The sequence below is a fragment of the Citrobacter sp. Cb031 genome, from assembly GCF_030336725.1.
Classification (GTDB): Bacteria; Pseudomonadota; Gammaproteobacteria; order Enterobacterales; family Enterobacteriaceae; genus Citrobacter; species Citrobacter braakii.
The window spans coordinates 230,686-288,356 of record NZ_JAOWDA010000035.1 but is presented as its reverse complement, the minus strand read 5'-3'; the positions used below and the strand labels follow the sequence as shown (position 1 = coordinate 288,356).

At 52.1% G+C, this 57,671-nt stretch carries 57 protein-coding genes and 1 CRISPR repeat array (2 of these 58 only partly in view); of the genes, 28 read left to right on the top strand and 29 right to left on the bottom strand.

Annotation, left to right across the window (positions count from 1 at the left end):
- Positions 1-167, bottom strand: the 5' portion of a protein-coding gene (gene hycA, locus OGV93_RS23095; RefSeq protein WP_016154190.1) for a formate hydrogenlyase regulator HycA. It extends 292 nt beyond the left edge of the window; the window shows 167 of its 459 coding nt (coding positions 1-167); its start codon is at positions 165-167; its stop codon lies beyond the left edge, outside the window.
- Between the two features lie 197 nt (positions 168-364).
- Between hycA and hypA the strand changes: the two genes are divergently transcribed.
- From hypA to flhA, 6 genes are all read left to right on the top strand, one after another.
- Positions 365-736 carry a hydrogenase maturation nickel metallochaperone HypA gene (gene hypA, locus OGV93_RS23090; RefSeq protein ID WP_019077546.1) on the top strand — a complete coding sequence of 124 codons (372 nt, stop codon included), beginning with the start codon at positions 365-367 and terminating at the stop codon, positions 734-736.
- A 53-nt stretch (positions 737-789) separates the two neighbouring features.
- On the top strand, positions 790-1,662 hold the full coding sequence (gene hypB, locus OGV93_RS23085) for a hydrogenase nickel incorporation protein HypB (protein ID WP_016154192.1): 873 nt from the start codon (positions 790-792) through the stop codon (positions 1,660-1,662).
- Positions 1,653-1,925: a hydrogenase 3 maturation protein HypC gene (hypC, locus tag OGV93_RS23080; protein WP_003037411.1), complete on the top strand. Its 273-nt coding sequence runs from the start codon at positions 1,653-1,655 to the stop codon at positions 1,923-1,925. The genes hypB and hypC overlap by 10 nt, the downstream gene beginning before the upstream one ends.
- A complete protein-coding gene (gene hypD / locus OGV93_RS23075) occupies positions 1,925-3,046 on the top strand; it encodes a hydrogenase formation protein HypD (RefSeq protein WP_019077547.1) in 1,122 nt (373 codons plus the stop codon). The genes hypC and hypD overlap by 1 nt, the downstream gene beginning before the upstream one ends.
- The gene (gene hypE, locus OGV93_RS23070; RefSeq protein ID WP_016157324.1) at positions 3,043-4,053 is read left to right on the top strand and encodes a hydrogenase maturation carbamoyl dehydratase HypE; all 1,011 of its coding nucleotides are present in this window, start codon (positions 3,043-3,045) and stop codon (positions 4,051-4,053) included. Before hypD ends, hypE begins: the two co-directional genes overlap by 4 nt.
- A gap of 206 nt (positions 4,054-4,259) precedes the next feature.
- Complete coding sequence (gene flhA / locus OGV93_RS23065) at positions 4,260-6,338, top strand: formate hydrogenlyase transcriptional activator FlhA (RefSeq protein ID WP_287110228.1); 2,079 nt, start codon at positions 4,260-4,262, stop codon at positions 6,336-6,338.
- A gap of 106 nt (positions 6,339-6,444) precedes the next feature.
- Here flhA and OGV93_RS23060 read toward each other — a convergent pair whose 3' ends face one another.
- Positions 6,445-6,789, bottom strand: a complete 345-nt coding sequence (locus OGV93_RS23060; RefSeq protein ID WP_003825888.1) for a nitrous oxide-stimulated promoter family protein — start codon at positions 6,787-6,789, stop codon at positions 6,445-6,447.
- Positions 6,790-6,977: 188 nt separating this feature from the next.
- On the opposite strand from OGV93_RS23060, the gene OGV93_RS23055 reads away from it, so the two are divergent.
- From OGV93_RS23055 to sitD, 4 genes are read left to right on the top strand one after another with little or no spacing between them, the layout of a single operon-like run.
- Complete coding sequence (locus OGV93_RS23055; protein WP_019077550.1) at positions 6,978-7,895, top strand: metal ABC transporter substrate-binding protein; 918 nt, start codon at positions 6,978-6,980, stop codon at positions 7,893-7,895.
- Entirely contained in the window at positions 7,892-8,707 is an 816-nt protein-coding gene (gene sitB / locus OGV93_RS23050) for an iron/manganese ABC transporter ATP-binding protein SitB (RefSeq protein ID WP_019077551.1), read from the top strand. Before OGV93_RS23055 ends, sitB begins: the two co-directional genes overlap by 4 nt.
- Positions 8,708-8,709: 2 nt before the next feature.
- A complete protein-coding gene (gene sitC / locus OGV93_RS23045; RefSeq protein WP_016154199.1) occupies positions 8,710-9,567 on the top strand; it encodes an iron/manganese ABC transporter permease subunit SitC in 858 nt (285 codons plus the stop codon).
- Positions 9,564-10,415 (top strand): iron/manganese ABC transporter permease subunit SitD, encoded by an 852-nt coding sequence (sitD, locus tag OGV93_RS23040; protein WP_016154200.1) that lies wholly within the window; start codon positions 9,564-9,566, stop codon positions 10,413-10,415. The genes sitC and sitD overlap by 4 nt, the downstream gene beginning before the upstream one ends.
- 108 nt (positions 10,416-10,523) lie before the next feature.
- Here the strand turns inward: sitD and OGV93_RS23035 are convergent, their stop codons facing one another.
- Together OGV93_RS23035 and OGV93_RS23030 are read right to left on the bottom strand one after the other, a co-directional pair.
- Positions 10,524-11,321 carry an EAL domain-containing protein gene (locus OGV93_RS23035; protein ID WP_016157329.1) on the bottom strand — a complete coding sequence of 266 codons (798 nt, stop codon included), beginning with the start codon at positions 11,319-11,321 and terminating at the stop codon, positions 10,524-10,526.
- 228 nt (positions 11,322-11,549) lie between these two features.
- On the bottom strand, positions 11,550-12,152 hold the full coding sequence (locus tag OGV93_RS23030) for a helix-turn-helix domain-containing protein (protein WP_016154202.1): 603 nt from the start codon (positions 12,150-12,152) through the stop codon (positions 11,550-11,552).
- Positions 12,153-12,608: 456 nt separating this feature from the next.
- On the opposite strand from OGV93_RS23030, the gene OGV93_RS23025 reads away from it, so the two are divergent.
- From OGV93_RS23025 to mutS, 12 genes are all read left to right on the top strand, one after another.
- Positions 12,609-13,394, top strand: coding sequence for a winged helix-turn-helix domain-containing protein (locus OGV93_RS23025; RefSeq protein ID WP_046274827.1), 786 nt, complete (start codon positions 12,609-12,611; stop codon positions 13,392-13,394).
- Entirely contained in the window at positions 13,394-13,906 is a 513-nt protein-coding gene (locus tag OGV93_RS23020; protein WP_016154204.1) for a YqeJ family protein, read from the top strand. Before OGV93_RS23025 ends, OGV93_RS23020 begins: the two co-directional genes overlap by 1 nt.
- 917 nt (positions 13,907-14,823) lie before the next feature.
- Positions 14,824-15,384 (top strand): fimbrial protein, encoded by a 561-nt coding sequence (locus OGV93_RS23015; RefSeq protein ID WP_047414269.1) that lies wholly within the window; start codon positions 14,824-14,826, stop codon positions 15,382-15,384.
- Between the two features lie 83 nt (positions 15,385-15,467).
- The gene (locus OGV93_RS23010; protein WP_242672708.1) at positions 15,468-16,133 is read left to right on the top strand and encodes a fimbrial biogenesis chaperone; all 666 of its coding nucleotides are present in this window, start codon (positions 15,468-15,470) and stop codon (positions 16,131-16,133) included.
- A 33-nt stretch (positions 16,134-16,166) separates the two neighbouring features.
- Positions 16,167-18,671, top strand: coding sequence for a fimbria/pilus outer membrane usher protein (locus OGV93_RS23005; RefSeq protein ID WP_284201478.1), 2,505 nt, complete (start codon positions 16,167-16,169; stop codon positions 18,669-18,671).
- Between the two features lie 29 nt (positions 18,672-18,700).
- Positions 18,701-19,879, top strand: coding sequence for a fimbrial protein (locus OGV93_RS23000; RefSeq protein WP_287110225.1), 1,179 nt, complete (start codon positions 18,701-18,703; stop codon positions 19,877-19,879).
- A gap of 68 nt (positions 19,880-19,947) precedes the next feature.
- Positions 19,948-21,135 carry an HD-GYP domain-containing protein gene (locus tag OGV93_RS22995; RefSeq protein WP_047414275.1) on the top strand — a complete coding sequence of 396 codons (1,188 nt, stop codon included), beginning with the start codon at positions 19,948-19,950 and terminating at the stop codon, positions 21,133-21,135.
- A 69-nt stretch (positions 21,136-21,204) separates the two neighbouring features.
- On the top strand, positions 21,205-21,981 hold the full coding sequence (locus OGV93_RS22990; protein ID WP_104651270.1) for a winged helix-turn-helix domain-containing protein: 777 nt from the start codon (positions 21,205-21,207) through the stop codon (positions 21,979-21,981).
- Positions 21,978-22,451, top strand: a complete 474-nt coding sequence (locus OGV93_RS22985; protein ID WP_047414279.1) for a FidL-like protein — start codon at positions 21,978-21,980, stop codon at positions 22,449-22,451. Before OGV93_RS22990 ends, OGV93_RS22985 begins: the two co-directional genes overlap by 4 nt.
- Positions 22,452-22,559: 108 nt before the next feature.
- Complete coding sequence (locus OGV93_RS22980; protein ID WP_230852523.1) at positions 22,560-23,150, top strand: Crp/Fnr family transcriptional regulator; 591 nt, start codon at positions 22,560-22,562, stop codon at positions 23,148-23,150.
- 137 nt (positions 23,151-23,287) lie between these two features.
- Positions 23,288-23,893: a hypothetical protein gene (locus OGV93_RS22975; protein ID WP_103928524.1), complete on the top strand. Its 606-nt coding sequence runs from the start codon at positions 23,288-23,290 to the stop codon at positions 23,891-23,893.
- 409 nt (positions 23,894-24,302) lie between these two features.
- Entirely contained in the window at positions 24,303-26,864 is a 2,562-nt protein-coding gene (gene mutS / locus OGV93_RS22970) for a DNA mismatch repair protein MutS (RefSeq protein WP_287110223.1), read from the top strand.
- Positions 26,865-26,943: 79 nt separating this feature from the next.
- On the opposite strand, the gene rpoS is transcribed toward mutS, so the two are convergent.
- On the bottom strand, positions 26,944-27,936 hold the full coding sequence (rpoS, locus tag OGV93_RS22965) for an RNA polymerase sigma factor RpoS (protein ID WP_000081498.1): 993 nt from the start codon (positions 27,934-27,936) through the stop codon (positions 26,944-26,946).
- 62 nt (positions 27,937-27,998) lie between these two features.
- A complete protein-coding gene (gene nlpD, locus OGV93_RS22960; RefSeq protein ID WP_230330220.1) occupies positions 27,999-29,081 on the bottom strand; it encodes a murein hydrolase activator NlpD in 1,083 nt (360 codons plus the stop codon).
- Here nlpD and OGV93_RS22955 point away from each other — a divergent pair.
- Positions 28,984-29,211, top strand: coding sequence for a hypothetical protein (locus OGV93_RS22955; RefSeq protein ID WP_223870215.1), 228 nt, complete (start codon positions 28,984-28,986; stop codon positions 29,209-29,211). The two genes, nlpD and OGV93_RS22955, sit on opposite strands and share 98 nt — an antisense overlap.
- Before the next feature lie 32 nt (positions 29,212-29,243).
- On the opposite strand, the gene OGV93_RS22950 is transcribed toward OGV93_RS22955, so the two are convergent.
- The 10 genes from OGV93_RS22950 to cysD all read right to left on the bottom strand — a co-directional run bounded on the left by OGV93_RS22950 (position 29,244) and on the right by cysD (position 36,708).
- On the bottom strand, positions 29,244-29,870 hold the full coding sequence (locus OGV93_RS22950) for a protein-L-isoaspartate(D-aspartate) O-methyltransferase (protein ID WP_003034172.1): 627 nt from the start codon (positions 29,868-29,870) through the stop codon (positions 29,244-29,246).
- Entirely contained in the window at positions 29,864-30,625 is a 762-nt protein-coding gene (surE, locus tag OGV93_RS22945) for a 5'/3'-nucleotidase SurE (protein WP_016157332.1), read from the bottom strand. Before surE ends, OGV93_RS22950 begins: the two co-directional genes overlap by 7 nt.
- Positions 30,606-31,655, bottom strand: a complete 1,050-nt coding sequence (gene truD, locus OGV93_RS22940; RefSeq protein WP_104651268.1) for a tRNA pseudouridine(13) synthase TruD — start codon at positions 31,653-31,655, stop codon at positions 30,606-30,608. The genes surE and truD overlap by 20 nt, the downstream gene beginning before the upstream one ends.
- Entirely contained in the window at positions 31,652-32,131 is a 480-nt protein-coding gene (gene ispF / locus OGV93_RS22935; RefSeq protein WP_016154209.1) for a 2-C-methyl-D-erythritol 2,4-cyclodiphosphate synthase, read from the bottom strand. Before ispF ends, truD begins: the two co-directional genes overlap by 4 nt.
- Complete coding sequence (gene ispD / locus OGV93_RS22930) at positions 32,131-32,841, bottom strand: 2-C-methyl-D-erythritol 4-phosphate cytidylyltransferase (protein ID WP_137367380.1); 711 nt, start codon at positions 32,839-32,841, stop codon at positions 32,131-32,133. Before ispD ends, ispF begins: the two co-directional genes overlap by 1 nt.
- Positions 32,842-32,859: 18 nt before the next feature.
- Entirely contained in the window at positions 32,860-33,171 is a 312-nt protein-coding gene (gene ftsB, locus OGV93_RS22925) for a cell division protein FtsB (protein ID WP_003034163.1), read from the bottom strand.
- A 215-nt stretch (positions 33,172-33,386) separates the two neighbouring features.
- Entirely contained in the window at positions 33,387-33,710 is a 324-nt protein-coding gene (locus OGV93_RS22920) for a DUF3561 family protein (protein WP_016154211.1), read from the bottom strand.
- Positions 33,711-33,757: 47 nt separating this feature from the next.
- Entirely contained in the window at positions 33,758-34,363 is a 606-nt protein-coding gene (gene cysC / locus OGV93_RS22915) for an adenylyl-sulfate kinase (RefSeq protein ID WP_287110219.1), read from the bottom strand.
- Complete coding sequence (gene cysN / locus OGV93_RS22910; protein WP_046274805.1) at positions 34,363-35,790, bottom strand: sulfate adenylyltransferase subunit CysN; 1,428 nt, start codon at positions 35,788-35,790, stop codon at positions 34,363-34,365. Before cysN ends, cysC begins: the two co-directional genes overlap by 1 nt.
- Positions 35,791-35,799: 9 nt before the next feature.
- Entirely contained in the window at positions 35,800-36,708 is a 909-nt protein-coding gene (gene cysD, locus OGV93_RS22905; RefSeq protein ID WP_003034152.1) for a sulfate adenylyltransferase subunit CysD, read from the bottom strand.
- Between the two features lie 254 nt (positions 36,709-36,962).
- On the opposite strand from cysD, the gene OGV93_RS22900 reads away from it, so the two are divergent.
- Positions 36,963-38,009: an aminopeptidase gene (locus OGV93_RS22900; protein ID WP_019077559.1), complete on the top strand. Its 1,047-nt coding sequence runs from the start codon at positions 36,963-36,965 to the stop codon at positions 38,007-38,009.
- A gap of 34 nt (positions 38,010-38,043) precedes the next feature.
- Positions 38,044-40,454: a CRISPR direct-repeat array (repeat unit 29 nt; unit sequence CGGTTTATCCCCGCTGGCGCGGGGAACAC).
- Positions 40,455-40,550: 96 nt separating this feature from the next.
- Here OGV93_RS22900 and cas2e read toward each other — a convergent pair.
- The 11 genes from cas2e to cysJ all read right to left on the bottom strand — a co-directional run bounded on the left by cas2e (position 40,551) and on the right by cysJ (position 53,720).
- Entirely contained in the window at positions 40,551-40,844 is a 294-nt protein-coding gene (cas2e, locus tag OGV93_RS22895; RefSeq protein ID WP_019077560.1) for a type I-E CRISPR-associated endoribonuclease Cas2e, read from the bottom strand.
- On the bottom strand, positions 40,841-41,764 hold the full coding sequence (cas1e, locus tag OGV93_RS22890; protein WP_131379963.1) for a type I-E CRISPR-associated endonuclease Cas1e: 924 nt from the start codon (positions 41,762-41,764) through the stop codon (positions 40,841-40,843). Before cas1e ends, cas2e begins: the two co-directional genes overlap by 4 nt.
- A complete protein-coding gene (cas6e, locus tag OGV93_RS22885; RefSeq protein ID WP_049282614.1) occupies positions 41,761-42,411 on the bottom strand; it encodes a type I-E CRISPR-associated protein Cas6/Cse3/CasE in 651 nt (216 codons plus the stop codon). The genes cas1e and cas6e overlap by 4 nt, the downstream gene beginning before the upstream one ends.
- Positions 42,411-43,139, bottom strand: a complete 729-nt coding sequence (cas5e, locus tag OGV93_RS22880; protein ID WP_287110216.1) for a type I-E CRISPR-associated protein Cas5/CasD — start codon at positions 43,137-43,139, stop codon at positions 42,411-42,413. The genes cas6e and cas5e overlap by 1 nt, the downstream gene beginning before the upstream one ends.
- A 9-nt stretch (positions 43,140-43,148) precedes the next feature.
- The gene (cas7e, locus tag OGV93_RS22875) at positions 43,149-44,204 is read right to left on the bottom strand and encodes a type I-E CRISPR-associated protein Cas7/Cse4/CasC (protein WP_200047099.1); all 1,056 of its coding nucleotides are present in this window, start codon (positions 44,202-44,204) and stop codon (positions 43,149-43,151) included.
- A gap of 12 nt (positions 44,205-44,216) precedes the next feature.
- Positions 44,217-44,771, bottom strand: a complete 555-nt coding sequence (gene casB / locus OGV93_RS22870; protein ID WP_181547026.1) for a type I-E CRISPR-associated protein Cse2/CasB — start codon at positions 44,769-44,771, stop codon at positions 44,217-44,219.
- Positions 44,768-46,327: a type I-E CRISPR-associated protein Cse1/CasA gene (gene casA, locus OGV93_RS22865; protein WP_287110214.1), complete on the bottom strand. Its 1,560-nt coding sequence runs from the start codon at positions 46,325-46,327 to the stop codon at positions 44,768-44,770. Before casA ends, casB begins: the two co-directional genes overlap by 4 nt.
- 158 nt (positions 46,328-46,485) lie before the next feature.
- Positions 46,486-49,236: a CRISPR-associated helicase/endonuclease Cas3 gene (locus tag OGV93_RS22860; protein WP_103928529.1), complete on the bottom strand. Its 2,751-nt coding sequence runs from the start codon at positions 49,234-49,236 to the stop codon at positions 46,486-46,488.
- 222 nt (positions 49,237-49,458) lie between these two features.
- Positions 49,459-50,193, bottom strand: a complete 735-nt coding sequence (gene cysH / locus OGV93_RS22855) for a phosphoadenosine phosphosulfate reductase (RefSeq protein WP_101700169.1) — start codon at positions 50,191-50,193, stop codon at positions 49,459-49,461.
- 15 nt (positions 50,194-50,208) lie between these two features.
- Entirely contained in the window at positions 50,209-51,921 is a 1,713-nt protein-coding gene (cysI, locus tag OGV93_RS22850; RefSeq protein WP_101700170.1) for an assimilatory sulfite reductase (NADPH) hemoprotein subunit, read from the bottom strand.
- On the bottom strand, positions 51,921-53,720 hold the full coding sequence (cysJ, locus tag OGV93_RS22845; RefSeq protein WP_287110210.1) for an NADPH-dependent assimilatory sulfite reductase flavoprotein subunit: 1,800 nt from the start codon (positions 53,718-53,720) through the stop codon (positions 51,921-51,923). The genes cysI and cysJ overlap by 1 nt, the downstream gene beginning before the upstream one ends.
- A 305-nt stretch (positions 53,721-54,025) precedes the next feature.
- On the opposite strand from cysJ, the gene queD reads away from it, so the two are divergent.
- The 4 genes from queD to OGV93_RS22825 all read left to right on the top strand — a co-directional run bounded on the left by queD (position 54,026) and on the right by OGV93_RS22825 (position 56,584).
- Positions 54,026-54,388: a 6-carboxytetrahydropterin synthase QueD gene (gene queD / locus OGV93_RS22840; RefSeq protein WP_016154218.1), complete on the top strand. Its 363-nt coding sequence runs from the start codon at positions 54,026-54,028 to the stop codon at positions 54,386-54,388.
- 81 nt (positions 54,389-54,469) lie between these two features.
- Entirely contained in the window at positions 54,470-55,741 is a 1,272-nt protein-coding gene (locus tag OGV93_RS22835) for an FAD-dependent oxidoreductase (protein ID WP_287110208.1), read from the top strand.
- Positions 55,732-55,992, top strand: coding sequence for a ferredoxin family protein (locus OGV93_RS22830; RefSeq protein ID WP_287110206.1), 261 nt, complete (start codon positions 55,732-55,734; stop codon positions 55,990-55,992). The genes OGV93_RS22835 and OGV93_RS22830 overlap by 10 nt, the downstream gene beginning before the upstream one ends.
- A gap of 16 nt (positions 55,993-56,008) precedes the next feature.
- Entirely contained in the window at positions 56,009-56,584 is a 576-nt protein-coding gene (locus OGV93_RS22825; protein ID WP_016154221.1) for a glycerol-3-phosphate responsive antiterminator, read from the top strand.
- Positions 56,585-56,634: 50 nt separating this feature from the next.
- Here OGV93_RS22825 and OGV93_RS22820 read toward each other — a convergent pair whose 3' ends face one another.
- Both OGV93_RS22820 and OGV93_RS22815 read right to left on the bottom strand, forming a co-directional pair.
- Positions 56,635-57,489 carry an electron transfer flavoprotein subunit alpha/FixB family protein gene (locus tag OGV93_RS22820; protein ID WP_287110204.1) on the bottom strand — a complete coding sequence of 285 codons (855 nt, stop codon included), beginning with the start codon at positions 57,487-57,489 and terminating at the stop codon, positions 56,635-56,637.
- Positions 57,486-57,671, bottom strand: partial view of an adenine nucleotide alpha hydrolase family protein gene (locus tag OGV93_RS22815; protein ID WP_220222008.1) — the end only. It continues 597 nt past the right edge of the window; the window shows 186 of its 783 coding nt (coding positions 598-783); the start codon falls outside the window, past its right edge; it ends in the stop codon at positions 57,486-57,488. The genes OGV93_RS22820 and OGV93_RS22815 overlap by 4 nt, the downstream gene beginning before the upstream one ends.

The window sequence follows — 57,671 nt, the reverse complement described above, 5'->3', positions numbered from 1 at the left end:
AAGCAGAGATCCTTGTCCGGTGCGCAGCTCATTGCATGATGCAAACGCGCTTTTGACAGGGTGATCCCCTGAACCAGCGAGTTGCAGTAAATACGCCACTGGTCCTGTAGGCGACGATGCCGTTCAGCGATGTAATCGGCTTTTTCGCTTATTTCCCAAATAGTCATGTCAGGTTACCCGTTTAGCAGAGATGACAGCTTTAAGCACATTTCATGCCAAAATTAAAAACCTTAATTTTCATATAGATAAAAAATCAAAGAGTGGTGACGACATGTCATTTCGTCATCGTCGTCATTGTCACGATAGAAAAAATTCAAGCTGGCATGTTTATTGCTTTTAATACGGCAACTTCATAGGAGGCGGTATGCACGAAATAACCCTCTGCCAACGGGCACTGGAATTGATTGAACAACAGGCCACGCAATACGGTGCACAGCGAGTAACTGGGGTCTGGCTCAAAATTGGCGCATTTTCTTGCGTAGAAACCAGCGCTCTCGCCTTTTGTTTTGATCTGGTATGCCGCGGGACCCTTGCAGAAGGTTGTAAACTCCACCTCGAAGAACAAGAAGCCGAATGTTGGTGCGAATCTTGTCAGCAATACGTCACCTTACTGACGCAACGCGTGCGCAGATGTCCGCAATGCAACAGCGATATGCTGAGAATTGTGGCCGATGACGGCTTACAGATTCGACGTATTGAAATAGATGAAACTCCAGCGTCGGATGCCGACGCCTAAGCGTCATCATCCGGCAACTGAAGTATCGCAAGTAATAAGATCAGGAGTGAGCGATGTGTACGACATGTGGTTGCGCTGAAGGCAACCTTTATATAGAGGGTGATGAGCATAATCCCCACTCGGCGTTTCGCAGCGCGCCATTTGCCCCGGCAGCTCGTCCGGCGCTGAATATTACCGGGGTGAAGACCTCCAGTTTCACACCGAGCCAGACCGAAGAAGGCGATTTGCATTACGGTCACGGTGAAGCAGGCACCCACGCGCCAGGCATGAGTCAGCGCCGAATGCTGGAAGTGGAAATTGACGTGCTGGATAAAAACAACCGTCTGGCCGAGCGCAACCGCGCACGCTTTGCTGCCCGTCAACATCTGGTATTAAACCTTGTCTCAAGCCCAGGCTCCGGTAAAACCACGCTGCTGACCGAAACGCTGATGAAGCTCAAAGACAGCGTGCCTTGCGCCGTCATTGAAGGCGACCAGCAGACGGTTAACGATGCCGCCCGTATTCGCGCCACAGGTACGCCCGCCATCCAGGTCAACACCGGTAAAGGTTGCCACCTTGACGCACAAATGATTGCTGACGCCGCGCCACGTTTGCCGCTTGAAGACAACGGCATCCTGTTCATTGAAAACGTCGGGAACCTGGTTTGCCCGGCTAGCTTCGACCTCGGCGAACGCCATAAAGTGGCGGTGCTTTCCGTCACCGAAGGCGAAGACAAGCCGCTGAAATACCCGCATATGTTTGCCGCCGCGTCGCTGATGCTGCTCAACAAAGTAGACCTACTGCCGTACCTCAATTTTGACGTAGAAAAGTGCATCGCCAGCGCCCGGGAAGTGAACCCGGAAATTGAGATTATCCTGATTTCCGCCACCAGTGGCGAAGGCATGGACCAATGGCTCTCCTGGCTGGAGACGCAGCGATGTGCATAGGTGTTCCGGGTCAAATCCGCACCATTGATGGCAACCAGGCCAAAGTCGACGTTTGCGGTATTCAGCGCGACGTCGACCTGACGCTGGTCGGAAGCTGCGATGAACACGGTCAACCCCGTCTGGGCCAGTGGGTACTGGTCCACGTCGGCTTTGCCATGAGCATCATTAATGAAGCTGAAGCGCGCGACACGCTCGACGCGCTACAAAACATGTTTGACGTTGAGCCGGATGTCGGCGCGTTGTTGTATGGCGAGGAAAAATAATGCGTTTTGTTGACGAATACCGCGCACCAGAACAGGTGATGCAGTTGATAGAGCACCTGTGTGAACGTGCCGCACACCTCCCCTACACTGCTGAACGTCCGCTGCGCATCATGGAAGTGTGTGGTGGTCATACCCACGCTATCTTCAAGTTCGGTCTCGACCAATTGTTGCCTGACAACGTCGAGTTTATTCATGGCCCGGGCTGCCCGGTTTGCGTTCTGCCGATGGGCAGAATCGACAGCTGTGTGGAAATCGCCAGCCATCCGGAAGTGATTTTTTGCACCTTTGGCGATGCGATGCGCGTTCCGGGTAAACAAGGTTCTTTGCTACAAGCCAAAGCGCGCGGCGCGGATATCCGCATCGTCTATTCACCGATGGATGCGCTGAAGCTGGCGCAGGAAAACCCAACGCGTAAGGTTGTGTTCTTTGGCCTGGGTTTTGAAACCACAATGCCAACCACCGCCATCACCCTTCAGCAGGCAAAACAGCGTGACGTGCAGAACTTTTACTTTTTCTGCCAGCACATCACGCTTATCCCTACGCTGCGCAGTCTGCTGGAACAGCCGGACAATGGCATCGACGCCTTCTTAGCGCCGGGCCATGTCAGCATGGTGATTGGCACCGATGCCTATAATTTCATTGCTTCAGATTTCCATCGTCCGTTGGTGGTCGCCGGTTTCGAACCGCTCGATCTACTGCAGGGCGTGGTGATGTTGATTGAACAGAAGATTGCCGCGCATAGCCAGGTTGAAAACCAGTATCGCCGCGTGGTGCCGGACGCCGGTAACCTGTTAGCGCAACAGGCCATCGCCGAAGTGTTCTGCGTCAATGGCGATAGCGAATGGCGCGGTCTGGGCGTCATTGAATCCTCTGGCGTTCACCTGACGCCAGACTATCAGCGCTTTGATGCCGAAGCGCATTTCCAGCCAGCGCCGCAGCAGGTGTATGACGATCCGCGCGCGCGTTGCGGCGAGGTATTGACCGGCAGATGCAAACCGCATCAGTGCCCGCTATTTGGCAAAACCTGTAACCCGGAGACCGCGTTTGGCGCCCTGATGGTCTCCTCAGAAGGCGCATGTGCCGCCTGGTATCAGTATCGTCAGCAGGAGTGTGAAGCATGAACAGCGTACAACTCGCCCACGGTAGCGGCGGTCAGGCTATGCAGCAGTTGATCAACAGTCTGTTTATGGAGGCTTTTGCTAATCCGTGGCTGGCGGAACAAGAAGATCAGGCCCGTCTGGATCTGGCGCAACTGGTTGCAGAAGGCGATCGTCTGGCGTTTTCAACCGACAGCTATGTTATCGATCCGTTGTTCTTCCCGGGTGGCAATATCGGCAAGCTGGCCATCTGCGGTACGGCTAACGACGTGGCGGTCAGCGGCGCGATCCCTCGCTACCTCTCCTGCGGTTTTATCCTCGAAGAGGGTTTGCCGATGGAGACGTTGAAAACCGTCGTCAACAGTATGGCGGCGACCGCGCGTGAAGCAGGCATCGCCATCGTGACCGGCGATACCAAAGTCGTGCAGCGCGGCGCTGCAGACAAGCTGTTCATCAACACGGCCGGAATGGGGGCGATCCCCGCCAACATTCACTGGGGCGCACAGACCCTCGGCCCAGGCGATGTGCTGCTGGTCAGCGGTACGCTTGGCGATCACGGCGCAACTATCCTTAACCTGCGCGAACAGCTGGGTCTTGATGGCGAACTGGTCAGCGACTGCGCGGTATTGACACCGCTTATCCAGACGCTGCGTGATATTCCCGGCGTGAAGGCGCTGCGTGACGCGACCCGTGGCGGCGTAAATGCGGTAACGCATGAATTTGCCGCCTCATGCGGGTTTGGTATTGAGCTGTCTGAAGCGGCCCTGCCCGTGAAGCCCGCGGTGCGTGGCGTTTGCGAACTGCTGGGTCTGGATGCGCTTAACTTTGCTAACGAAGGCAAGCTGGTGATTGCCGTTGAGCGTCAGGCTGCTGAAACGGTGCTTGCCGCGCTGCGCGCACATCCGTTAGGACGCGATGCCGCAATGATTGGTGAAGTGGTAGAACGCAAAGGTGTGCGTCTTGCCGGACTCTACGGCGTGAAACGCACTCTCGATTTACCACACGCCGAACCATTACCTCGTATATGCTAACAGCCGGTTGGCAGCAAGCTGTAGGCCGGGTAAGACGCATTTGCGTCGACATCCGGCCTTAACGCTGCATTATCACCTGATGGCGTTTTGCCGATCGGGTCTACGGTTCGAGTAGCGGGACCAGTCCGGCAATAATTTACGACTTATACCTATAATTCATTTACCGTTTTCGCACCGTTCTGCGGTGCTTTTCCTGGAAAAGCAATATGTCGTATACACCGATGAGTGACCTCGGACAGCAAGGCCTGTTCGATATTACTCGTACATTATTACAGCAGCCCGACCTGCCGTCTCTCAGCGAGGCGCTTTCGCAACTGGTCAAGCGTTCAGCGCTGGCCGACTGCGCGGCTATTGTCTTATGGCAGGCACAAACGCAGCGTGCGCGTTATTTTGCGACGCGTGAAAATGGTAACCCCATCGATTATGAAGACGAAACGGTGCTGGCGCATGGCCCGGTACGCCGTATTTTGTCTCGCCCCGATGCGCTGCACTGCAACTATCACGAGTTTAGCGAAACCTGGCCACAGCTGGCCTCTGGCGGGCTGTATTCTAAATTTGGTCACTACTGCCTGCTACCGCTGGCAGCAGATGGACGAATCTTTGGCGGTTGCGAATTTATCCGTAACGAAGACCAACCGTGGAGTGAAAAAGAGTACAACCGGCTGCAGACCTTCACCCAAATAGTCGGCGTCGTTGCTGAACAAATTCAAAGCCGGGTCAGCAACAATGTCGATTACGATCTCCTGTGCCGTGAGCGTGATAACTTTCGCATCCTGGTCGCCATCACCAATGCTGTGCTCTCCCGCCTGGATATTGATGAGCTGGTCAGCGAAGTCGCCAAAGAGATCCATCACTACTTCGACATTGATGCCATCAGCATCGTGTTACGCAGCGATCGCAAAAACAAGCTCAGCATTTATTCCACTCACTATCTGGATGAACATCATCCGGCACACGAACAAAGTGAAGTGGACGAAGCCGGCACGCTCTCTGAACGGGTCTTCAAAAGTAAAGAGATGCTGCTGATTAACCTGAGCGAACGCGATACCCTGGCCCCTTACGAAAGAATGTTGTTCGAAACCTGGGGCAACCAGCTACAGACTCTGTGCCTGCTGCCGCTGATGTCCGGCAATAATATGCTCGGCGTACTTAAGCTGGCGCAATGTGAAGAGAAAGTATTCACCACCGCCAATCTCAAACTGCTGCGCCAAATCGCAGAACGCGTGGCGATCGCCGTGGATAACGCCCTCGCCTACCAGGAGATCCACCGCCTGAAGGAGCGGCTGGTCGATGAAAACCTGGCGCTGACTGAACAACTCAACAACGTGGAGAGTGAGTTCGGAGAAATCATTGGCCGCAGCGAAGCGATGTACAGCGTACTCAAACAGGTCGAAATGGTGGCGCAAAGCGACAGCACTGTCCTGATTCTTGGTGAAACCGGGACGGGTAAGGAGCTGATTGCACGAGCAATTCACAACCTGAGCGGACGTAACACCCGTCGGATGGTGAAAATGAACTGCGCGGCAATGCCTGCCGGATTGCTGGAAAGCGATCTGTTTGGCCATGAGCGTGGCGCATTTACCGGGGCCAGCACGCAGCGGATTGGACGCTTTGAACTAGCGGACAAAAGTTCGTTATTTCTCGATGAAGTTGGCGACATGCCGCTGGAGCTTCAGCCCAAGCTGCTGCGCGTTCTGCAGGAGCAGGAGTTTGAACGTCTGGGCAGCAATAAACTGATCCAGACCGACGTTCGCTTGATCGCTGCCACTAACCGCGATCTGAAAAAGATGGTCGCCGATCGCGAGTTTCGTAACGATCTCTACTATCGACTGAACGTCTTCCCGATCCATCTGCCACCGCTGCGCGAGCGCCCGGAAGATATTCCGCTGCTGGTGAAAGCCTTCACCTTCAAAATTGCCCGCCGGATGGGGCGCAATATCGACAGCATTCCCGCCGAAGCCCTGCGTACGCTGAGCAGCATGGAATGGCCGGGTAACGTGCGCGAGCTGGAAAACGTCGTAGAACGCGCGGTTCTGCTCACCCGGGGCAACGTGCTGCAACTGTCCTTGCCGGATGTAATCGCTATGGCGCCGTCTACGCCGCCGGTGGCGACCGAAGTCGCGCAGGATGGCGAAGATGAATACCAGCTGATAATGCGCGTTCTGAAAGAAACCAATGGCGTTGTCGCCGGTCCTAAAGGCGCGGCACAAAGACTGGGGTTGAAACGCACAACGTTACTCTCGCGCATGAAGCGCCTGGGTATTGATAAGGACGCACTGGTTTAACGGATTATTGCCCGATAGCGCTACGCTTATCGGGCCTACGCCACTGGTGCGTTTGTCTTTGTCGGCCGGATAAGGCGCAGCCGCCATCCGGCATAGAATTGCTAAATCACTTCTTCCGCTGGTATTTCTCGGGTAACTCCGGCACCGGACGTTTGTCATCAATCAGATGACGCACGGTCAGGATCGGATGACGCCAGAGCATTCTGGGTCCAGCCCAACGCATAATTTGCTTCATCTCTTCGCGTTTAGCGGGCTGGTAACAGTGCACCGGACACTGTTTGCAGGCCGGTTTTTCCTCACCAAATACGCATTTATCCAGGCGCTTTTGCGCATAGGCAAACAACGCATCGTAATGCCCCGGTTCATCTGAAGCCTGCGGACACTGGCTCTCATACAGCGAGATCATTCTCTGGATCGTCATTTTCTCACGTGCAATACGTTTGCCGGACATGATGCCTCCACAATTAAGTTGCATAAATAATACACCTTAACTAAGCGCAGGACTATTACCTGGCGGTGATACATTCCTTAGCACCCTACGCAAATAAGAATTATTTTCATTTGTTTATGCCATGTGCTATATAACATAGCAAAGGCTATATTCGATGATAAATTAACCACTTTGTTGTGAGGGATACTATGCCGCATCTGCCCCATCTAAAGTCATTTCTCCTTGCCAGCGTGTTAACGGCGCTTACGCTGTCACCTGCCTGGGCGAAAGAAAAGTTCAAAGTGATAACCACCTTTACGGTGATTGCCGATATGGCAAGCAACGTGGCAGGTGACGCGGCGGACGTCAGTTCCATCACCAAACCCGGGGCAGAAATTCACGAATATCAACCCACTCCGGGAGATATTAAACGGGCGCAGGGCGCACAGCTTATTCTCTCCAACGGCCTTAACCTCGAACTATGGTTTGCCCGCTTCTATCAAAATTTGTCCGGCGTACCGGAGGTCATGGTTTCAAACGGCGTGCAGCCAATGGGTATCAGCGAAGGGCCGTACAACGGCAAACCGAATCCGCATGCCTGGATGTCAGCGGAGAACGCGCTTATCTACGTGGATAACATTCGCGATGCGTTGATGAAATACGATCCCGACCATGCCGCAACCTACCAGAAAAATGCGGAGAATTATAAAGCGAAAATCCAGCAGACTCTGGCGCCACTGCATGCAGAACTGGCGAAGCTCCCTGCTGATAAACGCTGGCTGGTCACCAGCGAAGGCGCATTCTCTTACCTCGCGCGTGATAACGGCCTGAAAGAGCTGTATCTGTGGCCGATCAATGCCGATCAGCAAGGCACGCCCAAGCAGGTACGCAAAGTGATCGATGCGATCAGAAAACATCAAATCCCTACCGTATTTAGCGAAAGCACCGTGTCCGACAAACCTGCGCGTCAGGTCGCCCGCGAGTCTGGCGCGTATTACGGCGGCGTGCTGTATGTCGATTCGCTCAGCGCTGCCGATGGTCCGGTACCGACCTATCTGGATTTACTGCGCGTGACGACAGAAACCATCGTCAGCGGCATCAACGACGGGTTAAGGAGCCAAAAATGAGTCAATCTGCGATTACCGTGAATCAGGTTACGGTGACGTATCGCAACGGCCACACCGCGCTGCGGGATGCCACTTTTCAGGTTCCGGGCGGCTCAATTGCCGCTCTGGTCGGCGTAAACGGTTCGGGAAAATCAACGCTTTTTAAAGCGCTGATGGGTTTTGTCCGGTTGGCGAAAGGGGAAATATCTATTCTGCAACAACCGGTTAATAAGGCGCTCAAACAGAATCTTATCGCCTATGTCCCCCAGTCAGAAGAGGTGGACTGGTCGTTTCCGGTACTGGTGGAAGATGTAGTAATGATGGGCCGCTTTGGCCATATGGGGTGGCTGCGTCGACCAAAACAAATCGACCACGACTGCGTGGATGCGGCGCTGGCGCGGGTAGATATGCTGGACTATCGCCATCGCCAGATAGGTGAACTGTCCGGCGGGCAGAAAAAACGCGTTTTTCTGGCAAGAGCCATCGCACAGGACGGGCAGGTTATTTTACTGGATGAACCCTTCACCGGCGTGGATGTGAAAACCGAGGCCCGGATCATCGATCTGCTGCGTGAACTGCGTGATGAAGGCCGGACCATGCTGGTCTCTACCCATAATCTGGGATCCGTCACCGAATTTTGCGATTACACGGTGATGATTAAGGGCACGGTGCTGGCAAGTGGGCCAACCGAAACCACCTTTACCCACGAGAATCTCGAGCTGGCATTCAGCGGCGTACTGCGTCACGTCGCGCTGAGCGGCGGTGAACAACACGTGATTACCGATGATGAACGTCCGTTTATTTCGCGACGCGCGGCAAGCGAGGGGGAGTAATCATGAACTGGCTGACGGAGCCGTTTGGCTACCAGTACATGCTCAACGCCATGTGGGTTTCGGCGATGGTCGGCGGCCTGTGCGCATTTCTCTCCTGCTATCTGATGCTCAAAGGCTGGTCGCTGATTGGCGATGCGCTGTCGCACTCGATCGTTCCAGGCGTAGCCGGAGCCTATATGTTAGGGCTTCCCTTCGCGCTGGGCGCATTTCTTTCCGGTGGACTGGCGGCGGGCAGCATGCTGTTTCTCAATCAGCGTTCACGCCTGAAGGAAGATGCCATTATCGGGCTGATTTTTTCGTCCTTTTTCGGTATCGGGCTATTTATGGTGTCGCTTAATCCGATGTCGGTGAACATTCAGACCATTATTCTGGGTAACATCCTGGCGATTGCGCCGGAAGATATTCTGCAACTGGCGATCATCGGCGTGGTTTCGCTGACCATTTTGTTTTTGAAGTGGAAAGATCTGATGGTGGTCTTTTTTGATGAAAACCACGCGCGGTCTATCGGTCTGAATCCGGGTCGGCTGAAGCTGTTGTTTTTTACGCTGCTCTCCGTTTCCACGATCGCCGCACTGCAAACCGTCGGCGCCTTTCTGGTGATTTGCCTGGTGGTTACGCCCGGTGCGACGGCCTGGCTGCTGACCGATCGTTTTCCTCGCCTGCTCACCATCGCCGTGGCGCTCGGCAGCCTGACCAGCTTTTTCGGTGCCTGGCTAAGCTACTGGCTGGACGGTGCAACCGGCGGAATTATCGTCGTTCTGCAAACGCTGCTGTTCCTGCTGGCATTTGTCTTCGCACCAAAACACGGTCTGCTGGCAAATCGCCGCCGCGCCCGTCTGGTGAACAAGGAGCAAGTATGATCTTAACAACGCTGCTGGAACCTTTTCAGTTTAGCTTTATGGTTAATGCGCTGGTCATCTCTACCATCGTCGCAGTGCCTTGCGCGCTGCTGTCGGTATTTTTAGTACTCAAAGGCTGGGCGTTGATGGGCGATGCCATGAGTCATGCGGTTTTCCCAGGGATTGTACTGGCGTGGATTGCGGGCATCCCGCTGGCAATTGGCGCGTTTATCGCCGGTCTGTTCTGCGCGGTGGCGACCGGATACCTCGACGATAACAGCCGCATTAAGCGCGACACCATCATGGGTATTGTTTTCTCCGGGATGTTTGGTGCGGGTCTGGTGCTGTACGTCTCTATCCAGTCAGAAGTCCATCTCGATCATATTCTGTTCGGCGACATGCTGGGCGTATCGTTAAGCGATATCATGCAAACCGCGGTTATTACTCTGGGGATCGCGCTTATCATCGGACTAAAATGGAAAGATTTGCTACTGCATGCGTTCGACCCACATCAGGCAAAGGCCAGTGGGCTTAACACCGCACTGCTGCATTACGGCCTGTTGTGCATGATCGCCCTGACGATTGTCGCCACGCTAAAATCGGTAGGGATTATTTTGTCAATTTCATTACTGATTGCACCTGGCGCCATCGCGATTTTAATGACGCGGAAATTTTCCCACGCCTTATGGCTGGCGGTGGCGATGTCGGTCATTACCTCATTTATGGGCGTGTACCTGTCATTTTTCATCGACAGCGCACCGGCTCCCACCATAGTCGTACTATTTTCTCTGCTGTTTGTGATTACCTTTATTTATGCAACCCTGCGCGATCGGCGTTTAGAGAATCAGCTTCAGCTGCAGGATCCGTAAATTATGGGTCAGCTAATGTTCTTGATATTAATATAGCCTCCGCCAGGAGGTTATATTATCGGCAGATTACAGCATCGTGATGATACGTTTAAATAAACGGATTATAGATTACTCTAACGTGAACAACGGTTTTGGCTTGCCAATGTGGTATCCCTGTAACCACCCGACATTCATGTGTTCCAGGTGCATCTGGATTTCGGCACTTTCAACAAACTCGGCGACAACCTGCATACCTTTCATTGCCGCAACCCGGCAGAAAGATTCGATGATATAGCGACTAACCTCACATTTTATAATCCCACGAACGAAAGAGCCATCAATCTTCAAAATATCTGCTTCAATGTTCATCAGGCGTTCATAGCTTGCAAACCCGGCACCGAAGTCATCAATCGCGATCCGACATCCCAATTGACGTAGTAAGCGTAGTGTATCTGCCGTGTGTTCTTTATCTGACAGGGTATCAGCCTCGGTTATCTCAAAAATAATCCGTTGCGGTATCACCACATATTCCTGCAACAACGCAGTTATCTTTGCAACGATACCTGAACGACATAGCGTCACTGGCGCCAGGTTAATGGAAAAACAACTCAGCGGATGGTAGCGCATGTACTTCAGGGTGTTCTCAATAACCCAAAGATCGATATCGGGTGCTAACCCTGTGTCGCGTGCAACCGACAGAAAATGGTCAGGGGAAAGAAATTCCCCGTGCTCATTGAGCATGCGGATCAATATCTCATGATAGGATTCATCACCACGAGTACTGACGATAGGCTGGGCCAGCAGGACAAAGGTATTGTGATCCAACGCGTTTTGCAGTGCAGCGCGAACATCCGTTGTATCGGTAGTAGGGTTGCCAAACAGTCGGCTATGCTGTGCCTCAAGGTTTTCCGGCCTGCCGTTGGTCATTGGCGATATGACTTTTGTTATTATTGGAGGGAACATCATATTCATATCAAATTAATAAATAAATACTAATTTATAGATAAAAATGGACATTCCGCGTAGCTGGCATCAGCGGTGAAGAAAAAGACAAAAACCAACATACTGATAATCAACAAAAATCACAAACCCAGTTTTTTCATTATCATTCCAGCTGAGTGCAAAAAAACACGTCAGATGCTTTTAATGTTAACTTTAACATACAAAAAAAGAGAGTTTCCCTCGCTTCATAATTATTTTTCCGTCACTCACTAACTCCTGCAATACTTTGTGGATAGCACTGCGTGAGATATGATTTCGAGCGAGAATGAATGTATACACAGATGTGTTTTCACGCATCTCAGGCTCCATCGACCAAATATATTTCAGGTGTTCAATAATCAATTCACGGATAGTGCGATGCGATTGCAATTTTTCTCGTTGAAAATAGCGTTGCAGATGTAGCGTTAAAATATCAAATGCATGTTTCCAAAGATTCTTTGCAGTGAACAAAAGTTCGGCATTGGGTGCACTCATTGCCCACATTTCACAATCGGTATCACAACGTAAATAGTGTCCGGCAACTTCCGTACGCATTTGTGGCAAGCCGAGGATGGCCGGTGCAGATATACTTACCATCACTAAATCATTTTCCACACGATGAACAGAGACGGCCCCTTTCTCCAGAAACAAGATATTTCCATCACTCTTCAGATCAATACGCTGGCGTTTTTTGCGTAAGGACAGCCAGGCATTATCTGACTTTTTCATTTCATCACCAACAAGCACTACAGCATTTTCAATATCTTTCTGGAACATGGGACTCTCTACCGCAAATTATGGCTTTGTCAAAACGAGGGTGGAATTTTACTCAACACGAAAAATAAATGTCAGCTCACCAACAAGCTGACATTTATTCCCATCTACATCTACCACCGGCATTCCCTGGTGCCGTTGACGCGTTCAGACTCATGCTGTTTTCGCGTGGTGGCGCCAGGCAGTATATGACGCTGTCCATAAAGAATTAATGGCAATCATCTTTGTCGTTGTTATTTCATCTTTCTGTTCTTTTCAATGTAGCCAAAAAGATACAATACATTGATTTATATATAGTTTATTTTCATTAAAAAGTTATCATTGTTGTTATATTATGATACGAAATTGAAACACTTCGCGGTTCTCGCTGCAGGGTCGGGTCCATACTGGTGGTCTTTATGGACTAAGTGGTATCATGACTCGCCAACCGCCTGGCGCACCAGCAAGAGTAGAAACATCATGTCTGAGACTGGCAATGTCAGTTATCTGATTGAAAAAATAATAATATTTACGCCAGCTACACAATCTCTGGCGCGGATAGATCAACCCAATCAGCGGATAAAACTCAAACACTCGGCGTCATTATGTCTTTTATTACTTATTCAACATCGCGGGCAAGTGGTTTCCCAAAACGAACTACTGGAATTCGGCTGGGGTAAAAATCACCGCCAGGTGAGCTTCAACGCCTTTTATCAAAGCATTCTCTCTTTGCGCAAAAGTTTGCTGCAGCTGGAACTGGAGCAACCGCTTATCACCACGATCCCCCGCAAAGGGCTGATCATCCAGGAAGAGTTCAATATTCAGGTGATTGAAACTCCGGAGGAGAGTGTATCTTTTACAGCAGAACCTTTAGTGCCGGATGTCGCCATAGAAGAACTGTCAGATGACACAGCGCGCCAACCTTTGATAACCACTGCTGAAATGGTCATACTTGCCATTACCCTGATAATTTGTGTGCTTATAATGTATCCGTGGCAAACCAGTGATAACTATTTCTCCGGCTATATCACCGCAGACAACGCCCCCACTGACTGTCAGTATTATTTTAATAATGATGCCAGTAATTTCTCCCGACATACGGCATTTATCAACAAAAATCCTGGGCTGTGTCAGAGCCATAAATTTATCTATATCACCACCTACCCTGAATCCAAGAAATTATCCGTGCTTGTATGTCGCTCACCGATGAAAAACAGGCAGGAAAACGCCTGTCAGTCGGTTTATTACCCACGGTATGATAGCTAATGAATTTTTATTCCCGAACGCCCCGCATCCAGACAGGTATTATCCTGTTGCTTTGTTTTGCTGCGCTAATTGTTACCGCCGTCTACCGGTACAGTAAAAACAATGGTCAGTTACATAATCTGACCTGTCGGTCTGCCATCGAGATTGTACGCAATACAAGCTCATTCCGAGGGATCATTGATATCAAAACCGGCGGCAGCAAAGGTATTGTGAATATTGATGGCATTATCAAAGATGCCGAAAATAATGAGCAGACCGTGCAACGCATGGTACTTTTTACACAATCCAGCTACGGCTCAAGCCCGGTTTGGATTTCGCAGAAAATCCAAATATCCAATCGCGAAACAGCACCCGCCAGTCTCATTCAGGAACTCCTCCCCGACTTCTTCCTGACCAACACCAGCGTATCCAACGTCGATTTTTTTGCGCTGAATAGAGAGACGTATTTGATTACCAAAGAGGGGATCCCCTATCTGTACTGCCAGAATTATGCGTTGCCGGAAAATGAATAATCAATAAGCGAAGATTAAATAAGAGCAAAAACGATTTGAAAGAGTCACTTGATACGGACTTCACGAACCACACGCCAGTGATGCCTTGGTGTGTTAATGCTGATTAATAAAGATTATTTTCTCTCATAATATAAAAACCCTATTCTAACCTACACTACCATAACTCACTGATTATGCGAACATTGTTACCCTGCTCGTCCAGCGTTATAACTCTCTGGTTTTCCAATAATCCCTTCCCTCTCTGACCGCCGGTAATAAATGTCACCGACAGTTGTATATTGATGCAACGATGATTTTATAGCTCGGGCGACTTTTCAGGCGCAGAGTTAGCGGCGAAATTTGACGGTGTGCCAAGCTGATATTCTGCAATGCGGCACAATCATCCGGTCAGACAGGTATTGAGCATGTTCATAACCCGATTGATTGCCCTGCCCGGGAGTCCACTTTAGCCCAGGGCCGACACAGTAATTGTATCTAACACGTTTATTTTATTAAGCTTTTGATAACAATTAGTTAATTAATTTATTCATTCGCCTATTCCTCTGTTCTGCAAAAACGTCATTTGCAGCTTTTGTCCATCATCTAACCAGTAATTACTTTCTTAACGCTAGCCTCTTCATCCCCTCGCTCATGATATAAATTTATAAAAAACATTAAAAATAGCGTTTTAATCTTAAAAAAATAATTTAATCGATATTTACATTTACCAAATATGCAAACAATGGTCTTATATTCCAACCTTACAGCGTGACGCGAAATGTTGTTCTGCAACCGAATGCGCCACTCCAGAGAAGGTGAAATGAATCATCAACATCTGTTCAGATGCCAGGGATGATGTAGCGCGAACCAGGGAGCAGGGAAAAAGTTTCACGCTACTGACAAAAGTAAATTTGATTATGAAAATGGGATATACACAAATGTTTAACAAAACATTCATCGTAGCGGCATTGATGGTTTCCGGCTCTGCATTTGCAGCTGAATCAACCGGCGTAGCGGGTGGCACTATTACCTTTAACGGTTCAGTGTCCGATACCACCTGTAACGTGGTGACCAATAACGGTTCAGACTTCACGGTAAACCTTTCCCCTATTGCTGTGGGTGATATGGGCACCACCGCCGGTGTTGTTAAAACCAACGCCAAAGACTTCACCATGAATCTGAAAAACTGCTCTGCGGCATCGGACGAAGCTAAAACGCTTAAAATCACTTTCAGCAGCAGCAACCTGTCGGATGACGCTAAATACCTGAAAAACTACAGCGACAATGGCGCCGAGGGTGTGGGTATTGCGCTAACCAAAGACGGTAACACTGCCGTACCGTTTGATACCGCTTTCGATACTGGTCTGAGTTCCGCTGACGCTGCCACCGAAGATGGCGTCACACTGACCATGTATGCCAACTACTACAACTACGGTGGCGCGGCCGTAACAACCGGTAAAGTAGTTACTGACGCAACTTATTCCTTCAGCTACGACTAACTCATTCAGCCGGGGTCTCCCCGGCTCTCCTCTACGACATTATGAAAACTCTGATATTTTTTCTTGCGGCTACGTTCATTTCCATGAATGCCAGCGCAAGCGTTGTGATCAACGAAACGCGTGTTATTTATCCGGCCAGCGCCAAATTTGTGTCGGTGCAACTGGTAAACGACAGCGAACAAACCCATCTGGTGCAGTCCTGGATTGACGAGGGCGATGCTTCCGCCGCGCCGGAGAAAGTCAAAGTGCCGTTTTCTCTGCTGCCTCCGGTCGTAAAAATGAGCGGACACGCCGGACAGGCTCTGAAAATCTCGGCGATGAACACCCATTCGCTGCCAAAAGACCGCGAAAGTGTGTTCTGGCTTAACGTTCTGGATGTCCCTCCCGTCCCTGAAGGCAGTGGTGATAGCTACCTACAAGTGGCCATTCGCAATCGTATAAAACTGTTCTATCGTCCGGATCAACTGAGCGATCTCGACAGCAGCGTGGCGGAGAAAATTACCGTTTCGACTTCTGGCGGTCAAAATTGCTTGAAGAATAATTCGCCATATTACATGACCATCCCTCAGGTCGTGACATGGCAGGGGGGCGAGCTAAAGCAAAGCCGAAAAGATAATTTACTGGCTGAGACTGCGTTTATACCGCCGTTTGGCTGCGCGCTGGTATCCAGCAAAATTCAGTCCGGTGGGCAATATCGCCTTACCTGGCTTGATGATTATGGCGCAAAGAGATTCAGCACTATCCACTGATATCCCAGATAAATGACTCCAGGTTCAATTCTGATGAAAAACAGTTCTCTGTTTCGTATAAGTTTGCTAGTTCACTCTGTCAGCCTCGCGATATTTTCATACGGCGCGTTGGCGGAGGATTTTAATAGCAGCCTGCTGGTAGGTAATTCAGCAGATATGGACTGGAGTAATTCTCGGCTGGTTATGACGCCGGGGGCTTATGATTTGGATGTTTATGTGAATAACGTCTGGCGCGGGAAATTTAATATTTCCGTCGCTAATGACGATAAAGGTACTCTGCTTATTAATAAAGACGACGCATCTCTACTGGATATTCAGGGGCTGGATGATATTGTAAATAAAAGCACCGCTGAAAAGCTCGACGTTAATACCCTGCTACACGGAGGGAAAAGCGCCCTGATACCCGGCACACTGCGTTTGGATTTAGAAGTACCTCAGGCTTTCGTAAAAGAATATAGCCGTAACTGGGTGTCACCGCAAAAATGGGATCAGGGCATTAATGGCCTGTATACCAATTACAATTTCAACTATTACAATTTTCACGGCCTGCAGAATGGCTATAGTGACAGCGATAATCTGTATTTATCGCTGAACAGCGGACTAAACATGTATGGCTGGCATTTTCTCGATAGCTCATCGTGGATGCGCTACAGCGCAATGAACAAAGGTAGCTGGATAAATACCACGCGTTTTGTTGAAAAACCAATTGCGGCAATCGATTCGGTACTGCGCATTGGTCGAAGCTATACGACGTCTGATTATTTTGACACGGTCCGTTTTCGTGGGGTGACACTGAATAAAAGTCGTCAGATGTTACCGGACAGCGAAAACGTTTATATGCCGGTGATCGAAGGTGTTGCAACCAGTTCAGCGGTGGTCAGTATCTCCCAGGATGGTCATATCATCCACCAGATCAATGTCCCGCCAGGTCCCTTTGCCATCCGCGATCTGATGCCTACCGGCTCACGCAGCGATTTATCCGTCGAGGTAAAAAACACCGGCGGCAACATTGAGCGCTTCATTGTGCCATTCTCCTCGATCCCGGATATGCAGCGCCCCGGCAGCAGCGACTATCAGATTAACGTCGGGGCGGTGGACATGCGCAACATCGACGATAGCAGCCATTTTACCCAGGTGAGCTATTCACGTGGGGTGAATAACTACCTCACCGCGTCAGCGGGCGGGATCTGGAGCCAGAATTATCAGTCTCTGCTTCTGGGAGGAGCGGTTTCCATCCCCTACGCTGGGTCACTCTCGGCTTCCGTGGAGGAGTCGCAGTATCGTCTGCCTGGCGATAGCCGTCGCCACGGAGAAAAATACGCGCTGTCCTGGAGTAAATACTTCCCGACCCGCACCAATATTTCGCTGGCTTCGTATTATTACCGTACTCAGGATTACGCTTCTTTTAGCGATTATATCCTGACCAAATCCAATATTAAGGATTATGGCGGAACGGGCACCTCAACGATCAACAGCAAACAAGCCTTTAGCGCCAATATTAATCAGCCGCTGGGGGAACAATTTGGAAGACTGTCGCTTTCAGCCTACTGGCGCGATTACTGGCGCGGTCAGAAAAGTAGCCGTCAGTACAACCTGACCTGGAGCAATGCCAGTCACGGCGTCAACTACTCGGTTTCGCTGCGCCGCTCGGAGGTTACGCAGTCCTATTACGACTATGAAACCAATTATGAAGGCGACCTGGTGAGCGCGTTGCGTTCACGCGGTAAGACGGAAAACAACCTCTATTTTTCTGTCACGATACCGATGTCGATATTCGGCAGCGGTGGCAGCCTGTCTTCTCATGCCAGCGTGCAGAACGGCAAATATTCCTCTTCTGACGTCAGCATGAGCGGGAATATGCATGATGTTGACTACAGCCTGATGCTGAGCCACGACAGTGACAACGATTCGCGGGCAGCCGATCTCTACACCAGCTGGAAAAATGACTATACCAGCATGAACAGCGGCGCGACCCTGGCCCGTGAATATCGCCAGCTAAGCTTGGGTGCCAGCGGCAATCTGCTGGCATGGAAGGGTGGGCTGCTGGCGTCTCCTCATAACGGACGTAATTTTGTCATTATTGAAGCGCCAGGAGTGGTGAACGCGGTCGTTAACGGCGATACCTCCGCACACACCAACAGCAAAGGTATCGCCCTCATCACCAGCGCGACACCGTACCGACAGAATAATTTCCATCTGGAGCAGGATGGAACCCAAAAAAGCGACGTCGACCTTGAAGGTAATTTACTCAATGTGGCGCCGTACGAAGGCAGTATCAGCTGGCTGAAGTACAAAACTGACACGCGCAGACTCTTCACTTTTGATGTGCAAACCGCGGAAGGGGGTCAGTTGCCGTTTGGCGCGGTTGTCAGCGGTGCCGGGAATGAAGAAGTCGGCTATGTCGCACAGGGGAGTCAGATTTTTATTAAGTCAGAGACGCTTCCCGCCAGCCTGAAAGTGAATATCAGCAAAGGCAAGACTAAAAAATTCTGCACTATTTCCCAGCCTGCAGAGCATGCTGAAAATATTTGTCGCTAACTCAGTTTACTCAGCTAACAGAATCAATCATGAAAAAATTATTTTATCTTATGGTTACGGCCATAATACTGACTGCACTCCCAATATTATCTGCACAAGCACAGTCGCAGGCTCAGTCTCGCGGTGTAACAGGCGATACCTGCCGTAATTCCGGCATACTTTTTACCAGCGTCGCAGAATCGGATAAGTCGCTAAATCTTTCATCGGCTTTCGTGAATTCAAACGTCGTGGAATATTCCTATACCACCAGTTGGTCGGGTAGCATGACCTGTACTTACGGGAATATTGGGATCGGTGGTCTGGCGCAAGACCACTTATATTATTTTACCGGTTTCAACGGTTCTCCTGTTTATTTGAATTTCAACAGTGCGGATGGTGAAAGTAGCTACTGGATAAAATTAACGGCCACCATTAGTGGCGATACCAAAGTGACTGTCAGCGGTATCGTGGGCATTCACTCTCTGTCATATCAGACACAATATACGCTGCGAGCGGAATTAATGTCGGCTCCGCCTGTGGGCATGGAAAGCTATACCAAAACCACAACCAGCGGCGCACTGTCGGTCATACCTGCGGTGATGAGCGGTACCGGAAGCGGCTCCAGCTCACCGTTCCTTTCCAGCAAAACATATGCTTATCGAGCCTGGGCCAATATGATGTCTGAAACCGCACGCAAAAGCTGGAATACCGATTATTTTATTGCTTATGAGAAGCTGACGATTCAGTTTGAGCCAAAAGAAACAACCTGCAATATGACGCGGGACATGAGCGTGAAATTACCCCCCGCTCCGTTTAGCGTCCTGAAAAAAAATGGAAAGGCAGCTGGTGCCGATTTCACGATCCCGCTGAAGTGCGGCAACCTGGCCGGAATTAAAACGTCTACCCGCAATGTTAAGGCCTGGTTATCCAGCAATGATTTAGTCAGTTCGGATACCAGCTACCAGATAATGGTCAACGATGAAACCACGGCGGGAGGGGTAGGTATTGCCATTCGTAGCCGGATGTTTATGGGTGACTATGATGAGGTGCAAATATCCAGTAGTAATAATATGGAACATGCTTCGCAAATATTAGATATCTCTAAAGATGATGATATAAGCAATACGCAATACATTTATCTTCATGCTTATTACAAAGTTTATAACGCATCAGCATTATCAACCGGTAGCGTGGTGGCGACTGCGCAGATAATGTTTGGCTACGATTAACCCCCCTATTTTACTGTGGCCCAGACGGGCTACAGTAAGTTTTTAATTTAATTCTCTTAAAGGATTTTATGAAAATATCTGTTCAAACCGTGCTTGATCTTCTGCACAGCATTATGCACCCGCTTTCTCCTGAACTGGTGCATCATTTGCAACGCACGGGTCTCATTTGCTGGTATCTCGGGAATCGAGCCGGTTTTGACAGTGCAGCCATCAATAACGCCTGGCTTGCGGGTATGTTGCACAATATCGGGGCGCTGAGCAAAGTGCATCCCTTCAGTGGCGCCCATGGTAAAGCCTTTATTGAAGAGCATGGACGACTTGGCGCCTCAATGATGTCCGGCGTACGTTTTTTACAGCCAGTGACCGCAATTCTTGAAACGCGCCACGCGGATGCCTTGGGTTACACGCAGAATACAATGCTAAATACCTGGCATCTGGTGCATCTGGCCGATGAGTTTGAGCTGTGGCTGCGCGGGATTGAAGGTGACTATGTGGCCCAACGGCATAATATAGTATCCGGTTTTCTGGCCAGTAGCCCACTATGGCCATCGTGCCTGGTCGAGGCGCTACAGGATGCCAGCCATGAGGATGGTTTCTGGTTTCGCCTGAGTTCGCCCTCATTACAACAGGTGCTGCGTGTTATCAGCCCGCTCAATGATGTGGTGCTGGATCACCATGATTTTCTGGAGGTCTGCCTGCTGATTTCGAATATCGTCGATAAATACAGCAGCTTTACGCAGACTCACAGCACCAGCGTGGCTCACGTGGCGGCGAAGCTTGCGGAGCTGTACGGCTGCGATCGCTACACCCAGGATAAAATCCGCATCGCGGGGTACCTGCACGATATTGGCAAGCTGGGTATTCCACTGGAAATCCTCGAGAAGCAGGGAAAGCTGGAGCCGGACGAGTACGCGCAAATGAAGCGCCACAGCTATAAGACGCTGGAGATGCTACATCCCATTGAGGAGCTGGGTGAAATCGTACACTGGGCGGCAAGACATCATGAACGCCTCGACGGCAGCGGCTATCCTTTTCGTCTGGGTGCGGCTGCGCTGGATATCCCTTCGCGTATTATTGCTGTGGCTGATGTTTTCACCGCGATGACCGAGAACCGCCCCTATCGTCAGGGGATGTCCAGCGAAAAAGCATTGATTATTCTGGAGGAAGAGGCGTCAAATTTTCGTCTGGATCGGGACATTGTCGATCTGCTAAGCCATAATATTGCAGTGCTCAGACCTTTGGTTGCGATGTACTAAGCCAGGCATAACCCGAAATCGCAGCCGCGCAGAATGCATATTGTATAAATTTACCGAAAGAAAACGCGAATGAAATATTTGATAGCCAATAGAGTCATTTACGATAGCGAGAGCGGGGAACTTGTGGTCAAGGAACCCGGAAACGAGCAAAGTAAAAGGCTAACAAATACCGCTAACCGTATTCTTTCGTTACTGATTGCGTCGCCAGGCCGGGTACTTGAACGCGATTATCTTCTGGATAAAGTCTGGGAGGAAGCGGGCCATCCGGGTTCCAGTTCATCGCTGAGCCAGTACATTAGTATCCTCAGAAAAACATTAACATCCTTAATATTCATTGAGGAAATTATTGTAGCCGTACCCAAGGTGGGCTTTTACTTCTCACCGGAAATCGCCGTTGAGCTGCAGAATGATGAAGAAATGGTGAGTACCACACCTCTTCCGGTATCCCTGCGTAAGGCGGCAACGAAGGATAAAAAAAACCTCTGGCTGATCGCGGCTATCGCGTTTTTGCTGCTGGCCAACCTTTGGATACTCAGCCAGAAACAGGGTTCACCGCGTTTTGCAGCCGAATACCGTATTGGTGAAATCGGGAACTGCAAATTTACTGCCTATGAAGATTTATCGGAGGAAGTTGACCCTCAGGTCATGAATATTATCCGTCAGCTACAGCCTGAACTTGAGCTAAAGTGCGCCCGGAAACCCGCGCAGATTATGGTTTATTTTCAACCCAGTGTTCTTTACGGTAGTCATGGTCGGTTTTTCTACTCTTATTGTCCAACAGATAAGGCAACAGCAAAAATTGTCTATTGTGAGAACCATTATGCTTTTAACTGGAAATTAAAATGAAGCTGATGACAACCTTAGTGCTGGCAGTGGTCGCGTTGATTTGTCTGTTAACATGGCAACTAAGCCTGCGATCGGGTGTTTATTTTGACAAACGCTGCTTTGCGAATATCACCTATGTTGACGCTTCGGATCACGCTCTCTTATTCAAAGGAAATATCACGTTTGAATTTAACAAGAACGAAACGGGCGTATTTAATCTTTCCGGCAACATTGACTATCAGGGGCGTCAATATCGATTGTCGCGTTATATAACATTTACCTATCATAACGTCAGTGGGAACCAGTATCGTATGAATACGACGACAAAAGATATCATGGCTCACGATAATGTGCCGGAAGACATTACCCTGCTGACAACAAAAATATTTGGGATGGAAGGGGAATACGTTATCTCCTTAGACAAAAAAGACAATAACTATATTACGATTGCAAATACCTTATCACCCTTAATGAACTGTGTGATTCAATAACAGGGATAGTGTTATACATTCACTATGAAAAGAAATAATTGTGTCAATTGTGAAGAGTGCGGTTTTGCAGAACTGTGCTCCGCCTATCTGTTCAGGCAGAAAGATCCATTGTTTATCCGCAATCTGGAGACAAAAAAGAAGATTGCCAGAGGTGAATATATTTATCGTCGGGGAGAGAAAATAGACGAGCTGTATGCCCTACGTAGCGGGGCCGCTAAGGTTTACGATGCGCGCGGGCAACTGATGGGGATCGTTTTGCCAGGACAGGTGATGGGCGTGGAGGAGCTGCACATCGGGTACAGTCAGCAGGATATTCAAGCCGCAACGGAAATAGAAGTTTGCGTACTGAGAAGCGATCATTTCTACGAAATGAGCCAGCTGATGCCAGGGTTTACAGATTTTATTGTCAGGATCCTGTCACGTTCGGCGCAGGAAAAACAGCAATTTATTTCAGTATTGACCAAAAGTGATACCTTGCAGAAGGTTCAATATTTCCTGCAACTGTTGTCTCGCACTTATAAAGAGTATGGCTTTGAGCATCTCAACCTTGAGTTACCGATCAGTAAGAAAGAACTGGCCCAGGTTCTGGGCATTTCGATATCCACCTTGTCGCGTGCCCTGGATAGCCTGAAGGATCAGGGGATTATTTCCATGCTAAATAAAAAAGAGATAACGCTAATGATGTCAGACAAAAAATAGCGTCTGAATGAGGATGTTCTTGTTATTTCTTAGTTTCATCTCAAAAAAATCAGTAAATCATTTATTGTCCAGTGTATCCCTTTGAGGAAAGCACCGGACTCATTTTTCTTAAAAACAAAGAGTTAAGGTTTTTCCCAATGTCGTTTGTCGTATTCTCTGATGATATTTTTTTTACCCGGTCTGCGGGAGGGCTGATGCCAATAGATAGCCTGCGCGAAGAGAACTTATGTATTATTGATATTGAATCTTTCTTCAGCTTGCATGATATTAAACATCGTGTTTGCAATGAACTGACCGACGGCTATTCTATCATTTTTGTAAAAGGCCGTGGAATGTTATCAAAGGTGCTTTCATCACTGGAGGGTATCTCCAGAACCGCCTCTGTAACGGAGTTTATCCGGTATATTAATGAAGGCCGAAGATATACTGTCTATCATATACTCACCATAATTGATTCTTTGCGGGAGCTACGTAACCTTACCCATACCGAGATTTCCGTAGCCTGTGCGTTACGCCGACAAATAAATATTACTGCCACATCCCAACTTCTGCACTGCTCAACGAAAGCAGTGTATCAGCGGGTATCTGCCTTGGCTCAGAAAATGAACCTCAGATACGGTACCCAAATCCAATATTTCTTGTACCGCGAATATACCATTGAGGAACTCCAGCAGATAAATTGCATGAAACATCGTCCTGATACCATTGTATTCCAGAATAATGGATCGACCCCACATCTGTAAGCAGATTCGATCCTCACGACGAGGCCTGTCTAATGGCCTCCGGACTGAGGTATCGCCCCGGTTGTCGTACAGGTTGAATCACTACGGATTTAACAGACACCTCAGAGCCATTTATGGACTTATCTTTGTCGCCAGGCTTCATCATTTCTACCGCTTTAAACGAAAGTAGCTTTCCCTCTTGTTTTCCTGCCATAAAGACTCCGTTATCATGCACCTTATGCAATCATGAACATCAAGGTAGGTTACTCTGTATATGCCCATATTTTACCCAGGTATAGGTTGGCAAGGCACACTTTAACCCACCTTTAAATGTAGGATTTCATGATATTCGATGAGACAACGTGAAACTTAATGATAACCAAAAAATCACTAACTCATTAAAAATTAAGAAAATGGACATCATAAACCAATGAGTACAATAGAAAACTTAGACTCCCACACCCCCATGATGCAGCAGTATCTCAAGCTGAAGGCTCAGCACCCGGAAATACTGCTGTTTTACCGCATGGGCGACTTTTACGAACTGTTTTATGACGATGCGAAACGCGCCTCTCAGCTGCTTGATATCTCCCTGACCAAACGCGGCGCATCTGCGGGCGAGCCAATCCCGATGGCAGGCATTCCTCATCATGCGGTAGAAAACTACCTCGCCAAGCTGGTCAATCAGGGTGAGTCCGTTGCTATTTGTGAACAGATTGGCGATCCGGCGACCAGCAAAGGCCCGGTTGAGCGCAAAGTGGTACGTATTGTCACACCAGGCACCATCAGTGATGAAGCGTTGTTGCAGGAACGCCAGGACAACCTGCTGGCCGCCATCTGGCAAGACAGTAAAGGGTACGGCTACGCTACGCTGGATATCAGCTCCGGGCGTTTTCGTGTCAGTGAACCCGCTGACCGCGAAACCATGGCCGCGGAATTGCAGCGCACCAACCCCGCTGAATTGCTGTATGCCGAGGATTTTGCCGAAACCTCGCTGATAGAGGGACGTCGCGGCCTGCGTCGTCGTCCGCTGTGGGAATTTGAAATTGATACCGCCCGTCAGCAGTTAAATCTGCAGTTCGGCACGCGGGATCTGATTGGCTTTGGCGTGGAAAACGCCCCACGCGGGTTATGCGCTGCCGGCTGTCTGCTGCAATACGTAAAAGATACCCAACGCACCTCGCTGCCGCATATTCGTTCCATCACCATGGAGCGTCAGCAGGACAGCATCATCATGGACGCCGCCACACGCCGCAATCTGGAAATCACCCAGAACCTGGCGGGCGGGGTGGAAAACACGCTGGCTTCAGTACTCGACTGCACCGTGACACCGATGGGTAGCCGTATGCTCAAGCGCTGGCTGCATATGCCGGTCCGCGACACCAAAATCCTCACCGAGCGCCAACAGACCATCGGCGCGCTGCAGGATACCACCAGCGAATTACAACCCGTGCTGCGTCAGGTAGGCGATCTGGAACGTATTCTGGCGCGTCTGGCCCTGCGTACTGCGCGCCCGCGCGATCTGGCCCGTATGCGTCATGCCTTCCAGCAATTACCCGAACTGCGCGCACAGCTGGAAAACGTAGATAGCGCCCCCGTGCAGATGCTGCGCGAGAAAATGGGTGAGTTTACTAAGCTGCGTGAACTGTTGGAACGTGCCGTCGTGGAAGCTCCGCCGGTGCTCGTACGTGACGGCGGCGTCATTGCCCCAGGCTACAATGAAGAGCTTGATGAGTGGCGAGCGCTGGCTGATGGCGCCACGGACTACCTCGACAGACTGGAAATCCGCGAACGCGAACGCACCGGTCTGGACACGCTGAAAGTAGGATTTAACGCCGTGCACGGCTACTACATTCAGATCAGCCGTGGGCAAAGTCATCTGGCGCCAATTAACTACGTACGCCGCCAGACATTGAAAAACGCCGAACGCTACATTATTCCGGAACTGAAAGAGTACGAAGACAAAGTTCTGACCTCAAAAGGCAAAGCGCTGGCGCTGGAAAAACAGCTGTATGACGAACTGTTCGACATGCTGCTGCCACACCTGGCTGATTTGCAACAGAGCGCCAGCGCGCTGGCGGAGTTGGACGTGCTGGTCAACCTCGCGGAGCGTGCTTATACCCTGAATTACACCTGTCCGATCTTCACCGATAAACCCGGCATTCGTATTACCGAGGGACGCCATCCGGTGGTTGAACAGGTGCTGACCGAGCCGTTTATCGCCAACCCGCTTAACCTCTCGCCTCAGCGACGAATGCTGATCATCACCGGCCCAAACATGGGGGGTAAAAGTACCTATATGCGCCAGACGGCGTTGATTGCGCTACTGGCCTATATCGGCAGCTACGTTCCGGCACAGAAAGTCGAGATCGGGCCTATCGATCGTATCTTTACCCGCGTGGGCGCGGCGGATGATCTGGCATCAGGTCGTTCCACCTTCATGGTAGAAATGACCGAAACCGCCAACATTCTGCATAACGCGACCGAGAACAGTCTGGTGCTGATGGATGAGATTGGACGCGGCACCTCCACCTACGACGGCCTGTCGCTGGCATGGGCATGCGCAGAAAATCTGGCAAATAAAATCAAAGCATTAACTTTATTTGCGACCCATTACTTCGAACTGACGCAGTTACCGGAGAAAATGGAGGGTGTCGCTAATGTGCATCTGGATGCGTTAGAGCACGGCGATACCATCGCCTTCATGCACAGCGTGCAGGATGGCGCGGCGAGCAAGAGCTATGGTCTGGCAGTCGCTGCCCTGGCTGGCGTACCGAAAGAGGTGATCAAACGCGCGCGGCAAAAACTGCGCGAACTGGAAAGCATTGCGCCAAATGTTGCCGCAACCCAGGTCGACGGTACGCAGATGTCGCTGCTGTCAGTACCGGAAGAAACGTCACCCGCCGTTGATGCGCTGGAAAACCTCGACCCGGATTCGCTAACGCCTCGCCAGGCGCTGGAGTGGATCTACCGGTTGAAAAGTCTGGTGTAGTAAAAAGAACCCGATAGCGGTAGCCCTAAAGAAAAAGGCCAGTCTCAATGAGACTGGCCTTTCTTGATAGAACTTGTGCTTACTCGCGGAAAAGCGCTTCGATATTCAGTCCCTGAGTCTGCAGAATTTCACGCAGACGACGCAGACCTTCAACCTGAATCTGGCGAACACGTTCACGAGTGAGACCAATTTCACGGCCCACATCTTCCAGTGTCGCAGCTTCGTACCCCAGCAGACCAAAACGACGTGCCAGCACTTCACGCTGTTTGGCGTTCAGTTCGAACAGCCATTTGACGATGCTCTGTTTCATATCATCGTCTTGCGTGGTGTCTTCCGGACCGTTTTCCTTTTCATCGGCCAGAATATCCAGCAACGCTTTTTCGGAATCGCCACCCAGCGGGGTGTCTACCGAGGTAATGCGCTCGTTGAGTCGGAGCATACGGCTGACGTCATCAACCGGTTTATCCAGTTGTTCAGCAATCTCTTCTGCACTCGGTTCGTGGTCCAGTTTATGCGACAACTCACGCGCGGTACGCAGATAGACGTTCAGCTCTTTTACAATGTGAATCGGCAGTCGGATCGTACGGGTTTGGTTCATAATCGCCCGTTCGATCGTCTGGCGAATCCACCAGGTTGCGTATGTTGAGAAGCGGAACCCACGTTCCGGGTCAAACTTCTCGACGGCACGGATAAGCCCTAAATTGCCCTCTTCAATCAGGTCCAGCAATGCCAGACCACGATTGCCATAACGACGAGCAATTTTCACCACCAGACGCAGGTTACTTTCAATCATGCGACGGCGAGATGCGACATCTCCACGCAGTGCGCGACGCGCAAAATAAACTTCTTCTTCGGCTGTTAACAGTGGTGAATAACCAATCTCACCAAGGTAAAGCTGAGTCGCATCCAACACACGCTGTGTGGCCCCCTGCGATAACAGCTCTTCTTCAGCCAGGTCGTTATCACTGGGTTCCTCTTCACTCAAGGCTTTTTCATCAAAAGCCTCTACTCCGTTCTCATCAAATTCCGCATCTTCATTTAAATCATGAACTTTCAGCGTATTCTGACTCATAAAGGTGGCTCCTACCCGTGATCCCTAACGGAACTAGCACGTGAAAGCCTGGTTCCGCCTAATTATCGCTGCGGTAAATAGCGCAGCGGGTTTACGGATTTCCCCTTGTAACGAATTTCAAAATGCAAGCGTGTTGAACTGGTTCCGGTGCTACCCATGGTAGCTATTTTCTGCCCCGCCTTGATTTCTTGTTGTTCCCGGACCAGCATTGTATCGTTATGGGCGTAGGCGCTCAGGTAATCATCGTTATGTTTGATGATAATAAGATTACCGTAACCACGCAGCGCATTACCGGCATAGACGACGCGTCCATCTGCGGTCGCGACAATAGCCTGTCCTTTGCTGCCTGCAATGTCGATCCCTTTATTGCCACCTTCGGTAGCTGCAAAGTTTTCGATCACTTTGCCGTCAGTCGGCCAGCGCCATGTAGAGATTGGCGAGCTAGTCGACGTTGAGCTTGCAGTTGATTCGGTTGTGCTAACTGCTGGAGCCGTTACAGGCGCTGTGACCACAGTCCCAGCAGGCTTGTTGTTCGGCAACATTTTGTTAGCACTTTGTTCACCTGAATCCTCAGAATACGTAATTGTTGGTTTCGAAGCAACAGCAACGGTGGAATTTTGTGCAGGGTTGGTCACAACTCCTTGCTGTGCTGCATCCGCCTGGGTGATGGCATTGCCACCGGTAATCGGTGCGCCAGACGCGTTGCCCACTTGCAGAGTTTGACCGACATTCAGGCCATACGGGGCCGGAACGTTATTGCGTTGTGCGAGGTCACGGAAATCGTTCCCGGTGATCCAGGCAATATAGAAAAGGGTATCGCCTTTCTTAACAGTATAGGTACTGCCGCCCGTGTAGCTACCTTTCGGAATATTCCCATACTTACGATTGTATACAATACGACCGTTTTCCATCTGCACAGGCTGTTGAGCAACAGGCTGGATTTGCGTTGGCTGTGTGGTTGGTTGCTGCACCGACTGGATCTGTGGCGTCTGCTGTACTGTCGACGTCGAGCCCATTTTGGGTGGAGGCGTAATCAGCATGCCAGAACTGGTGTTCGTTGATGCACTACCGTTAACCGAGCTGACCGGCGCTGGTGGATTCGAGGTGTTTGAACAACCTGCCAGCCATAGTGAAACCAGTGACAATGCCGCAATGCGGCGAACGGTAAATTTGTGGCTTCCCGCGCTCATTTATCCCCCAGGAAAATTGGTTAAAACCAGTGACGTAATCACCGTGCAAGGCCCCGTCACAATACGCTTACTCTTTCGAGAATAACCAGGAAAACTCCAGGTATTCAGCAGCGCTATCTACGCAAGCTCCCCTTTCACTAAGGGAACGAAACGTACGGCCTCCACGGTATCGATAATAAATTCGCCTCCCCGACGACGCACCCGCTTCAGAAACTGGTGCTCATCGCCCACGGGTAAGACGAGAATGCCGCCCTCATCCAGTTGCATCATCAATGCGGTCGGGATCTCGGGCGGCGCTGCCGTTACAATGATAGCGTCAAACGGAGCTCGCGCCTGCCAGCCTTGCCATCCATCACCATGACGGGTCGAAACATTATGTAAATCAAGCTGCTTCAGGCGGCGACGCGCCTGCCATTGCAAACCTTTAATGCGCTCAACGGAGCACACATGATGCACCAGGTGCGCCAGAATCGCCGTCTGGTAGCCAGAGCCAGTACCAATTTCCAGCACCCGAGACTGCGGCGTTAGCTCAAGCAGTTCGGTCATTCGCGCAACCATATAAGGCTGCGAAATTGTCTGCCCCTGACCAATCGGCAGGGCAATATTGTCCCAGGCCTTATGTTCAAACGCCTCATCAATGAATTTTTCACGCGGCACGGCGGCGAGCGCATCGAGGACAAGCTCATCTCTGATGCCCTGCGCACGTAATTGTTCAAGAAGAGTGTGTACGCGTCTGCTTACCATTGCGTGTCGACTCCCACGCTGTCTAACCAGTCAGAAACCACTTCATGCGCGCCGTATGCGGTTAAATCGACATGCAGCGGCGTGATAGAAACATAGCCTTCATCGACGGCGGCAAAATCCGTATCCGGCCCGGCGTCGCACTTTTCACCCGGTGGCCCGATCCAGTACAGCGTATTACCGCGTGGGTCCTGCTGTGGAATAACCTGATCCGCCGGATGGCGACTGCCGCAGCGCGTGACGCGAATACCTTTAATCTGATCCAGTGGTAAATCCGGCACGTTGATATTCAAAATGCGACCGGTGCGCAGCGGTTCACGACTCAGCGCCCGTAAGATACGACAGGTTACTGCGGCAGCAGTCTCGTAGTGTTTATGGCCATCGAGTGAAACAGCCAGCGCCGGGAACCCCAGATGACGACCTTCCATTGCCGCCGCAACGGTACCGGAATAGATAACATCATCACCCAGATTAGGACCCGCATTAATACCAGAAACGACAATGTCCGGACGCGGACGCATTAATGCGTTCACGCCCAGATAGACGCAGTCGGTGGGCGTACCCATTTGTACGGCGATATCGCCGTTATCATAGGTAAAGGTGCGAAGTGAGGATTCCAGCGTCAGCGAGTTAGACGCGCCACTGCGGTTACGATCCGGGGCAACCACCTGTACGTCAGCAAACTCACGCAGCGCTTTCGCCAGCGTTTGTATACCGGGTGCGTGGACCCCATCATCGTTACTCAGCAATATACGCATAATCACCCATTGTGTTAATAAGTTCCCTTACAACACTGGTGGCGAAGCTACCTGCCGGTAGCCAAAAGCGTAACTCGACGGTTACGTCATCCCACCAGTTCCAGCTTAATTGTTGTGGATACAGCAATATAGCGCGACGCGACGCGTCGACTTTCTCGCGCAATAACAGAGACTGCAGCGCGGTTTCATCAGCAACAGCGGCTTTTTCAAACGCCAGTGCGTCGCGCTGAGTTCCCCACTCACCGCTGCCCGGTAATGCCGCTGTGATCATCAATTCTTTCTCATCGACGCGACGCTGTAATTCAGTGTGTTCTTCCTGTGTGGCGACAAACCAGCTTCCGCGTCCGGATAATTGTAGCGCATCGCCGTCAACAACTTGATTAAAGTCTGTTTTTTTCAAGCGTTCACTGACTATCTGATTAAACAACGCGCTACGGGCCGCCGACAACCAAAAACTGCGTTTATTGCGATCGCGCACCGGCGCATCGCTTTGTGCCCAGCGCAGCGCCCCTTGCAGGTTGCTACCGCCGATACCAAAACGCTGAGCGCCAAAATAGTTCGGTACGCCGCGTTCGCTAATCGCCTGCAAACGCGCTTCAACGTCATTTCGCTCGCTCACTTCACGCAACACCAGCGTAAATTCGTTGCCTTTCAGCGCCCCTAAACGCAGCTTACGCTTGTGGCGCGCGTACTCCAGAACTTTACAGCCTTCGAGCTCAAATTTGCTTAGATCAGGCATTGCATTGCCCGGTACACGCGCGCACAGCCACTGTTCCGTGACCGCATGCTTATCTTTCTGCCCGGCAAAGCTCACTTCACGGGCGTGAATTTTCAGGAATTTCGCCAGCGCGTCAGCCACAAAACGGGTGTTACAACCGTTTTTCAGGATGCGCACCAAAACATGCTCGCCTTCGCCATCCGGTTCGAAGCCTAAATCTTCGACGACAACAAAGTCTTCCGGATTCGCTTTCAGGACGCCATGGCCCAGTGGTTTGCCATGGAGATACGTCAGATCGTCAAACACAGTCATTTCGGTGCCTTAATGAGTAACGCCACCGCTTCACAGGCAATCCCTTCCCCACGCCCGGTAAAACCGAGTTTTTCCGTGGTGGTCGCTTTCACGTTAACATCATCCATATGGCAGCCGAGATCTTCGGCAATAAACACGCGCATTTGCGGAATGTGCGGCAGCATCTTCGGCGCCTGAGCAATAATTGTCACATCCACATTACCAAGCGTATAGCCTTTGGCCTGAATACGCCGCCAGGCTTCTCGCAATAATTCACGACTATCGGCACCTTTAAAGGTCGGGTCGGTGTCAGGGAAGAGTTTACCGATATCCCCCAGCGCAGCCGCGCCCAGCAGAGCATCAGTTAGCGCGTGTAACGCCACATCGCCATCAGAATGCGCCAGCAATCCTTTTTCATACGGGATGCGCACACCACCAATGATAATTGGGCCTTCTCCGCCAAAAGCGTGTACGTCGAAACCGTGTCCAATTCGCATTATGTCTTCTCCTGGTGGGTAGTCCGGGTCAGATAAAATTCGGCCAGCGCCAAATCCTCTGGACGCGTTACTTTAATATTATCAGCCCGTCCTTCAACGAGCTGAGGGTGTAAGCCGCAATATTCCAGCGCCGAGGCCTCATCCGTAATGGTTGCGCCTTCGTGGAGCGCACGGGTCAGGCAGTCGTGTAACAGCTCGCGAGGGAAAAACTGCGGTGTCAACGCGTGCCATAAATCGGTGCGATCGACCGTATGGGCAATGTCTGTTCGGCCCGGCTCCGCGCGCTTCATCGTGTCGCGTACTGGTGCCGCCAGGATCCCGCCGGTGCGGCTGGTCTCACTGATTGCCAGCAAACGGGCTAAATCATCCTGGTGCAGACACGGACGCGCGGCGTCATGCACCAGTACCCAACTGGCCTCACCTGCGGCATGCAAACCGGCAAGGACAGAATCGGCACGCTCGTTGCCGCCATCCACTACGGTAATTTGCGGATGCGCGGCGAGTGGAAGTTGGGCAAAGCGGCTGTCGCCTGGGCTGATAGCGATAACGACTCGCGTCACCCGGGGATGAGCCAGCAGCGCATCAACCGAGTGTTCAAGAATGGTTTTATTGCCAATAGAGAGGTACTGCTTAGGACACTCTGTTTGCATTCGGCGGCCAAACCCGGCAGCCGGCACCACGGCGCAAACGTCCAATAAAGTGGCTGCCATGTTAAATCCCTGGACGGTTTATCGATTGTTTTGCCCTGCAGTCTGAGCGCGTTTAGACGCGTCAGGCACCAGACGATAAAAGGTTTCGCCCGGCTTAGTCATACTGAGTTCGTTGCGCGCGCGCTCCTCAATAGCCTCTTGTCCGCCATTGAGATCGTCAATTTCGGCAAAGAGCTGATCGTTACGTGCTTTAAGTTTCGCGTTCGTAGCTTGCTGCGCAGCAACATCATCGTTGACGCGACTATAGTCATGTATGCCGTTCTTACCGAACCACAGCGAATACTGCAGCCAGACCAATAAAGCCAGCAACAGCAGCGTTAGTTTACCCATCCTGCCCCCTGAAAAACGGCATTAACATCCCATAACTTCCGCAGACAACTTTACATCAACGGTCGGGAATGCCGCGACAACGCGGGCAAATGTACCACATTTGCCCGTTGTTACGTATACCCCGTGTAAGGAGAACATAATCTCATTGTTGGTTACGGTTTGAATTATGACCAGAGAGTGAACAACATCAGCGATTGTTAAAAAAAGGCGTTTGCCTAACCCAACAACCACAGAAATAGCGCGCCAAACATCGCCCCAACCACCAGTAGGGTGCAGGTAATGCTCAGCAGCAACAGCCCCTTCAATAGGGAGTGCAGCGCAATACCCGCGACAATCGCCACGGGCAGCAATGCGAGGAAAAAGGGCCAGGTATAAATGAAGAAAAAGAGTGTGTTAGGGCCATAAATCAGAAACGGAATCCCCAGCGCCAACAGCCACGCGATAAAACCGACCACAGCACCCGGTAGTGACCAGGTGGTTTCATCGTCGGCGGCGAAGGTATCTGACTCTGTAATAGTAATGTTATGGCTGTTACGCATATCTAATCCTGTGACCGTGACTGACCGGGCATACAAGCTCGGGTGTCTCAGGATCTGATAATATCTTCCTGCCTCAGCAGGTCTAATAATTGGGGTACCAAATTTGTTACCAATTGTTCACCATCAAGGTGAATCTCTGGCGATTCAGGCGCTTCGTATACCGAATCAATTCCGGTGAAATTGCGCAACTCACCCGCCCGCGCTTTTTTATATAGCCCTTTTGGATCGCGTAATTCGCACGTTGCCAGCGGCGTGTCGACAAAAACCTCAATAAAACGCCCTTCGCCAACGCGTTCACGGACCATTTTGCGTTCGGCGCGATGTGGAGAGATAAAGGCGGTCAACACCACAAGGCCCGCGTCCACCATCAGGTTAGCCACCTCGCCAACCCGACGAATATTCTCCTTACGATCGGCATCGCTAAACCCAAGATCGCTGCACAGGCCGTGGCGCACGTTATCGCCATCCAACAAATAGGTACTCACTCCCAGCCTGTGCAACGCCTCTTCCAGCGCCCCTGCTACCGTGGATTTACCGGAACCAGACAGCCCGGTAAACCACAGCACAACACCACGATGACCGTGGCGTTGTTCCCGCTGTTGCGGTGTAACAGGATGGGCATGCCAGACGACGTTTTCGTCATGCTGCGCCATTATTCTCCTCCCAGCAGATCGCGCGCGCCCCAGTGCGGGAAATGGCGACGCACTAACGCATTAAGCTCCAGCTCAAACGCGCTGAACTGAGAAGCCGCGGTGTGCTCCTGGACGATTGGCTCACGTACCAGCCCCGCGCCAACGGTAACGTTGGTCAGGCGGTCAATGATAATCAGCCCGCCCGTAACCGGATTCTGCTGATAGGTATCCAGCACCAGCGGCTCATCAAAAGTCAGATTAACCAGACCGATGCCGTTTAGCGGCAACGCTTCAACATCACGTTGGGTCAGGTTATTAATATCAATCTGGTACTGCACGTTATCAACGCGTGCGCGGGTCTTCTTACCGGCGACTTTGATGTCGTAGCTCTGCCCAGGCGACAACGGTTGTTCCGCCATCCACACCACATCAACGGCAGCGCTTTGTACCGCAGGTAACGCTTCACCGGCATCAAGCAGCAGGTCGCCCCGGCTGATATCGATCTCATCTTTCAATACCAGGGTGATCGCTTCACCCGCATGTGCTTCCTGTAAATCGCCATCAAAGGTTACGATCCGTGCCACGCTCGACTCAACGCCGGATGGCAGTACTTTGACGCGTTGCCCTACCTTCACACTACCGGAGGCCAGCGTCCCGGCATAACCACGAAAATCCAGATTCGGTCGGTTCACATACTGCACCGGGAAGCGCATCGGCTGAGTATCAACTATGCGTTGGATCTCAACTGTTTCCAGTACTTCCAGTAGCGTCGGACCGCTGTACCACGACATGCTGGCGCTTTGTGAAGCCACGTTGTCGCCTTCCAGCGCAGAGAGCGGCACAAACCGGATATCCAGGTTGCCCGGCAACTGTTCAGCAAAAGTAAGATAGTCTTCGCGAATGCGGTTAAATGTCTCTTCGCTAAAGTTCACCAGATCCATTTTGTTGATCGCCACCACCAGGTGTTTGATCCCAAGTAGCGTGGAGATAAAGCTGTGACGACGGGTCTGATCCAGCACGCCTTTACGCGCATCGATCAGCAGGATCGCCAGGTCGCAGGTCGACGCACCGGTCGCCATGTTGCGAGTGTACTGCTCATGGCCGGGAGTATCCGCAATAATAAATTTACGCTTCTCGGTAGAGAAATAACGGTACGCCACGTCGATGGTGATACCCTGCTCGCGCTCGGCTTGCAAGCCGTCAACCAATAACGCCAGATCGAGCTTTTCGCCCTGAGTACCGTGACGTTTACTGTCGTTGTGCAGCGATGAAAGCTGGTCTTCATAAATCTGACGCGTGTCGTGCAGCAGGCGACCAATCAGGGTGCTTTTCCCGTCATCCACGCTACCGCAGGTTAAAAAACGCAGCAGGCTTTTGTGTTGCTGGGCGACCATCCAGGCTTCAACGCCGCCTTCATTAGCAATTTGTTGTGCAAGTGTCGTGTTCATGGCGGCTCCTTAGAAATACCCCTGACGTTTCTTCAGCTCCATGGAGCCCGCCTGGTCGCGGTCAATCACGCGGCCCTGACGTTCACTGGTGGTTGAGACCAGCATCTCTTCGATGATTTCAGGCAGCGTCTGCGCATTCGACTCCACCGCGCCTGTTAACGGCCAGCAGCCGAGCGTACGGAAACGCACCATGCGTTTTTTAATCACTTCGCCCGGTTGCAGATCGATTCTGTCGTCATCAATCATCATCAGCATGCCGTCGCGTTCCAGCACCGGACGCTCCGCCGCCAGGTACAGCGGCACGATGTCGATATTTTCCAGCCAGATGTACTGCCAGATATCCTGTTCAGTCCAGTTGGAAAGCGGGAATACGCGAATGCTTTCGCCTTTGTTAATCTGTCCGTTGTAGTTATGCCACAGTTCCGGACGCTGATTTTTAGGGTCCCAGCGATGAAAACGATCGCGGAAAGAATAAATGCGCTCCTTGGCACGCGATTTCTCTTCGTCACGACGAGCGCCACCGAACGCGGCGTCGAAACCGTATTTGTTCAACGCCTGCTTCAACCCTTCGGTTTTCATAATATCGGTATGCTTGGCGCTACCGTGAACAAACGGGTTGATGCCCATCGCCACCCCTTCCGGGTTTTTATGCACCAGCAGTTCACAACCGTAGGCTTTCGCCGTGCGGTCACGAAACTCGTACATCTCGCTAAATTTCCAGCCGGTATCAACGTGCAGCAGAGGGAACGGCAACGTGCCAGGATAAAACGCTTTGCGCGCCAGATGCAGCATTACGCTGGAATCTTTGCCGATGGAATACATCATCACCGGATTCGAAAACTCGGCGGCCACCTCACGAATAATATGGATGCTTTCCGCTTCCAGTTGCCGCAGGTGGGTAAGTCGTTTTTGATCCATAACCGTTCCTATGTAATGCCGTTATTTTGCTAACGATGCTCAGATAACCTGACTATAGGGAGGGCAAGAGGACGAATGAAATTACGAATTGGAATGAGTAGTTCCTCAAAGGAATAACGATCCGGAAAAGCAAATATCAAAAAGTGCTTAAGCTACCGAATTTAGGGCATTTAGGAGCAAATGAAATTGTTTTACCTCGATCACGGTTTCATACTAGCAGCTAAAAATTTCTGCTTGGTATTTAAGGACTCATTATGTTTTCCGCAACGCGCCCACTTCTTGCAATCCTGGCGCTCGGCGCGTGCTTTATCCTTCCCGCACAGGCAACATCTTCCAAACCTGGAGATATCGCAAATACCCAGGCTCGATATATCGCAACGTTTTTCCCAGGCCGCGTAACGGGCTCTCCGGCAGAAATGTTGTCTGCTGATTATATTCGTCAGCAATTTCAGCAGATGGGCTACAGCAGTGATATTCGAACATTTAATAGCCGTTATGTTTATACCGCCAAAAATAACCGTAAAAACTGGCATAACGTCACGGGAAGTACCGTTATTGCCGCACATGAGGGTAAAGCGCCACAGCAGATTATTATCATGGCGCACCTCGACACCTACGCCGCGCAGAGCGACGCCGATTCCGATGCTAATCTGGGTGGATTGACCCTGCAAGGTATTGATGACAACGCCGCAGGACTTGGCGTGATGCTGGAACTGGCGGAAAAACTCAAAGACGTGCCGACGCAGTACGGCATTCGATTTATCGCCACCAGCGGCGAGGAAGAAGGCAAACTGGGCGCGGAGAACATCCTGAAGCGAATGAGCGCCGCCGAGAAGAAAAATACGCTGCTGGTTATCAACCTCGATAACCTGATCGTCGGCGATAAGCTCTATTTCAATAGCGGTAAGAAAACCCCGGAAGCGGTGCGAAAATTGACGCGCGACCGGGCGCTGGCCATCGCGCACAGCCGCGGTATCGTAGCCAGCACCAATCCGGGACTGAACAAAAACTATCCGAAAGGTACTGGATGTTGTAACGACGCAGAGGTCTTCGACGACGCGGGCATTGCCGTGCTCTCCGTTGAAGCAACCAACTGGAGTCTGGGCAAGAAAGATGGCTATCAACAGCGCGCCAAAAGCGCCTCGTTCCCGGCAGGCAACAGCTGGCACGATGTGCGACTGGATAACCAGCAGCATATCGATAAAGCCTTACCGGGCAGGATAGAGCACCGTAGCCGCGACGTGGTACGCATTATGCTCCCGCTGGTAAAAGAACTGGCAAAGGCGGGTAAATCCTCGTAACCCATCCAGCTCCATAATATTTCTGCTTTCAAAGTGGATTATCCCCGCTGGTGCGGGGAACACATAAAAATAGCTTTACATGATACCATTGGTATCGGTTTATCCCCGCTGGCGCGGGGAACACGTAACTATCCAGATCATATATTGCTGATATATCCGGTTTATCCACGCTGACTCGGTGAACACTCGTTTGCTGGCGAGAATACGCCGCCCGGGTGCGGTTTATCCCCGCTGGCGCGGGGAACACTCACTCACCCTACCGGGCGTGACTCGGGGCGGCGGTTTATCCCCGCTGGCGCGGGGAACACACGCGAAAACAAAAAGTAACTCCGACCCCGCTCGGTTTATCCCCGCTGGCGCGGGGAACACGTTCCCGCAAATAATGAATGCACTATTCAAACCGGTTTATCCCCGCTGGCGCGGGGAACACTAGTTTTTATCCGCGATTGGTGGGCCACTCCACGGTTTATCCCCGCTGGCGCGGGGAACACTCCCATGGTTACAGATGGGTAATATGTAACACCGGTTTATCCCCGCTGGCGCGGGGAACACTTTAGGAAATTCATAATGATATCTTTGGTTGTCGGTTTATCCCCGCTGGCGCGGGGAACACACATCGAAATCCATCGCGCGGGATAATTTACCCGGTTTATCCCCGCTGGCGCGGGGAACACCTACAAAAGTCGTGCGTTAAGACTATACCCGACGGTTTATCCCCGCTGGCGCGGGGAACACGTTATCGAATGATTTTTTACGGTCGCTCAGGCGCGGTTTATCCCCGCTGGCGCGGGGAACACTGCCGTGGCGAAAGTCCCGGTTTGAACCGAGTCGGTTTATCCCCGCTGGCGCGGGGAACACCTCGCCGACGAAATTGTTAACTACGCAGACGCCGGTTTATCCCCGCTGGCGCGGGGAACACGCACACTGGAAATGGGAATTAGATATCACAGGTGGTTTATCCCCGCTGGCGCGGGGAACACCCCCGCTGCAACGGTGAAGGCCTGATGGAAACCGGTTTATCCCCGCTGGCGCGGGGAACACGCCGAATACTAACGTTGCTCCCCCTGCTTTACCGGTTTATCCCCGCTGGCGCGGGGAACACGGGCAATCGCATCAGTCCAGGCTATCCCCGAACGGTTTATCCCCGCTGGCGCGGGGAACACGAAAATGGTTAGATTTACATCAGGTCTGGGGGCGGTTTATCCCCGCTGGCGCGGGGAACACCCCCGCCATCACCCTCTCGGCGTAGCGGATGCCGGTTTATCCCCGCTGGCGCGGGGAACACTACAGACTGATGGTGGGACCTGGCAAACCGTTCGGTTTATCCCCGCTGGCGCGGGGAACACAGCTGATTGGAGCGTCTGCCATTTCCCAGCTCCGGTTTATCCCCGCTGGCGCGGGGAACACATCGATGATTTCTGATGTCATAGCCCAACAGCCGGTTTATCCCCGCTGGCGCGGGGAACACTTGCGGCCTGGCCCAATGGTCTCACCGGCGTACGGTTTATCCCCGCTGGCGCGGGGAACACTCTCCGGTGCTTTCGTCTATTTGTATGATTCGCGGTTTATCCCCGCTGGCGCGGGGAACACTCATGCCTTGCGTCGAGCGGTTTCTTCCCTCGCGGTTTATCCCCGCTGGCGCGGGGAACACGCGCACGCGTCAATAAACTCGCGGGCCATGTCCGGTTTATCCCCGCTGGCGCGGGGAACACGATCAGGATGTCTCGCTCCGTTCGCTCGGGGCCGGTTTATCCCCGCTGGCGCGGGGAACACTTCGGTTATCCGGAATTTGTCGGTTTTGATGACGGTTTATCCCCGCTGGCGCGGGGAACACTAGGGGTTGGTGAATCGCAACTGGCTGATGCACGGTTTATCCCCGCTGGCGCGGGGAACACCGGAAAATACAGAGGGAGAAAATATAATTGAACGGTTTATCCCCGCTGGCGCGGGGAACACGTATGCATGCGCCGGTTCTCTGAGGTCCGGCGCGGTTTATCCCCGCTGGCGCGGGGAACACACCGCTGACTACGTCGTGATCGACGGGAATCACGGTTTATCCCCGCTGGCGCGGGGAACACATCGCGTCCGCGTATACACTCGGCGGCATCACCGGTTTATCCCCGCTGGCGCGGGGAACACTTCAAGAGGGTGTTGCATCGGTTTTAGCCCCTCGGTTTATCCCCGCTGGCGCGGGGAACACGCGGATTAGAGGTGTCCCCATACAGCGGGTAGGCGGTTTATCCCCGCTGGCGCGGGGAACACTCCTGCATACGATAAACGCCAACATTTTTTTTCGGTTTATCCCCGCTGGCGCGGGGAACACTTGTAATCGCTCGATTTGTTGCCAGTTAAATACGGTTTATCCCCGCTGGCGCGGGGAACACTTGATTATTAAAATCAGTCTCTTACGTAAATTCGGTTTATCCCCGCTGGCGCGGGGAACACACTAAATATATATAACTGTTTTCTATTGCAATTTTCATCAAGTAACAATCTACCAACTTGGGAACAACAATTCCGTTTTATTAAAGAACACTCAACCTATTGATTATCAAAAGGAAGAAAAGACACTAGTCTAAGTCCATCCAAATCTACCGGAATACGGCGATTTTCTCCCCAGGTTTGAAACTCAAAACCTGACTCCGTGTTTGTCGCCCAGGCCATCACAACGTTTCCCGCTCCGCCCAACTGTATGATTTGGTGCCAAATCATTTCCCGAATTCGCTTAGAGGTATCACCAACGTAAACACCCGCACGGATTTCCAGCAGCCAGACGGCGAGACGCCCTCGCAGACGCGGCGGAACGTTTTCCGTTACAACGACAACCATACTCATCCACCACGCCCCCTATGACCACCATCTCCAAACAATTCCGGTTCCGGTATTGCAGGCGGCAACATATCTGGCGCAGGCTGCGGAGGGTCTATTTCGCCAGCGTCAAGGACTTCCTCAATCAGAGGTATCAGTTTGCTCGTCAGCTTAGAACTACGAAATATATCGCGACAGGCCAATCTCACCTCTCTATCTGGCTCTACAGGATGGCGGGCAGCAATTTCAAATGCCTTCGGCACGACAGAGTCGAATTTAATGATATCGGCAATGTCATAAACAAAAGAAAGCGGTTTACCGCTGTGAATAAAACCAATGGCAGGTGCATAGCCAGCCGCCAGGATAGCCGCTTCTGAAATCCCATAAAGACATGACGTCGCGGCGCTAATACATCGATTGACTACATCGCCTTTTTCCCAGTCTTTAGGATCATAGTTGCGACCATTCCATTTTACGCCGTATTGTTTTGCCAGCAGGGCATAGGTCTGCCGCACACGGGCCCCCTCAATACCGCGTAACTGTTCAACTGAACGACGCGATGGGGGCGGCTCGCGAAAACGCAATTCATACATTTTTCGCACGACTTTCAGCCGCAAATCATCATCCAGCGCTAATTTGGCCTGATAGAGCAGCTTGTCAGCCCGTGCCCCTCCGGGCTGGCCGGAAGCGTAAACGCGCACACCCGCTTCCCCAACCCACACCAGCAATGTCCCGACTATTGATGCCAGTCGCACTGCGGCATGAGAGACTCGCGTTCCCGGCTCCAGCATAATGCAGGCTACCGACCCCACCGGAATATGCGTGCGAATACCGCTTTTATCGATCAAGACAAACGCGCCATCCAGTACGTCAACCTGACCATACTGGAGGAAGATCATTGAGGTACGATCTTTTAAGGGAATCGGGCTTAGCGGGACAAACGTCACTCACCATCTCCCGGTTTGATCATCATCATGCCGCAGCCAAACGCCCGGCTTTTACCGAATCCCACCGCCAGACGTTGCAGGAATCGTTCAGGATCGTTGACCACCAGCACGCCACTATAATCCACGCTGCTGAACTGAATCATCTGGCGGGCTTTCTCGCGCCGTATCTGCTGCTGCCGATAGGCATCAACATTACTCTCACACAATGAGAATCCATGTTGCTCCCCCTGGCGAGACAGCCACGCCAGCGCCGCCTGCTGCTGACAGAGCCAGATGTCCTGACTACCCATCTGCGCTTTGACCTGGCGCTTTGCTTCCATCAGCAAATCATGACGTTTACCTGCTTTACAAATTGTCGGATTAGCACGCAGGTTAAATCGCAACGTCTGACCAACGCTTAACGCAGGGCTGAACGAGCGGCACTGCACGTCGAAAATCGCGCTTTCTGCTGGCCGTTCCTGTGACAAAACAAAAAAGCGAAAAGCACCCTGTAACTCCTCACGACGATAAAGGAACTGCCGATCCTTTCCACCAGGAAAAAGATCCCACAGCCACTGATGCATAACGTATTCGCCACGATCCACCAGATGCAGCAGCTGTGAAGGCGAAAGCTGGCTGGTATGTAACGTTATTCTTGAGAGGTACACTATTCCTCCTTGCTGAGCCATGGCCCTTGATTCACAGAACGTTCGCCAAACAACCATTGTTGGCGACTCAACGGCCTGTCACGGCGGCGCAAAATTTTATTCGCGGTTAAGCCGTCGTGATCCCCTTCCCACCAGCATTCATTCTGTAATTTCGTCAGAGGAAGTTTCAGCGCTTTGAATTTACTCTCATACTGACGATATGCCTCACGTAAGACATCCGGCGCGCTTCCTTCCAGCAGTACCGGCGCGAGCGGCAACCCCAGCGGATAGCTTTTTCGCCCCAAATACAGAGGAAATACCGGATGTTGCAATCCTTCCCGGATCTGCTTCAGCGAATAAGGCGCGTCCGGCGTCATTGCAACGCCAACCATCCACCAGGCATCGGTATAATAGTCTCGCCGGGAAATCAGCGCACTGAGCAACTCAGGATCGCGCAGCTCTTCCCGGCGGCTAAAATAGCGCGCTTTACGCACCTCTCTTGGCATCTGGACTGTGTGATAATCTCGTGCCCAGCGGGGTTCCTGGCTGGCACACAACAGAAAAGCATAATGCTGATTGAAATCGTTTAACCGCTCCTCTTCATCACGACAAATGCCGAGCGCTGCCGCGAGCAGCCCCAGTAACGCCGAACGAGAGGGAAGCTCGTGACTATGGCGAACTTCGCCGGGCGCATCGACGCCCCAGGAAGCCATTGGCCCATGAAGCTGAAAAACCAGATATTGGCTCATAGCCGCCCCTTACGCGCAGATAAAGTCCAGGACGTCTTTCATGCTTCCCTGTTGCTGCATAACATCAAAGTGGGTTGATTTGGTTTGCTCACCATAGACTTTCTTCATATTTTCACGCAGCTCGGTAATGCGTTTTACCGCCACATCCAGTTGGTTGGTGCCGTTGATCGGATTATAAAATGCCGCAGCCAGGGAACGAGGCTGATCGGTTCCCGTTTCCGCCAACGCCCAAGAGGCATAAGCGCGACTGGCAAAGCTGTTTTGTTTGCCGGTTGGCGAGACTTTCAGCGCCGCTTCGGTAAAGGCCCGCAACGTTTTATTAGCCAGCTCTTCATTACCGTGGAGATTTTTCACCAACAGATCTTTGTCAATGCAGATATAGGTATAAAACAGTGCCGAGCCAAAACCGGTTTCTCCCAAGTGACCTGCGCCCGCATCATCTGAAGAAGCGCGTAAATCGTCGACGGCAGTAAAGAAATCGTCTTCGACAATCGTTTCGCTGACGCCGAAGGCATGCGCAACCTGGCAGGCTGCTTCTATATTGAACTCCGGTTTATTGGCCAGCATGCGGCCAAACATCGCGATATCGACGGCCATGCGATCTTTACGTAGCAGCGCCAGCTCTTCCTCTTTTGGCGCACGTTTTTCTTCTGCCAGACGATGAGCCAGGGTAATTACCGCATCAAACTCTGCCGGGCTAATGTGCACCAGTTGCTCGGTTTCGGCGTTGGTCAGGACATCTTTCGCTTTCTTATCTGCTTTTACTTTGCCAAAGCAGTTTGCGATACCCTCTACCCATTCAACCGCTTTTTTCGGATCAATACCTTTTTCTATCAAGATATTAGCCGCCTCACGCGCAATACGCCCACTGCGAATACCAATATTCCCAGCCAGCGCCTGCTCAAACAATTCAGAAGTGCGCCATGCGCGTTTCAGACTCTGGGAAGAAATACGCAAACGTGTTGCTCCGCCAAGCACTACCGTTTTCGGCGCACCGGTATCGTCACGGTTCAGATTGGCAGCAGGATAAGCGGTCAGTAAATGGAGCTGAATAAACGTTGTCATTTGGAGTCCCTATTAATTTTCTTCGTTATCGGTTTCGCCAGCCTGATAGTATTCCAGCGCCCAGCGGATATGGATAAATTCGGTGGGTCGCTGCTGACGGCGATGATGCTTTTGCAAATCGTCGTTTTCCTGACACCAGCGGAAAATATCTTCCGCCAGCGAAATTAGGTTTACAGAGCCTTTTAACAGCTTCACCGCACGTCGCAGCTGACGCAGCAGTTCATCCGGCGTTTTTACCGCAGACAATATCGCAAACCGCTTCTCCGACATGACCGGGTTATTGCCCGTCATCTGCCCAAGCTGCGCGGCAAAACACAGGCGTTCATCAATCGTTTTCACATTTGCGCCCAGTGCAGCAACCAGCGCCAGCGCGGTAACCCGCCACTCCTGCCCTTCAATTTTCCACAGCGTATGGGTCTGCATCAGCAGGGAGCGAAATCCTTCAGACAGACAGGCATCGTTTACCGTTATGCTGCGCCGCAGACTGGCACGCGCGCCGCGCTTCTCCTGCAACTCCTCATGCCATTTGCGCAGCCTGGCTTTGTGATCTTCTTTCACAATACTCATTCAGCAGCCTCCTGCTTTTTGTCCCTGACGGTTTTTGCGCTTTGCTTTTCCGCCGATGTCGTAAAATATTTTTTGCGTGCCATCATGCTGCGCTTCAGGTCGTTATCTTCATAGGGGTTGGTAAAGACACGATCGTCAAAGTAACGGCGAGTAAATAGCCACAGCTCCCTTTGCCATTTATTCAGCCTGTCACCCGGCTCCTGGCCATTTTCAAGATCGTGAATCAGGGTCAAAAAACGTCCCTGCGTCAGATTCCAGAAATCAATATCAATAAAACTGAAGTCGCCGCGCGCGCTTTTGGCATCGGCGAACCAGGCGTCTTTTAGGGCGTTACGTAATAGGCTGAGGAGTCGGGTAGCCGTCTGCATGGCTTTACGCAAATGAGGGATCAAATTTTCCGTCATAAGTATCGGGAAGTGATGTTCATACCAGCAGCGTATTTTCATATTGTCGAAATCCGCCCCAAAGCCCCACAAACCCGCCTTGATGTCCTTCAGGCTGCGAGCGTTAAACACTTTGACCACCAGCGCCGGATATTCTTTATTCGTGTCCGTCTGGTTGTCCTGGCTTAACCCCAGCCAGTCCCGCCAGATAAGCCCGCCAGGCTGTGGTTTCACGGAAAAGAACCCATCGCTCTCTTTTATCGGCAGACGATACGGCGTCAGCGGGTGTCGCCAGCCTTCATAGTTAACGCCGTAGTTTTTGACGGTCATCGCGCTGAGCAACTCGTCGCTGTCAGCGCCGCACATATCACAGAAACCAGACTGCGTGGTGGCAAAATCCAGACGGATACGGCGCGGCATGCCCCAGTACGCCTGGAGCTTATTAACCAGCTCCGGCGTCGTCACCCTATTCGCTGGCGGCTCGCTGGTGCGCGTCGCGGCGAGCCACGGGAAAATCGACGCATCATATAAATCTGGCAGAGGAAGTTCTGCGGCGTCCTGCGGCATCACGTTAAGCCACAGCTTGCGCCACAGCGGCGTTTGCCGGGTACCCTGATATTCCTGTAACTCGATAAGCGTGGTCATCGGCCCACCACCGCGCAGACCGGTACGATAGCCTTTACCGCCGGATGGCGCGTTGAGTTGCAGTGAGAATAGCGCCAACGCCGCGCAATGCGGGCAAAAACGTTCTGTGACGCCACGTTTGATAAAATGGTCTTTATTAAATTTGGTGGTTTGCGCCCCGGGTGTTTCCGGCAACAGCGAAGCTATAGAAACTTTTTCGCCGCTTAACGGTTCAAAATCCTGCATAAAAGAGGGCGATTCAGCACCGAACTGAAAGGCATGCTCTAAGGGGGTCAGCGCCTCACGAAGCGTTTCTTCCGTTAATCCCTCCACCCAAATATCGTCCCAGCGGGCGCTATTTTTTGGCGCAATGCTGCATTGCAGCAATCCCAGCAGAAATTGCCAGGCCGCCCCCTGTAAATCAGCTCGCGTTGCGGCGATATCCACCACGTTTTCATCCGCCAGATTGGCGGGGGCCAACTTGCCCAGGGAGCCGTCATTAAAGCGCACGGGAAGCCAGGGCGTTGTCAGTAAATTTATTGGAAACATACCTTTTCCTTACGATGCGCCATCCATAGCGCTAATGTTCCCTGGAGTGTTAATGAACTGACAGTTGAAAGCTTGCTGACAGCTTATTACCTAACTGAATCTTCAACCGACAGAATAACCGTTTGCATCGGTTTGATTTTTCTTCCATGACAGATTTCTTATTTACTATTGAAACAACCAATCCCTGAAAGAACGCTATCAAGCTGAGAAACGTGATTGGGCTTCGGGGCATATCTTCTTATGGAGAGGTAATCAACTTTACCAATCAATCCTTCACTCGCCGTATAGCCGCTGTTTGCATCCTCCGACACAACAATCACCACGGCAAACTCCATATTCTGATGTTGCTCCACACACCATTTCTGCAGCACCTCTCCCTCCAGCCGTTCAAACTCATCTTTATGCTTTTCCCACCAGCTCTGGCGCACTCGCAGCACGCTCATCTCCCAGGGATGAGCACCAGAGGCATAAGGGGTGACGTTGCCATCAACCCTTTTCGCCAGCCATAGCGTGATGGACTCTTCCGCCAGACGAGTCGACAACTTCTCCGGAAGGAAGTCGCTACTTTCAGGGCTGTATCCCGGTGCAAAGTTCAGCAACATCTGCGCGGCAAACGCCCGATCGCAATAATATTTTCCTTCCTGCGCATTCTCTGTTTTCGCAAAACCGTCAGGCATTACCACATTTTCACCGTATACCGACTCAATCAACAACCGGGCAGATTGCGGCATCCGAATGGCTCCCTGCTCCCGCAGCACGCGCTGTGTCAGCCATAGGCGGCCATGATCGGGATAGACATAGGCGCTGTTACGCATGGCAGCGGAAAACCAATCTTCTTGCGGGGCGCCATCCCACTCTGGTGCGAGGATCACCAGTTCCGGCGCATCGCGTTCATCCTGACCACTACCTTTCACTCTGCCGTTGCGATAGCGGATATGGCGCTGTAACCGTCCCGCTCGCTGGATCAGGAGATCCACTGGCGCTAAATCAGAGATCATCTCGTCCATATCGATGTCGAGACTCTGCTCAATCACCTGAGTGGCGATAAGAACTTTACCGGCACGTTGCGTACTCTCCCCTTTACCAAATAGCGACAATGTCTGCGTCTCAATCCGCTGCCGGTCATAAAAAGCAAATCGGCTATGAAATAATGAGAGATGTTCGGCCTGAACACGGCCTCTGGCGAGTAACTGGCGATAAATCCGAATGGCATCATCCACCGAATTGCGTATCCACGCGATGCATTTGCCTTTGCTTACCGCTCGTTCAATACGCGCGATGCAGGATTCCTCGCTATAGAGCCAACCGACATTAACACTGCGCTCAACTTCTTTGCGCGTCGCCACATGCTGAGAAACCACCTCCTGCCCTATAACCTGAGTCAACCAGGGATAATCGTCATAACTCAATAAAGGCGCTTCAGCTCGGCTTCCTGCCCCGCGCGCGAATGCGGCCACCAGCCGATCGCGCTGCTGTTGTGAGAGCGTGGCAGAAAGCAGGATCGTACTGTTGCCGCTGCGGGCCTGATGCTCAATCAGACTTTCCAGAATCCGCGACATATAGGCGTCGTAAGCGTGGATCTCATCGGCCAGCAGAATTTTGTCGCTAAGGCCCAGCAACCGCAGGTTGTTATGCTTAAACGGCATCACCGCCATCATGGCCTGATCGAGCGTGCCGACGCCCACTTCAGCCAGCAGCGCTTTCTTATTACTGTCGGCAAACCAGGCGGCGCAGCCCTGGCTTAAGGGCTGCTTATCATCCAGCTCCTCCGAACCTGACGACTCAGTCGACCAAATTGATTGATTAAATTTGTCCATTAAACCGCGCGCACTGTGCGCCAGCACCAGACTGGGGCAAGAACCCGACCTGTACAGCGAAAGCCAGCTCTCCGACAGGCGATCAAACATGGCATTCGCGGTTGCCATCGTCGGCAATCCAAAATACAACCCCTGCGCTTTTCCTGCCGCCATCAATCGATGAGTGAGAATTAACGCGGCCTCGGTTTTACCTGCGCCCGTTACGTCTTCCAGAATGAATAGTTGCGGCGAGTCTTTATCAATATCCAGCTCAAGTACCTTTTGCTGTAAAGGCGTGGGCTGCTGAATAAAGGGGAAAAGCGTTTGAATACCGGAGAAAGGAGCAACCGCAGAAGGAGGCGGTATCGTAGCAAGCGCGGCCTTCGCTTTATCCAGTGCTAGTGGCCAGTATGTTTCGATGGGCATCGAACAGGCGATGCGAGGGAAAAAACGGCAGGACGAACCACACCAGTCCGCCAGAACTACCGCAGCAGAAATCGGCCATGAGAGGTGCTGGAACAACACAATACCTTCGTCTTCATCCCAGAATAGCGGAATATCAATCAGCGGAAACAGCGATTTAATACGCGTTAAAAATTCCCGGGCCGCGTCTTTGTCCTGCGGCAGAAAATTATCCAGCTCGCGAATCCCCTGCGGCGGGCGCCCATGATGGCCTGTCGTCACCGATATCCACATACCGATAACCCGCTTCAACTTGCGGGAAGAAAGTGGAGAGCCCGGCAATAGTTCAGGGAACTCGCTTAACCAACTGTTCCATAACCAGTGTCCCAGCGTCGTGTGGTGGATTGATTCATAGTTTTTTCGCCGTTCGGAAGGAACGGGCAGGTTGGGATGGCTATACAGCCGTTGAAATGAACTGGCAAACTTACCGATATCATGCCAACACAATAACCAGGCAAAAAATTGTGCGGCTTGCTCAACATTCGTTATTCCCAATCTCTGGAAATAAACAGCAAGCCCGTAGAGATTATTTTTCACCATCCAGTAGCCTACTGCCGCTACGTCCAGTGAATGCCAGCACAGCAGGTGGTAATCGTCGCCACCATCTTTTTCAACTTGCCGGCTTTTTCCCCAATAAAAATATATCGACACCGCGTATCCAGCTAATCAGGAATTGTCTTCGTATCATTACGTATTTATAGAAAACAATTCGTGACACGGCTCAATATATCTTACAATTCAATTAATTAGATAATATAATGTATATTCTAACTTACATTGAATTTTAATATAATTAATAACAAACTTGGCTAAAATATAAAAAAATCCCGGCAACGCCGGGAGTAGAATTATTGATTTGGTGTCCGCTATTTATCACCCTTCATGCAATCCGCACTCGCGCTTCAATCCGAAGAACCGCGTCTCTTCTTCCGCCATACCCGGCTCCCATTTGCGGGTGGTATGGGTATCACCAACTGACAGATAGCCCTGATCCCACAGTGGATGGTATTTCAGGCCGTGCTTTTGCAGGTACTGGTAAACGGTACGGTTGTCCCAGTCGATGATCGGCAGCACTTTAAACACGCCGCGCTGGATAGCCAGCACCGGCAAATGCGCCCGGCTGCCCGACTGCTCGCGGCGCAGACCGGCAAACCAGGTTTGCGCATTGAGTTCTTTAAGCGCGCGGTTCATCGGCTCGACTTTGTTGATCTCATTGTATTTCTCAATGCCTTCAACGCCCTGCTCCCACAGTTTGCCGTAGCGCGCTTCCTGCCAGGCCGCGCTCTCCTTCGCCCGGTAGACTTGCAGATTAAGCTTGAGCTTGTCCGTTAACTCATCAATAAACTGGTAGGTTTCCGGGAACAAATAGCCCGTATCGGTGAGGATCACCGGGATATCCGGGTGAATCTGATTCACCAGGTGCAGGCTTACTGCCGCCTGGATACCAAAGCTTGATGACAGTACATATTCACCAGGCAGGTTTTCCAGCGCCCACGCCACGCGCCCTTCGGCGTCCAGCTTTTCGAGCTGTGCGTTGGTTTCCGCCAGCGCCAGAATGCGGTCGACTTTTGGCAGGTCATTAAGGGCCTTTAGATCGAGTACGGACATAATTACCTCTCGTGGTTACTCCCAGAAATCCCGGGCGGGATCGAGCACCGGGCGAATGATGCCCGCACGCACCGTAAAATCACCGAAGCCTTCACCCGCTTCGCGCTCTTTCGCCCAGCGACCAACCAGTTCGTCAACGGAGTCGAGAATTTCCGATTCCGTAATATTTTCGCGATACATACGCGGAATGCGCGTGCCCATGCGGTTACCGCCAAGGTGTACGTTGTAGCGCCCCGGGGCTTTACCCACCAGGCCCAGTTCCGCCAGCATCGCGCGGCCGCAGCCGTTCGGGCAGCCTGTAACGCGCATCACGATATGCTCGTCAGGAATGCCGTGTTTTTCGAGAATAGCTTCCACTTTATCAGTGAACGATGGCAGGAAACGTTCGGCCTCCGCCATCGCCAGCGGACAGGTCGGGAACGACACGCAGGCCATCGAGTTTTCACGCTGCGGCTTCACCGCATTCATCAATCCGTGATCGCGCGCCAGCTTGTCGATCTTCGCTTTTTGGCTTTCCGGCACACCAGCAATGATCAGGTTCTGGTTGGCGGTGATGCGGAAATCCCCTTTGTGGATCTTCGCGATCTCCAGCAGGCCGGTTTTCAGCGGACGGCCCGGATAATCCAGGATACGGCCGTTTTCAATAAACAGCGTCAGGTGCCAGTTATTGTCGATCCCTTTTACCCAACCAATACGATCGCCGCGACCGGTGAACTCGTACGGGCGGATCGGCTCAAATTTAATACCCGCGCGACGCTCCACTTCCTCTTTGAACGTGTCGATACCAACGCGTTCAAGCGTGTATTTGGTTTTGGCGTTTTTACGATCGGTACGATTACCCCAGTCGCGCTGCGTTGTCACCACAGCTTCTGCTACCGCCAGGGTGTGCTCCAGCGGCAGATAGCCGAACTCGCTCGCGGTGCGGGCGTAGGTTTTCTTATTGCCGTGCTCAATCGACAAACCACCGCCGACCAGCAGGTTAAAGCCCACCAGCTTGCCGTTTTCGGCAATCGCCACGAAGTTCATATCGTTGGCGTGCAGATCGATGTCGTTCTGCGGCGGGATTACGACCGTGGTTTTAAACTTACGCGGCAGATAGGTTTGACCGAGGATCGGCTCTTCGTCGGTGGTCGCTACCTTCTCCTGATCCAGCCAAATTTCTGCATAGGCGCGAGTACGCGGCAGCAGATGTTCGGAGATCTTCTTCGCCCATTCATAGGCTTGGGCGTGCAGCTCGGACTCGTACGGGTTAGAGGTACACAGAACGTTACGGTTCATGTCGTTGGCGGTCGCCAGCGCGTCCAGCCCGACCGAATGCAGCATCTGGTGTACCGGCTTAACGTTCTTCTTCAGAATGCCGTGAAACTGGAAGGTCTGACGGTTGGTCAGACGAATGCTGCCGTAAATCGTGTTGTCATGGGCGAACGTGTCGATCGCCTGCCACTGTTTGGTGGTGATCACCCCACCCGGCAGACGGCAGCGCAGCAGCATCGCGTGACGCGGCTCCAGCTTTTGCTCGGCTCGTTCGGCGCGGATATCGCGGTCATCCTGCTGGTACATACCGTGAAAACGGATCAGCAGGAAGTTATCGCCTTTGAAGCCGCCGGTCAGGCCGTCGTTTAAATCTTCGGCAATCGTACCGCGCAGATAGTTGCTTTCCAGCTTCATACGCTCAGCGTCGGACAGCTTGCCTTCGACCACCAATGGTCCTGGGTATTTTTCGCTCATTAGTAGACATCTCGCTGATAACGGCGCTCAATGCGCAGCTCACTTAAAAATTCATCCGCCGCTTCGATATCCATAGAACCGAATTCGGCAATCACTTCCAACAAAGCCTGCTCAACGTCTTTCGCCATGCGATTGGCGTCGCCGCAGACATAAATGTGGGCACCGTCGTTTATCCAGCGCCACAGTTCCGCACCTTGTTGGCGCAGTTTATCTTGTACGTAGACTTTTTCTTTTTGATCGCGCGACCAGGCAAGATCGATGCGGCTCAGTACGCCCTCTTTGACGTAACGCTGCCATTCCACCTGGTACAGGAAATCTTCGGTAAAGTGTGGATTGCCAAAAAACAGCCAGTTTTTGCCTTCGGCTCCGTCAGCCGCACGCTGCTGCATGAATGCACGGAATGGCGCAATGCCCGTGCCTGGTCCAATCATAATCACCGGTGTCTGCGGGTTTGCCGGCAGGCGGAAGTTATCGTTGTGTTCGATGAACACGCGCACTTCGCCCTCTTCTTCCACGCGATCGGCGAGGAAACTGGACGCGCCACCAGCACGGGCACGACCTTCAATGTCATAACGCACCACGCCCACGGTGACGTGCACTTCGCTTTCCACTTCCGCCTGGGAAGAGGCAATAGAATACAAACGCGGCGTCAGCGGGCGCAGAAGATCAACCAACGTTTGGGCATCCAGCTGCGCCGGAGAGAAACGCACCATATCGACGATTGGCGTGGTTGCGGCGTAATGCTGCAACTGTGCCTTATCACCCACCAGCGGCAGCAGGGATTCGCTACGGGTTAAAGTGGCATAGTTCTCGACGATATTGCCGGTGTTAACCGTCAGCTCGAAATGCCACTGCAGCGCTTCGGTGAGCGACAGGGTTTTGCCGTCAACCGTGACCGGCTCATCTCCTTTCAGCCACAGCAGCTCAACCAGTTCTTTGACCAGCTCAGGATCGTTCTGATACCAGACTCCTAAGGCATCGCCCGGCTGGTAGCGCAGGCCGGAATCGCCGAGATCGATTTCAATATGGCGCACATCTTTTTCCGAGTCGCGACCAGTGATTTTCTGATTCACCGCAACCGACGCCGTCAGCGGCGCTTCTTTGGTGTACGGGCTGGTGTGTACTTCGTTTACCGCACCGCTCGCAGCAACTTGCACAGACGATGCCGCAGGCGCACGCGCTTTCAGGACATCAACCAGACGGGCACGCCATTCGGCTGCCGCGCCCTGGTATTCGACGTCGGCATCCACGCGGTCAAGCAAACGTTCTCCGCCCAGCTCAGCCAGTTTTGCATCGAAGTCTTTTCCTGACTGACAGAAAAACTCGTAAGAAGTGTCACCAAGACCAAACACGGCAAAAGCGGTGTTATCAAGCTTCGGCGCTTTTTTCGAGAACAGGAATTTATGCAACGCTACGGCTTCTTCCGCCGGTTCACCTTCCCCTTGCGTCGACGCCACTACGATCAGCAATTTCTCATTGGCGATTTGTTTGAATTTATAGTCGCCAGCATTGATGAGAGTGACGTTGAGCTTTGCAGCGATCAGATCATCGCGCAGGGCTTCCGCCACACGACGCGCATTACCGGTTTGCGAGGCGGAGATAAGCGTAATACCAGGCATTTCAGCAGCAGGCGCAGGAGTCGCCGCATTGCTGCCTGGCTGCTGATTCAGCACGCCCCAAAAATAGCCAGAAACCCACGCAAGCTGTGCGGGAGTGAAATCGGTCGTGGCCGCCTGAAGGCGTGCCAGTTGCTCCGGGTTTAGCGGTAGCAGAGCGGAAGGTGGGGCCTGTGTCGTCATGCGTTGTCATGTTCCAGTAAGCAAAGCGGATTTCAGCAATAAAACCCAAACTGAAGATAAGGTTAACGGCGGGGATAGTAACAATTAAAGAAGGGATAGAAATAACAAATAACCAAATGAACTAACCTGTTTTAGTTATAGTTATTAACAGCAAAACAGATTGGATAACCATATGATATATCAATAATTATTAAATATTACCGTCATGAATAGGTCGTTCTGATACTCAGCGCCCTTTTAACTAATGATAAAATTCGCTCTTTACGGTACCCTACGGCGGTTTTTCGCATTCTTGAGAGTAAAAAATGTCCACCACCTTGTTTAAAGATTTCACCTTCGAAGCCGCTCACCGCCTGCCGCATGTACCGGAAGGGCATAAGTGTGGCCGCCTGCATGGTCACTCATTTATGGTGCGTCTTGAAATTACCGGTGAAGTCGATCCGCATACCGGTTGGATCATGGATTTTTCTGAGTTAAAAGCCGCGTTTAAGCCAACTTACAACAGACTCGATCACTACTATCTGAACGATATTCCTGGCTTAGAAAACCCAACCAGTGAAGTACTGGCCAAATGGATTTGGGATCAGGTTAAACCGGTTGTCCCTCTGCTGAGTGCCGTAATGGTGAAAGAGACCTGCACAGCAGGCTGCGTGTATCGCGGGGAATGATTGTATCGTCTGTGGCGACGGTCAATTTTCCTTAACTAACACTCTGTTAGGGTTATGTGCTCTGGATATCTGGAGCACAAAATGTCTGACGATTTCGATATTATTATTATCGGCGCAGGGATAGCGGGCACCGCTTGTGCTTTACGCTGCGTGCGAGCAGGACTGTCAGTTTTGCTTATTGAACGCGGCGAGCTTCCCGGCAGTAAAAACCTTTCCGGCGGGCGTCTGTATACTCACGCGCTCGGTGAACTTCTTCCCCACTTCCAACATTCAGCCCCACTTGAACGCCGAATTACCCAGGAAAATCTCTCGCTGTTAACTCGCGATGGCGCAACGACGTACTCCAGCCTGCAACCGGATGGAGACTCATGGAGCCTGCTGCGCGCCCGCTTCGACCCGTGGTTTGTCGCCCAGGCCGAGGCCGAAGGCGTACAGTTTATCAGCGGTGTGACGGTCGAGGCGCTCCATATCGAAGAGGGCAGAATCTGCGGCGTCATTGCCGATAACGAGACGCTGCGCGCCCGTTATGTGGTACTGGCGGAAGGGGCAAACAGCGTGCTGGCCGAGCGCTACGGATTCCTGCCGCGTCCCTCGACAGCCGCAATGGCATTGGGTATTAAAGAGACGCTGGCGCTGGATAAAACGCGGCTCGAAGAACGTTTTCGCTTATCTAATGACGAAGGCGCGGCAATGCTGTTTAGTGGCAATATTTGTGGCGAACTTCCCGGCGGCGCGTTTCTCTATACCAATCAGGAGACGCTCTCTCTGGGCGTGGTTTGTCCGCTCTCCTCTTTGGCACAGAGCGATATCCCGGCGACTGAACTGCTGGAGCGGCTCAAGACGCATCCGGCGTTACATCCGCTGCTCAGGGGCAGTGAAACGCTGGAATATGGTGCGCATCTGGTTCCGGAAGGCGGCCTGCACAGCCTGCCCGTACAATATGCAGGAGAAGGCTGGCTGCTGGTGGGCGATGCCCTGCGCAGTTGTGTGAATACCGGTTTCTCCGTTCGCGGCATGGATATGGCGCTCATTGGCGCTCAGGCTGCGGCGCAAACATTGATTAACGCCTGCCGGAAACGCGAGCCGCAAAATCTGTTTCCGGCTTATCACCACGACATCCAGCACAGCCTGCTGTGGGACGTTCTACAACGTTACCGGGGTGTTCCGGCGTTGCTCCAGCGCCCCGGATGGTATCGCCAATGGCCCATGCTGATGGAGGCTATTTCCCGTGAAATCTGGCATCAGGGCGTCCGCCCGGTAGCCCCGCTGCGCCAGATTGTCTGGCGTCAGTTTCGTCGTCACGGCCTGCGTCATCTGGCAGGCGATATCATCAGGAGCTTACGATGTCTGTAGCCCGTAACGTCTGGCGTCCCGCCGACATTTCACATATTGTTCCTGCGACCGTTATTGACAGCGAAACGGCAGAACGGTTGATTACGTCCTGCCCCGCCGGACTGTTTTCTCTTACGGCGGAAGGTGAGCTACGGGTCAACTTTCGCGGCTGCCTGGAGTGCGGCACCTGTCGACTGCTGTGTGATGAAAAAACGCTGCAACAGTGGCGCTACCCCGCGTCCGGCTTTGGCATCACTTACCGATTTGGATAATTTAATAGGATAATTTATGCCCCTGTTACACCTGCTTCGCCAGAATCCGGTTATTGCCGCGGTGAAAGACAACGCCAGTCTGCAATTAGCCATTGATTCCGAATGCCAGTTCATCTCTGTTTTGTACGGCAATATCTGCACCATCAGCCATATCGTGAAGAAGATTAAAACTGCCGGTAAATACGCATTTATACACGTTGATCTGCTGGAGGGCGCGTCTAATAAAGAGGTGGTGATCCAGTTTCTGAAGCTGGTCACCGAGGCGGACGGCATCATCAGTACCAAAGCGTCGATGCTGAAAGCCGCGCGGGCGGAGGGCTTTTTCTGTATTCATCGCCTGTTTATCGTCGACTCCATCTCCTTTCACAACATTGATAAGCAGGTCGCACAGTCAAACCCGGACTGTATTGAAATCCTGCCGGGATGCATGCCGAAAGTGCTGGGATGGGTGACGGAAAAAATACGCCAGCCGTTGATTGCCGGTGGTCTGGTTTGCGATGAAGAGGACGCCCGCAATGCGATGAAAGCCGGTGTGGCGGCGCTTTCAACTACCAACACCGACGTCTGGACGTTAGCGAAAAAGCTGCATTAACCCGAGGTGCCGGATAGCGGTGTAAACACCTGATCCGGCCTCCCCCTGGATTAATTTTCTGCGATGGCTGCCAACGCCTCCAGCACCGGCAGCCAGTCATCCACAATGCCGACATCCGCCTGTGAGAAGACCGGCGCTCTGGCGTCACTGTTTATCGCCACGACGAACCGGCTCTGACGAACCCCGGCCATTAGCGCCGCCGCGCCGGATGCCCCCGCGACAATGCAGACATCCGGCGCAAGCAGATGCCCCGATATCCCAATCACGCGCTCAGCGTCAAAACCACCGTTCATAACCCGCGCACGGCTGTATCCCACTTCGGCACCAAACTCCTTACCAAGAGCGGTAATTTTTTCGGCATCGGCGTCACTTCTTCCCTGCCCTACCACCAGCACACGCCCGGCCTGCAACAAAGGATGAGCTGTAACACGGTCGATGCTTTCTACGCTATCCAGCCAGTCCGGCGTCGTCGTGGGGACAATGCGGCGTTCCACCATCACGGGAAGAACGTTGCCCGACGCGCTCGTTTCCGGTTGTCGCGCCAGTGAAAGGCACAAGGGACGCGCGGTGATTTGTAGCCGGGCCGTCAGCGCATTCCCCCAGTGGGATTTCGTCACCAGCCCCTGTTGCGCATCCAGCGTCTGCACCTGGCAAACGCTGCCGCCATGCAGACGCCAGGCCAGCCGCGTCGCAAGCTCATCCCCCAGCGCACCCGCCGGAAAAATCAGGATGTCGGCTGGCGTCAGCAACCACTGCGCCGCCAGCGCGTCCAGCACCTGCTCCGCCACGTCCGGCATCGGGTCGAGCGTCCAGCGTTCCAGTTCTGCTGCATTAAGCGCGTTCCCTGCGATCCAGCCTGCCAGTGCAGCGCATTCACCCGATTCCGTAATCACAACGATCTTCATGGCTGCATCCTCTGGCGCAAATAATCATTCCACAATATCCGCGCTTTTTCCTGCGCCGTCGCGCCGTCGATAAGCGTGGCGCTGCGCCGCTGCGCCGGTCGCGCCAGCTTCTGACATTGCACGTTCGGAGTTTCATCACTGGACGCTGGCTGACGTAAAATTGCCGCTTTTGCCGCCGCCAG

Coding starts and splice junctions, on each gene's coding strand:
- OGV93_RS23025 (WP_046274827.1), top strand. CDS start 12,609: ATGTCTGAGACTGGCAATGTCAGTTATCTGATTGAAAAAATAATAATA.
- rpoS (WP_000081498.1), bottom strand. CDS start 27,936: ATGAGTCAGAATACGCTGAAAGTTCATGATTTAAATGAAGATGCGGAA.
- OGV93_RS22820 (WP_287110204.1), bottom strand. CDS start 57,489: ATGAAGATCGTTGTGATTACGGAATCGGGTGAATGCGCTGCACTGGCA.
- hypA (WP_019077546.1), top strand. CDS start 365: ATGCACGAAATAACCCTCTGCCAACGGGCACTGGAATTGATTGAACAA.
- OGV93_RS23020 (WP_016154204.1), top strand. CDS start 13,394: ATGAATTTTTATTCCCGAACGCCCCGCATCCAGACAGGTATTATCCTG.
- queD (WP_016154218.1), top strand. CDS start 54,026: ATGTCCACCACCTTGTTTAAAGATTTCACCTTCGAAGCCGCTCACCGC.
- ispF (WP_016154209.1), bottom strand. CDS start 32,131: ATGCGAATTGGACACGGTTTCGACGTACACGCTTTTGGCGGAGAAGGC.
- sitD (WP_016154200.1), top strand. CDS start 9,564: ATGATCTTAACAACGCTGCTGGAACCTTTTCAGTTTAGCTTTATGGTT.
- OGV93_RS23060 (WP_003825888.1), bottom strand. CDS start 6,789: ATGTCCGGCAAACGTATTGCACGTGAGAAAATGACGATCCAGAGAATG.
- OGV93_RS22995 (WP_047414275.1), top strand. CDS start 19,948: ATGAAAATATCTGTTCAAACCGTGCTTGATCTTCTGCACAGCATTATG.
- hypE (WP_016157324.1), top strand. CDS start 3,043: ATGAACAGCGTACAACTCGCCCACGGTAGCGGCGGTCAGGCTATGCAG.
- OGV93_RS22900 (WP_019077559.1), top strand. CDS start 36,963: ATGTTTTCCGCAACGCGCCCACTTCTTGCAATCCTGGCGCTCGGCGCG.
- OGV93_RS23030 (WP_016154202.1), bottom strand. CDS start 12,152: ATGTTCCAGAAAGATATTGAAAATGCTGTAGTGCTTGTTGGTGATGAA.
- OGV93_RS23015 (WP_047414269.1), top strand. CDS start 14,824: ATGTTTAACAAAACATTCATCGTAGCGGCATTGATGGTTTCCGGCTCT.
- OGV93_RS23005 (WP_284201478.1), top strand. CDS start 16,167: ATGAAAAACAGTTCTCTGTTTCGTATAAGTTTGCTAGTTCACTCTGTC.
- OGV93_RS23000 (WP_287110225.1), top strand. CDS start 18,701: ATGAAAAAATTATTTTATCTTATGGTTACGGCCATAATACTGACTGCA.
- hypC (WP_003037411.1), top strand. CDS start 1,653: ATGTGCATAGGTGTTCCGGGTCAAATCCGCACCATTGATGGCAACCAG.
- casA (WP_287110214.1), bottom strand. CDS start 46,327: ATGTTTCCAATAAATTTACTGACAACGCCCTGGCTTCCCGTGCGCTTT.
- OGV93_RS22950 (WP_003034172.1), bottom strand. CDS start 29,870: ATGGTAAGCAGACGCGTACACACTCTTCTTGAACAATTACGTGCGCAG.
- ftsB (WP_003034163.1), bottom strand. CDS start 33,171: ATGGGTAAACTAACGCTGCTGTTGCTGGCTTTATTGGTCTGGCTGCAG.
- cas5e (WP_287110216.1), bottom strand. CDS start 43,139: ATGAGCCAATATCTGGTTTTTCAGCTTCATGGGCCAATGGCTTCCTGG.
- OGV93_RS22920 (WP_016154211.1), bottom strand. CDS start 33,710: ATGCGTAACAGCCATAACATTACTATTACAGAGTCAGATACCTTCGCC.
- cysC (WP_287110219.1), bottom strand. CDS start 34,363: ATGGCGCAGCATGACGAAAACGTCGTCTGGCATGCCCATCCTGTTACA.
- OGV93_RS22825 (WP_016154221.1), top strand. CDS start 56,009: ATGCCCCTGTTACACCTGCTTCGCCAGAATCCGGTTATTGCCGCGGTG.
- cysD (WP_003034152.1), bottom strand. CDS start 36,708: ATGGATCAAAAACGACTTACCCACCTGCGGCAACTGGAAGCGGAAAGC.
- flhA (WP_287110228.1), top strand. CDS start 4,260: ATGTCGTATACACCGATGAGTGACCTCGGACAGCAAGGCCTGTTCGAT.
- hypB (WP_016154192.1), top strand. CDS start 790: ATGTGTACGACATGTGGTTGCGCTGAAGGCAACCTTTATATAGAGGGT.
- cas7e (WP_200047099.1), bottom strand. CDS start 44,204: ATGACAACGTTTATTCAGCTCCATTTACTGACCGCTTATCCTGCTGCC.
- OGV93_RS23055 (WP_019077550.1), top strand. CDS start 6,978: ATGCCGCATCTGCCCCATCTAAAGTCATTTCTCCTTGCCAGCGTGTTA.
- hypD (WP_019077547.1), top strand. CDS start 1,925: ATGCGTTTTGTTGACGAATACCGCGCACCAGAACAGGTGATGCAGTTG.
- casB (WP_181547026.1), bottom strand. CDS start 44,771: ATGAGTATTGTGAAAGAAGATCACAAAGCCAGGCTGCGCAAATGGCAT.
- OGV93_RS22985 (WP_047414279.1), top strand. CDS start 21,978: ATGAAGCTGATGACAACCTTAGTGCTGGCAGTGGTCGCGTTGATTTGT.
- truD (WP_104651268.1), bottom strand. CDS start 31,655: ATGACTGTGTTTGACGATCTGACGTATCTCCATGGCAAACCACTGGGC.
- surE (WP_016157332.1), bottom strand. CDS start 30,625: ATGCGTATATTGCTGAGTAACGATGATGGGGTCCACGCACCCGGTATA.
- cysH (WP_101700169.1), bottom strand. CDS start 50,193: ATGTCCGTACTCGATCTAAAGGCCCTTAATGACCTGCCAAAAGTCGAC.
- ispD (WP_137367380.1), bottom strand. CDS start 32,841: ATGGCAGCCACTTTATTGGACGTTTGCGCCGTGGTGCCGGCTGCCGGG.
- sitC (WP_016154199.1), top strand. CDS start 8,710: ATGAACTGGCTGACGGAGCCGTTTGGCTACCAGTACATGCTCAACGCC.
- OGV93_RS23010 (WP_242672708.1), top strand. CDS start 15,468: ATGAATGCCAGCGCAAGCGTTGTGATCAACGAAACGCGTGTTATTTAT.
- OGV93_RS23035 (WP_016157329.1), bottom strand. CDS start 11,321: ATGACCAACGGCAGGCCGGAAAACCTTGAGGCACAGCATAGCCGACTG.
- OGV93_RS22830 (WP_287110206.1), top strand. CDS start 55,732: ATGTCTGTAGCCCGTAACGTCTGGCGTCCCGCCGACATTTCACATATT.
- mutS (WP_287110223.1), top strand. CDS start 24,303: ATGAGTACAATAGAAAACTTAGACTCCCACACCCCCATGATGCAGCAG.
- cas2e (WP_019077560.1), bottom strand. CDS start 40,844: ATGAGTATGGTTGTCGTTGTAACGGAAAACGTTCCGCCGCGTCTGCGA.
- OGV93_RS22990 (WP_104651270.1), top strand. CDS start 21,205: ATGAAATATTTGATAGCCAATAGAGTCATTTACGATAGCGAGAGCGGG.
- cysN (WP_046274805.1), bottom strand. CDS start 35,790: ATGAACACGACACTTGCACAACAAATTGCTAATGAAGGCGGCGTTGAA.
- OGV93_RS22975 (WP_103928524.1), top strand. CDS start 23,288: ATGTCGTTTGTCGTATTCTCTGATGATATTTTTTTTACCCGGTCTGCG.
- OGV93_RS22835 (WP_287110208.1), top strand. CDS start 54,470: ATGTCTGACGATTTCGATATTATTATTATCGGCGCAGGGATAGCGGGC.
- sitB (WP_019077551.1), top strand. CDS start 7,892: ATGAGTCAATCTGCGATTACCGTGAATCAGGTTACGGTGACGTATCGC.
- cysI (WP_101700170.1), bottom strand. CDS start 51,921: ATGAGCGAAAAATACCCAGGACCATTGGTGGTCGAAGGCAAGCTGTCC.
- cysJ (WP_287110210.1), bottom strand. CDS start 53,720: ATGACGACACAGGCCCCACCTTCCGCTCTGCTACCGCTAAACCCGGAG.